Origin of the sequence: Propionibacterium acidifaciens, assembly GCF_003798325.1 — a bacterium.
In the GTDB taxonomy this organism is placed as follows: Bacteria; Actinomycetota; Actinomycetes; order Propionibacteriales; family Propionibacteriaceae; genus Propionibacterium; species Propionibacterium acidifaciens.
Genome location: NZ_CP033719.1, coordinates 1724857 through 1780923, shown reverse-complemented (window position 1 = coordinate 1780923; position 56067 = coordinate 1724857). Strand labels below are relative to the sequence as shown.

Sequence of the window (56067 nt, the reverse complement as noted above, 5' to 3'; positions counted from 1 at the left end):
TCGGACTCGAAGACCTGGAGTTCACGATCTGCATCAGTCATGGACGCATGATGACGGACCCGACTGACAGATCGGCTCCACTGCACGTCATGCCCACGATTCGCCCGGCACGCAGAGGGTCCCCCGCCGGAGCGGGGGACCCAGTGGCGGTGACGGAGGGATTTGAACCCTCGGTGGCTTGCACCACACTCGCTTTCGAGGCGAGCTCTTTCGGCCGCTCAGACACGTCACCGCGGGCAACGATACCGATCCGGGAGGCCCGCGCTCAAATCCCGTGCGCGGCCGGGGCCCGGTGCCGGGCCCGCCAGGACCGGGGCCGCCGGGCGCACGGCGGCCGGTTCAGCGGCGGTCGGCGAAGAAGCCGTCGAGGACGGCCGAGCAGGGTCCGGCCATGATGCCGCTCACGACCTGCGGGCGATGGTTCAGCCGCGGGTCGCGCACGACGTCGAAGAGCGAGGCCACCGCGCCCGCCCGCGGGTCGAACGCGCCGAAGACGAGGGTCCCGACCCGCGCCGCGACGAGCGCCCCGGCGCACATGGTGCACGGCTCGAGGGTCACGACGAGCGTGCAGTCGTCCAGCCGCCAACGGCCGAGCGCCCTCGCGGCGGCGCGCAGGGCGAGCACCTCGGCATGGGCGGTGGGATCGGCATCGCGCTCGCGGCGGTTGCCGGCCGCCGCGAGGACCGCGCCGTCCCGCCCGAGGACGACGGCCCCGACCGGAACGTCGCCGGCGGCGCCGGCATCGCGGGCGGCGGCCAGCGCCTCGGACATGGCGGCGTCCCAGCGGCTCATCGCCGCCGCCCGGGCGCGGGAGCCGGCCTCACAGGTGGATGACGCGGTCGAACTGGGGGGCGAACTTGATCTTCTCGATGACGCGGTGCGCCAGCTCGCCGGAGTCCTCGTCGAGGTCGTCGAGGATGTTCTCCATGTCGAACTCGGAGACGCCCTGGTCGGCCAGGATGTCGAGGTCGCCGACCGGCTCGGAGTCCTCGTCGTCGTCATCGGCGTCGGGCACGTCGAGTCCGAGGTAGTCGACGACGTCGCGGGCCAGCGGCCAGTCGTTGCTCGACAGCGAGTCGGACAACAGCACCTGCACCTGGCGCCCGCGACAGCGGCCGACGACGAAGAACTCGCCGTTGACGCTGGCGACGCCGACCGCGCCGGTGTCGCCCGGCATGCGGCGCAGCTGGGCGATCAGCTCGTCGAGGTCGTTGGCGCAGGCGTCGGACAGCGGCATGACGACGGGGGCGCCGTCCTCGCGGTAGAGGGCCGCCACGAAGTCGATCTCGTCGGCTGTGGCGTCCTCGTAGTCGTCCTCGTCGTCATCGTCGTCGTCATCGTCGTCCGCGTCGTCATCGTCGAGGCCGTCCTCGTCCTCATCGTCGTCGAGGTCGTCGTAGTCATCGGAGATGACACCACGGTCGGCGTCGTCGCGATCATCGAGGCTGTCGAGCTCCTCGGCATCCTCGTCGTCGTCGAAATCCCTCGTCATGTCCTCAGCCATGTCGACCTCCTGTATGGCCCAGCCGGCACCGGTTGCCCGGGGCTCCCCGCTCGGCGCCCATGCCCCGCGCACCGAGTAACCCAAGTGTATGGGACACTCGGGCCCGTGGAACTGCGCGTCGTTGATCATCCTCTGGTCGCTCACAAGCTCACTCACCTGCGCGAGGAGAGCACGTCGAGCCCGACCTTCCGCCTGCTCGTCGCCGAGCTCGTGACCCTGCTGGCCTACGAGGCGACCCGTCAGGTGCGCGTCGAACAGGCCGGGATCACCACCCCCGTCGCCCCGACGACCGGCGTCCGGCTCAGCGAGAAGCCCCTCGCCGTGCCGATCCTGCGCGCCGGCCTGGGCATGCTCGAGGGCTTCACCCGCCTCGTCCCGACGGCGGAGGTCGGTTTCGTCGGGATGGCCCGCGACGAGCGGACGCTCAAGCCCACCACCTATGCCGAACGGCTGCCGCACGACCTGTCCGGACGCCAGTGCTATGTGCTCGACCCGATGCTCGCCACCGGCGGCTCGCTGGCGGGCTGCGTGCACTTCCTGGCCCGACGGGGCGCGACCGACATCACCTGCATCTGCCTGCTGGCCGCCCCGGAGGGCATCGAGCGCGTGCGCGGGCTCATGGACTCGACCGACGTCGACGGCCGGCTCGTCGTGGCCTCGATCGACGAGCGGCTCAACGAACGCGGCTACATCGTCCCGGGTCTGGGGGACGCTGGCGACCGCCTCTACGGCCTGGCCGAGTGAGGGCCGTCCCGGCCGAGTGGGAGCCGCCCCGGCCCGACCCTCGTCGTTCCCACCTCACTTCTGCGCTCCCACCTCGGACACAACCCGGGTGCGAACGCAGAAGTGGGGGTGGGAGGCGGGACGCACACGGCGAGAGACGGGACGACGAGGTGGGAGCGGAGGACCGGCCCGTCCCCGACCGACACGCGAACGCGCACCGCCTCAACCGACGGGTGGATCCGCGACGAGGGGCCCGCCCGTAGTCTTGCCGCGTGAGGATCATCAAACGCCTTGCCAACTGGTTCGGCCTGCACCCGATGGCGGGCGATGTCATCTGGGCGCTCATCCTGGTGCAGCCGACCCTCGGCAACACGCTCTCCCTCTTCACCGCGGAGGAGCAGGAGAATCCTCTCGGCTACTTCCCGAGCACCGCGTTCAACCACGTCCTCATGATCGCCTGGGGCGTCTCGTACGCGGCACCGCTCATCTGGCGCCGCACGCGGCCGGCGCTCATGTGCACCCTGCTCGTCGTCCCCCACCTGGTGCAACTCGCCGTCGTGCCCATCCCGATGTTCCCGAACATCTTCGTGCTCATCGCGATGTTCGCCGTCGCCGCCTACGGCAGCGAGCGGGCGCGCAGGCTGTGGCTGGCCCTGGGCGTCGCCGCCTCGCTCGCCGCGGCCATCAAATGGACGACGGGCGCCGCCGTGGGCTCGCAGAGCGACGGGTCGGGCCCTCACGACGTCGTGGGCATCATGACCTTCCTCTTCGTGATGCTCGCCGCCTCGGTCACCGTCTGCTGGCTCCTGGGCGCCTTCACCCGCGAACGCTTCACGACGGTGCGCACCCTCAAGGACCGCGCCGACGCCATCGCCGCCGAACGCGACCGCTTCGCGCAGCTGGCCGCCGAGCAGGAGCGCTCGCGCATCGCCCGCGAGATGCACGACGTCGTCGCCCACTCGCTGAGCGTCATCGTCGTCCAGACCGACGGCGCCTCCTACGCGCTCGACCAGCCCGGCGACGCCGCCGCCAAGCTCGAACTGGCCCGCGAGGCCCTGGCCCGCATCGCATCCACCTCCCGCGAGGCGCTGCGCGAGACGCGCGCGCTCGTCGGCGTGCTCCGCGAGGGCGAGGCGCCCGAGATGGCCCCCCAGCCACTGCTCGACGAGGTCGACGAGCTCATCGAGTCGACGCGGGTCTCCGGGCTGGACATCGACTACGCCGTCGACGGCTCCCCCGAGGCGCACGCCCCGCTCGGCCCCGCCCGCGAGACGGCCGCCTACCGCATCGTCCAGGAGTCCCTGACGAACGTGATCAAGCACGCGGGGCCGGGCGCGCACGCCTGGGTGCACCTCACGCACTCCGGCACGGGCCTGATGATCAGCATCCGCGACGACGGGAACGGCGCCGACGCCGATGACGGACACGGCCACGGGCTCATCGGGATGCGCGAACGCGTCGCCCCCTTCGGGGGTACGCTCGCGGCGCGGCCGAGGCTCGACGGGGGCTTCGAGGTGCTCGCGATCATCCCGGTCGACGAGGACGGTCCGCCGAGCGATCGGCGCACCGGCGCCGAAGGGCCCGGCGCGCCGGCCCCGTTGAGCAGAATCACCGATCTGACGAGGAATAACTCATGACCGAGGACATCATCACGCTACTGCTCGCCGATGACCAGGAAATGGTCCGGGTGGGCTTCCGCATGGTGCTCGACGCGCAGCAGGACATGACCGTCGTCGGCGAGGTGGGCGACGGCCGGGCCGCCGTGGACGCGGTCGTCGGAGCCCCCTCCGATGCGCGCCCCGACCTCGTCCTCATGGACATCCGCATGCCTCACCTCAACGGGGTGGCCGCCACCGAGTCGATCACCTCAGCCACCGACACGAAGGTGCTCGTGCTGACCACCTTCGACCTCGACGAGTACGTCTACTCGGCCCTGCAGGCCGGCGCCTCCGGCTTCCTGCTCAAGGACGCCGGGCCGGCGGAGCTGCTGGCCGCCATCCGGGCCGTCGCGTCAGGCGAGGCGGTCGTCGCCCCGAGCGCGACCCGGCGGCTGCTGGAGCGCTTCGTACCCACGCTGCCCAGGGCCGACCAGGGCGGCGGCGCCCGCGAGCGGCTGGAGGCTCTCACCGAGCGCGAGCGCGAGGTGCTCACGCTCGTCGGTCAGGGCCTCAACAACTCCGAGATCGCCGAGCGGCTCTTCCTCGGCGAGGCCACCGTCAAGACGCACGTGGGCCACATCCTCGCCAAGCTGGGGTTGCGCGACCGCGTGCACATGGTCGTCTTCGCGTACGACGCGGGGATGGTCCAGCCCCGCGGCTGAGACGGGCGGCGCGCCACCGCCGACGCGCGCGTGGTCGGGCCCGACCACGCCGATCGGGCCGAGGGCCCCTCCTCCCCGTAGTCGGCCCGGACGCCCGTTCCTCCTCCGATCGGACGAGTCGACGACGACGGCTCCCTCCGCGGTATGAACCGCGAACCCGCCCCGCGCCCGATGTGCGGGCACGCCGGGCCCGAGAACGATGGGATCACCGGCGGCGAGTGATTCCCCTCGTCGCAAAGCATTCCGACAAGAGGATCACCATGACGACAACGATCGCGCAGCCGACGACGGCTGCGGTGCACACCGAGCAGCTCACGAAGGTCTACGGGCAGGGCGACACCCGCGTCGTGGCGCTCGACCACGTGACCGTCGACTTCCGGCGCGGCCAGTTCACCGCCATCATGGGCCCCTCGGGATCGGGCAAGTCGACGCTCATGCACTGCGCCGCCGGGCTGGACACCCCCACGGAGGGCCGGGTGGTCATCGGCCAGGTGGACGCCACCTCCCTCAACGACAAGGCGCTCACCCTGCTGCGCCGACGCCGCATCGGCTTCATCTTCCAGTCGTTCAACCTGCTGCCGACGATGAGCGCCCGCGAGAACATCCTGCTCCCCCTCAAACTCGCCCATGTCAAGCCGGACGAGGAGTGGTTCACCACGATCGTCACGGTGCTCGGCCTCACCGAGCGTCTGGGACACCGCCCCGGCGAGCTGTCCGGCGGCCAGGCCCAGCGCGTCGCCGCGGCCCGCGCGCTCATCACCCGCCCCGACGTCATCTTCGCCGACGAGCCGACCGGCGCCCTCGACTCGGCCTCCAGCGACGAGCTCCTCGACTTCCTCACGCGCTGCGTCCACGAGCTCGGTCAGACGATCGTCATGGTCACCCACGACCCGCACGCCGCAGGCTACGCCGACCGGCTCCTCCAGCTGGCCGACGGTCGGATCATCGCCGACAAGCCCCTCCATGCGATGCCCGGACGTCCCGCTCAGGCCGCCGGTCAGCCGGTCCCGGCCGAGGGCGGTGAGCACTGATGCTGCGCCAGCCCCGCCGGCTGCTCAGCGCCGGCATCGCCATCGTCCTCGGCGTGGCCTTCGTGACCGCGGCCCTGCTGTTCGGATCCTCGCTCAACGCCTCGGTGCGTCAGCTCGCCGGCCGCGAGATCGGCGACGCCGCCGCCGTCATCACCCCGCCCGACGACGGGAACTCCTCGTCCGCCTCCGAATCGGTCATCGACCAGTCGGTCATCGACGCGGTGAACGGCGCCCCGGGCGTGCAGGGCACCCGCGCCCTCTACCGGAGCTACGCCGTGCTCACCAGCTCCGGGGCCCAGGCCCAGATCGGCGTCGACAACCTGCCGCGCCTCGAGGACGGGACCAGCCTCGCCGAGGGCCGCCTGCCCCAGTCCGACGAGGAGGTCGCCATCAGCACCCACATGCGTGACAGCTACGGCATCACGCTGGGCGAGCAGATCACGACGCGCAGCTACGCCAACGAGAAGGGGCCCCGGCAGTCCACCGTCGTCGGCTTCGTCGACTCCGACACCGCATCGCGGAGCGACTACGTCTACGCCACCGACACCGGCGCCGTCGCCATCACCGGCATCCCCGGCTACGAGGCCCTCATGGTCCGGGGCTCCGACCCCACCGCCCTGCGGACGACCCTCTCCGATCTGGGCGTCGTCAAGGACGGCGGTCTCACCGTGCGCACCGGCGAGGAGCAGATGCAGCACGAGATCCACCGGCTGACCGGCGAGTCCCAGTCGATCACGAACCTCCTTCTCGTGTTCGCCGGCATCGCCCTGTTCGTCTCGGTGATCGTCATCGCGAACACCTTCTCGATCCTCGTCGCCCAGCGCGCCCGTCAGCTCGCCATGATGCGCTGCGTCGGCGCGACGAAGGGCCAGGTCCTCGCCACCGTGCTCGGCGAGGCCCTCGTGCTCGGCGCCCTCGGTTCGGCCGTCGGCGTCGTCCTCGGCGCCGGCCTGACATGGTTGTTCCTGCGCCTCGGGCAGGGCGCGTTCGCCATGGAGGTGCCCTTCACCGCGAGTGTCGGGGCCCTCGTCGCGCCGTTCGTCGTGGGCATCCTCATCACGCTCCTGTCGAGCCTCGGCGCGGCCCGCAAGGCCACCGGAGTGGCGCCCCTGGCCGCCCTCCACCCGGAGCTGGCCACCACCAGGGCCAAGCGGTTCGGCGTCGTCCGCGGCGTACTGGGCGGCCTGCTCCTCCTGGTCGGCGCGGTCCTGCTCGTCGCCGGCTGGCACGCGGCGGGCACGAGCGACGACGAGGCCCGCAGGACGGCGACCCTGCTCACCGCCATGTCGGGCGCGGGTCTGGCCTTCCTGGGCGTCATCGTCCTGGGCCGCGGCCTCATCCCGGCCCTCGCCAGGCTCATCGGCGCGCCGCTGCGGCGCGCCAGCGTCCCCGGCGACCTGGCCGTCGCGAACTCGCGCCGCAATCCCGGCCGGGCCGCCGCGACGGCGAACGCCCTGCTCGTCGGCGTCACGCTCATCGGCGTGCTCACGGTGGGCGCCGCCTGCTCCCAGGCGACGGTCGACCGCGAGCTCGGCTCGCACTTCCCGCAGGACGCGGTGGTCGAGGCCCCGGACGGCGTGAGCGACGAGGTGCTCGACCAGATCCGCGACGTCCCCGACGTCTCCGCCGCCGAGCTCGTGCCCACCGTCCAGGCGCAGGCCGATGACGAGGGGACGAACAGGGACGTGCAGGTGGTGGGCGTCTCGTCCGCGGCCGCCGGGATCTCGCGGGTCCCGCAGCGCTACGAGGGTCTCGCCGACGGCACGTTCCGCACCAACGACACCGACTTCACCGACGGCCAGCGGGTCACGGTGAGCCACGAGGGCCGCAGCGTCGAGCTGACGGCCGATGTCGACTCCTCGTACTCGGATGCCCTCGTCGTCACGCCGGCGACGATGACGCAGCTGTCGCCGGACGCCGCGAACACCGCCTGGGTGCGCTACGCCGACAAGGCGGACGCCCAGCGGGTCACGACCCGTATCGGTCAGATCGACGCCTTGAAGAACGCCTCGATCAACAGCGGCGCCGCCCAGCGCGCCGAGTACCAGCAGATGATCGACGCGGTGCTGCTCGTCGCCATGGGCCTGCTCGCAATGGCCGTCATCATCGCCGTGGTCGGCGTGGGCAACACGCTGAGCCTGTCGGTGCTGGAACGCACCCAGGAGCTGGGGCTGCTGCGGGCCCTGGGCATGACGAAGGGCCAAGTGCGTCAGATGGTCGGCTGGGAGTCGGTGACGCTGGCCGCCGTGGCGACGGTCATCGGGCTGGCACTCGGCGTGGTTCTCGGGATCGCCGGGGCGAAGGCCCTGCTGGCCTCGCCCGGCATCCCCCTGGCCATCCAGGTGCCGTGGCCGAGGCTGGCCCTCATCGCGGCGGTCGCCCTGCTGGCCGGCTGGCTCGCCTCGCTGGCGCCGGCGGCGCGGGCGGTGCGGGTCGCGCCCTCGGCGGCCCTGACCGCCGACTGACCGGCCGGCAGGTCCCGACCACCGACCGACCAGCTGGCAGGCCCTGACCGAGGGTCGGCACGACGACCCCGACCGGAGGCCGGCAGGACGCCCTGGTCGGTCGGGCGATGCACCGGACAGGGGGACCGGGCACCGCAGAAGGGCCCCTCGGGAGCGGTTCATCCGCCTCCCGAGGGGCCCTTCCCGGCGCGTGTGCGCGCGAGCCTCGACGACGCCGGCCCCGCCAAGGCCCCTCCCCGCGCATGCGAATCATCGTCCAGCGTCCGCGAGCCCCCCTCTGGTCGGCCAGGGCCTCTTCCCGCGCGTGCGAATCATCGGGCACCGGCCCCGCCGCCGTCCACGCCGACCCCGCCCCCTCCCCGCGCGCGAAATCATCGGCGCATGTACCGGGAGTATTTGCAGGCGTGGGACGGCCCCCTCCCCGCGCGTGCGAATCATCGGCTGGCCCCCTGCTGGGGGAGACGGGAAGCAAGAGACCCCATCCCCGCGCGCGAACGGCGGGCCACGTCATGAGGTTCTGGATGGGACCGACCAACCCCATCCCTGCGTGCGGACGGCGAGCACTCACCTCCGCCGCGATCAGCACGGCCCGCACCCCATCCCTGCGCGCGCGAACGACGATCCGGTCGCCGGGCAGACCGGCACCGGGCTGCCGGTCAGAACGAACCCGCCGCCGCGCCCCGCGCGACCACGGCCCCTCGGGGCGTTCCCCGCCGGCGCCCCGCACTGGCGGCGTCGACGACCCCATCGGGGCCGCGCATCCCGGACGCGGGGCCGGGGTCGGTGAGGAAACTCCGCTTCACGGCGGCCACTCGCGCTCCCCGTCACGCGGGGTCGAGGGGAACGGACTCCATCCAGACGGGCCCGCCCAGGCCGTCGACGACGGCAAGCTCGCTCAGGCCCTCGGGTCCGGCCCGGTGGATGCTCGCCGCGTCGCCGAGCTCGGCCCCCGCGATGACCAGGTGCGGGCCGATCAGGCCGATGCCGCGCGGCTGCGGCTGGGTGACGATCCGTGCGAGCCGGGCGCCGAAGCGTCCGTCGGGGCCGAGGGCGGCCATGGTGAGCGTCGATGCGCGGCGCTCGGAGGCGACCGCCCAGGCGCCGTCGGGGGCGATGACGAGGTCGGAGCCCCAGATGCGGCGCTCGGACTCGTCGACGGCGGGCCGGCGCCCGGGCGGCACGAAGACACCGCGACGCAGCCCGGCCTCCGGCGCGACGCAGTCCATGGTGCTGCCGCTGGGCTCGAGCACCCCGCTGTCCGAGTCGCGGCGCAGGTGGACGACCCGCCCGCCGAACTCCTCGGTGACGTAGAGCGAGGAGCCGTCGGGCGAGAGACGGATGTGCCGCGGCCCGGCCCCGGGGTCGAGGCGGGCGCCGAGGGACTCGTCGGGCACGAGCCGGCCTCCGGCGACGCGGAAGCCCGCGAGGCGGTCCTCGCCGAGCAGGCTCAGGTAGGCGTGCCGGCCGTCGGGGCTGGGGACGATGCAGTGAGGCTGATGGCCGGTGCGGACCACCTGCCAGCTGGAGGCGTCGACGAGCCCGTCGGCGCCGAGGCGCGCGCAGGCCAACTCGCAACCGGCGTAGCTGACGGCCATGAGCAGGTCGCCGACGACGCTCATGTAGGTCTGGGCGATCGGGCAGTCCACCGTGACGACCGGGCTCGTCGACCCGTCGGGCGCCCAGGTCACGGTGGTGATGCTGTGCGGGTCCCCGCCGTTGCCGACGTGCACCAGGGCGCGGGCGGCGTCGACGACGACGGGCATGGGGCGCGGGCCGGTGGCGGTGCGCCCGGCGACCCGCACGACGCCGGACTCGTCGTCGACGACGAGGCTGGTGAGCACGTCGTCGAGGCGCCCGGCGACGAGGCACAGGTACGTGGCCATGGGTTCCTCCTGTTGTCGCGGCTGCTGTGCAGGCGATCCGGGTGCACGCCAACTGTAGTCGGCCATGCCGTCGTCGACTCCGGTGCGGAGGCGTGCGGGGCGGGGCGATTCACTTCTTGCCGCCTCGGGTGCGGCCTGTTCCGCAACCCCGGGGTGGACTGAACCCGTGGACCGCGGGGCGGGGCCGAGGAGGATCCACTCCGCGGTCAGGGCGCGGGCCGATGGGAGTCCGGTTGCGTAGAGTCTGTGTCCGGGTACCCGTCCGCTTCTGCCACAGTGAGGTCCTGACCCATGCACATCAGCCCCTTCGTCGCCGGCCTGCCGAAGGCCGAACCGCACCCGCGCGCCGGGGGCACCCCCGAACCGGAGTCGAAGTTCGCCCTCGCCGGGCGCAACGGGATCGCGCTCGCCCATGGCACCGCCGACCAGGTGCGCGCCCCGTACGACCGCGCCTCGTACGCCTCCGCCGACCCGGCCCGCATCGGCGGCTGCATCGCCGAGAGCCTTCGGCCGGTCGTCGACGAGGGCGGGGCGGACGAGGCCCTCCCTGCCCGCGAGGCCCTCCCTGCCCGGCCGAGCCGCAACGCGGTGGACATCTCGCGGGCCTCTCGGGGCCTCGAGGTCCGGCTGCGCACCGAGATCGACGAGCGCCTGGGCGGGACACGATGACCGGGCGGGAAGCACAGCGGACCGCTTCCGTGCAGCACCGCTGCGCCGTCATCGGCCACCCCGCCGCGCACTCGCTGTCACCCGCCCTGCACATGGCCGCCTACGAGACGCTCGGCCTGAGCGGCTGGAGCTACGAGGCGATCGACGTCGAGCCCGGGCACTTGGACGAGTTCCTGTCCGGCCTGGACTCCAGCTGGGTGGGGCTGTCGGTGACGATGCCGTTCAAGTCCGCGATCATCGCCCACGGCACACCGGAACCGCTCGTCACGGCGCTGGACGCGGCGAACACGATCATCTTCGGCGCCGTTGACGGGTCCCGGCGGACGAGCCGCCGGGAGTCCAACCGCTGCTACAACACGGACGTGCCCGGCATGACGGGCGCCCTGGCGCACCGCGGCCTGACGAGCGCCGACAGCGCGATCCTGGTGGGCGCGGGCGCCACCGCCCGCAGCGGGCTGGCCGCCCTGTCCCGCATCGGCGTCCGGCACGCCGAGGTCATCGCCCGCAGCCTTGAGCGCGCCCACGCCAGCCTGGACGAGGTGGCCGCCCGCTACGGCATCGACCTCGACGTGGTCGGCTGGGGCGAGTTGTCGGCCCCCGGTGGTCTGGGCACCGACCGGGCCGATCTGCTGCTGTCGATCGCACCGGTCGACTTCACCGACGCCGAGGCCGCGCGGATCGTCCGTGCCGCCCCGGTCGTCTTCGACGTCTTCTACGAGCGCCACCCGTCCGCGCTCTCGCTGGCGGCCGCCGCGGCGGGCCGGGTCAGCGTGGACGGCATCGACCTGCTCGTCTTCCAGGGCATCGGTCAGGTGCAGCTCATGACCGGGCTGACGCCCGACCCGGAGCCCCTGCTGGCGGCCTGCGCCGCCGAACTGGCGCGCCGCCGGGACAGTCAGGCGCGCCGCCGGGACAGCTGACAGACCGAGGTCCTGGCTCGGGTCCCCTTGTCGGGCCGGAGGCTCCCGCCCGCTGCATCGCGCACGCCGAGGGCCGCGTCGGGCGTGTTCGTGATGATCGCGTCGACGTCCAGGGCCAGCGCGGCGCGCACCTGCTCGGGGCGGTCGAGTGTCCACACGTTGACCTCGATGCCCTTGCGGTGGGCCTTGCGCACCGTGTGCGGCGCGATCGCCATGACCCTCCCCGAGGGGTGGAGCGCCGCGGCCCCGAGGTCGAGGGCGTACCTGGTCGGCCTCCGCAGCACCTCGTCGTAGAGCAGGCCGACGCGCTCGCCCATCCGGGCCATGAGCCGCATCGAGGCGTGGTTGAACGACGAGTAGATCACCCGGCCGCCCCAGCCCAGTCGCTCGACGGTCTCGACCACCTCGGCCTCCATGCCCGGATAGGACACGACCGAGTTCTTGAGCTCGATGTTCGCGCTCAGGCCGGTGCCGGCCAGGGCGGTGAGCACGTCGTCGAGCGTGGGGATGCGGGTGCCGGCGAAGTCGGCGCGGCCGCACGAGAAGTCGTGGCGGTGCAGCTCGGCCAGGCTCATGTCGCGGATCCAGCCGTGGCCGGTGCTCGTCCGGTCGATCTGCTCGTCGTGGCAGACGACGAGCCGGCCGTCGCGGGTGCGCTGCACGTCGAGCTCGACGCCGTCGGCGCCGAGTGCCGCGGCGGCGGTGAAGGCGGGAACGGTGTTCTCGGGCGCGGCCCTGCTGGCGCCCCGGTGGGCCCAGATCCGCGTCACCGGGTGGGTCTGACGGAGAGCATGTCGATGACGGCGCCGGGGTCCATCGTGAGGGCGAGCCGCACGGTGCGGGCGACGTCGTGGGGACGAAGGTAGCGCTCGGGCTCGTACGGGTTGCCGAGCTCGGCCTGCATGGCCACCTGCATGTCGGTGTCGACCTTGCCGGGGTGGATCGAGGTGACGCGCACGACACCGGCCTCCTCGGCGCGCAGGCCGTCGGCGACGGCGATGAGGGCGCGCTTGGACGCCGAGTAGCAGGCGTCGTTGCCGCGGGTGTGGAAGCCGCCGCCGGAGTTGATGAAGACGACGTGGCCGCTGCGGGCGCGCAGGGCCGGCAGGAGGAGGCGGGTCAGCTGGGCCGGGGCGATGACGTTGAGCTCGAACTCGGCGCGCCACTGCTCGGGGGTGAGCTCGGCGATGCGCCCGAGCGTGGTCTGCCCGGCGCACGGGACGAGGGCATCGAGCTCGGTGATGGGCGCGGCGGCCGCGACGAGGGCGTCGCCGTCGAGCACGTCGGCGATGAAGGGTTCGGCGCTGGGCAGGGACTCGACCAGGGCGTGCACCGCATCGGGGCGCCTCCCGCCGACGACGACGTGCCAGTCGCCGGCCAGCTCCTCGGCGATCGCGCGGCCGATGCCGCGGGTCGCACCGGTGACCAGAACACTCTTGCGCTCACTCATGGCCCAAGCCTACGGGCCCGGGGCCGTTCGGCAGGCACGGGCATTCCTGTCCGCCCGGGGGAGCACCGGTCAATGCCCTGCTCCCAGATCAGCGGCGTAGGCATCCCCGTCCACCCGGGGGGAGCACGGCCACACGGCTACACCATCGCTTTCAGATCGGGGCATCCCCGTCCACCCGGGGGGAGCGCAGGCGGGGCCGGCGCTTCAGGAGCTGGGTAGGCATCCCCGTCCACCCGCGGAAGCACCCTCGTCCCTCCGGAAGATGCGGGCATCCCCGTCCACCCGGCCCGTGCCGGTCGTCTGCGGAGCGTTCGGCCTGGAGGCGCGATGCACGTCGCCCTGCCGCTCGCACCTCTACATTCGTGCCCCCGCCTCACTCTTGCGCTCGCACCTCGGACATATCCCGGGTGTCGGCGTAAAAGTGCGGTGCGAACGCAGGGGACCGAAAGTGAGGCGGGAGCGGGAGGACGGGAGGTGCGGTGCGAACGGGGCGGGAGAACGGGGCGAGAAGGGGACGCCGGGACCGGGAGACGGGAGAGCCGTGATCGCGGAGGGAGGCGCGGCGGGCCGGGGTCAGACGACGATGACGATCTTCCCGCCGGCGGCGCCGTCCTCGAGCAGCTGGTGGGCCGCCGGCACCTCGTCCAACCCCATGACCCGCCCGATCGGCACGCGCACCCGGCCCGCCGCGACGTCATCGAGGAAGCGCTGGAGCACCTCGGCGGGCAGGTCGGCGGCCTCGCCCGAGTAGGCGGTGAGCCGCACCCCGTTGGGCAGGAAGTCGATGGGGTAGAAGTCCGGCAGCGACCACTCGTGCGAGACCATGCCGGTGAAGCAGCACACGCCCCCGGGACGCCCCGCGCCGCCGCGGCGCAGCGCCCGCACGGTGTCGCGCAAGGTCGTGGCGCCGATCAGCTCGACGGCGCAGTCGGCACCGCCGGGCACGAGCCGCCGCGCCTCGGCGGCGACGGTCCCGCCGTCGACGAGCACGTGGTCGACGCCGAGCGAGACCAGGCCAGCGACGCTCTCCGGGCGGCGCGTCGTGGCGAGCACCGTCATGCCCCACTGCTTCGCCAGCACCGCCAGGGTCATGCCGACCGAGGTCGTACCGCCACGGATGAGCAGGCTCTGACCCTCCCGCCCGTCGCAGCCGGTGGTGAGCGAGCCGTACGCGGTCTGGAGCATCTCGGGGACGGCGCCGAGCGTCGCCCAGTCCAGGCCGGAGTCGAAGGCGATGGCCTGCCCGGCCGGCACGCAGGTGTACTGCGCGTAGCCGCCGTCGTACTCGCGGCCCATGCCGCCCATCATCGTGGCGACCCGCGTGCCCGGCGCCAGGGTCCCGGTGGTGTCCACGTCGACCTGCCCGACGGCCTCGATGCCGAGCACGCGCGGCAGGTGCACCGCATCGCCCGACAGCCCAAGCCGGGTCATGAGCTCGGAGTGGTTGAGCCCGAAGGCCCGCACGCGGATGCGCACCCAGCCCCGAGGCGGCTCGGGCACCGGAAGCTCGCGCACGTGGAGCCTCGTCGCCGGTCCGGGCTCCTCGAGGACGACGGCCCGCATCGTCGCCGACGCGACGGGACCCGCCGCGCCCCCGTCCGCCGTGCGCTTCTCGGTCACGGGGCCAGGCTAATGATCGGGCGCACGCCCGACAAGGGACGACCGCCGGGGCGCCGCTCGTCCTGGGGCATGATCCTGCGCGGCCCCGCCCGACCCGGGCCCGCCCCGATTCCCCACCGATCAGAGACCCTTGGTGACCCCGACCGCACACGTCGAGGTCCGAACGGGAAACTCCGCCCCATGTGCCGCCGGTCCGAGCCCCGGCCGCGCACGCCCGGGCCAGACCGTCCGGGAATGTTGGCGGCGCCGCGCAGGGCGCCCCGGCTCCGCGCGCCCGGGCCACCACCACGCCCCGTCACGGGTAACGCCCAGGCCGCGCCCGACCCGGGCCCGACCGATGAGGAGGTGGGTGCGGCCATCTCGCCGGACGGGTCCGAGGGCACTATGCTTTCCATTGGGTGAACCAATCGTTTCACGAGGAGAACCATGAGGATCGAGTCCGTCGACGTCCTGGTGTGCTCGCCGGGTCGCGCCTTCTGCACGGTGCGCATCGCCACGGACGACGGCCTCGTCGGCTACGGCGACGGTACGCTGAACGGCCGCGAACTGGCCGTCGCGTCCTATGTCGCCGACCACGTGGCCCCGACCCTCGTCGGGGCCGATGCGAGCCGCATCAACGACATCTGGCAGTACTGCTACCGGGGCGCCTACTGGCGCCGCGGACCCGTCACGATGTCGGCGATCTCCGCCATCGACCAGGCCCTGTGGGATCTCAACGCGAAGGCCCTCGGGGTGCCCGTCCACCGGTTGCTCGGCGGCCGGGCCCGCGACTTCATCACCGCCTACCCGCACTGCACCGGTCACACCGTCGAGGCGGCCCTCACCGACGCGGCCGCCAGGCTGGCCGAGGGATACCGGGCCCTCCGCGTCCAGGCGCAGGTGCCCGGCGTGCCCACCGCCTACGGCGTCGCCAGGGGGGACGAGGAGTACGAGCCGGCCAGCAGCGTCCTTCCGGACGTCGAGGAGTGGGACACCGGCGCCTATCTGGACTTCCTGCCCGAACTCATCAGGGCCACCCGCGACGAGCTCGGCTACGGCTTCGAGCTGCTGCACGACGGTCATCACCGCCTCAGCCCGAGCCAGGCCGGTTGGATGGGCCGCCGGCTCGAGCCCTACCGCATGTTCTGGCTCGAGGACCCCACTCCCGAGGAGGACCAGCGGGCCTTCGCCACCGTCCGCTCCCTCACGAGCTGCCCGATCGCCGTCGGCGAGGTGTGGAACAGCGTCCACGACTGCCAGCACGCGATCACCGAACGTCTCATCGACTACATCCGCATCCCCGTCACCCACGGCGGCGGGCTGACGCACCTGCGCCAGATCCTGGCGCTCGCCGACGTCTACGGCATCCGCTCGGGGCTTCAGGGGGCCTCGGACATCTCCCCCATCGGCCAGGCCGCGAACTTCGCCCTCGACTGGACGATCCCGAACTTCGGCATGCAGGAGTACATGGGTTACCCCGAGGACACCTGGCGGGTCTTCACTCCCCACTACCGACTCGAAGGAGGCGTCATCACACTCGACGGCACCCCGGGACTGGGCGTCGAGTTCGACGAGGAGGCGGCGGCCCGCTACCCGTACGAGCCGAGGTCGCTGCCGGTGAACCGCCTGCGCGACGGCGGCATGTACGACTGGTGAGGGCCGGTCGCCCGTCCGGGGCGCCCATCACCCGCGGAACCGGCTCCGTGTCCGTTCCCATCTCACCCTCACGTTGACGCCCGGGGCACGTCCGAGGTGCGAACACAAGACCGAGGTGGGAGCGGAAGGGGGACGAGCCGGTCCAGGCCCCGGCCGGCACCAACCAGCACCCCACGAGCCGGCCGACCCCACGAGCCGGCCAGCCTCCACGTCGGCCCTCGGTCACGCCCCGACCCCGGAATTAACGTGGACGGCGAAGATGTCTTCACGTCAAGGCATTACCGTGAGCAGGTGAGCAGACATGGAGTGCTTCGTCTGAAGCCGATCGAGGACATCATCGCCCAGCAGTCCGAGGACGCTGCCGCCGACGCCGCCTCCCCCGGCGTCCTCAAGCGCCGGTTGACCGTCCGGGACCTGCTCGGGCTGGGCATCGGCATGGTCATCGGAACCGGCATCTTCACCCTGACCGGCATCGAGGCCCGCAACCACGCGGGCCCGGCCGTCACCATCTCGTACGCACTGGCCGGCCTCATCGCCCTGCTCGCGGCGCTGTGCTACTGCGAGATGGCCTCGACCGTGCCGACCGCCGGCTCGGCCTACACCTACGCCTACGCGACGCTCGGCGAGATCTTCGCCTGGATCATCGGCTGGGACCTCGTCCTCGAGTTCGCGCTCGGCGCCGGCGTCGTCTCGCGCGGCTGGTCGGGCTATCTCAAGTCGCTGTTCAACCTTCCGGACGCCCTCTTCGGCGAGACGTCGACGGTCAACGTGGGCGGCATCCTCATCGCGGTGCTGCTCGGGCTCATCGCGATGATCGGCGCCAAGGAGTCGGCGCGCGTGACGAACGCCCTCGTCATCATCAAGGTGACCATCTGCATCTTCATCATCGCGGTGGGCGTCTTCTTCATCCGGGCGGCGCACTACCGGCCGTTCATTCCCGACCCGGTGTCCACGACCGAGAACGGCCGGACCGGATGGGAGACGAGCCTGGTCCAGGCCGTCACCGGCGTCTCGCCGTCCACCTTCGGCGTGGCCGGCATCCTCACCGCGGCCGCCGTCGTCTTCTTCGCATACTCGGGTTTCGAGGTCGTCGCCAACATGGGCGAGGAGACGAGGAACCCGCAGCGCGACCTGGTGCGCGGCGTGCTCGGCACGCTGGGCATCTGCACCGCCCTGTACGTGGCGGTCTGCCTCGTCGTCACGGGCATGGTCAAGTACACCGAGATCGACGAGGGCGCCCCGGTGGCCGAGGCCTTCAAGTCGGTGGGCCTGGGCTGGGCCGGCGCGCTCATCGCGATCGCCGCCATCTGCGGACTCACCTCGGTGATCCTCGTCGACATCATCGGCATGGGACGCATCGCCTTCGCCATGAGCCGCGACGGCCTGCTGCCCATGGCGATCGCCCGGGTGCACCCGCAGTGGGGCACCCCCTACCGTGTCATCCTCCTCACGACGATCTTCGTCGCGACGCTGGCCGGCTTCGTCCCGCTGCGGGCCCTGGCCGACATGGTCTCGATCGGCACGCTGTTCGCCTTCGTCGTGGTCAGCGCGGCCGTCCCGATCCTGCGCCGCACCCGACCCGACCTGGAGCGCCCGTTCACGGTGCCGTTCTCGCCGGTGCTGCCGATCGTCTCGGTACTGGCCTGCCTGTACATGATGATGAACCTGTCACTGGCCACATGGATGCGCTTCCTCGTGTGGATGGTGATCGGCCTGGTCATCTACGCCGGCTACGGCCGCCGCCACGCGCTGGCCCGCCGCCACGACGCCGGACGGGACGCGGTGGTCATCACCGCCTGAACCGCTCCGCCCCCGGGCGCACCGAAGACTCCGGGACGCACGAGGGGCCCGCGCGGATCCGCGCGGGCCCCTCGTTGCGCGCCCAGAGGGAGTCGAACCCCCAACCTTGCGTTCGGGTACCCGATCGGGTCCTTGAGGAGCTCGCCCAGGATGTGCGCGATGTCGCCGAGCGGGTCGCCGGACGGCGCGGCGGAGATCGAGGGGTTGATGGCCTGCAGCTCGTCGTCCGTCGGCTCCTGGGCCTCGTCGCACACGAGCGTGTCGACGGTGAAGCCGCGCCCTGACGACTTCGAGCGGGCGACGAGCTCGATCGAGCCGCCGTTCGTCAGGTAGATCCCCTCCTGGCCATTCACGTTCCTGATCTCGCGCACGAGCTTGTTGAGCTCTTGGAACTCGGCCCCCGGGTCGGCGGCGCGCTCCCCGAAGAAGTACCGGAGCCGCCGGAAGTGCTTCCTGCCCGTCTTGACCTCGTGCGCGGTGTGCAGCACCCGCCGGCCGAGCCCGACCGTGACGAACAGCTCGTACACCTCCAGGATGGCGTTCTTGCCGTTCTGCCGCGGGCATGAGAGCCCGCAGTCGAGCGACGCCCACCGCCCGGCCCGCACCCGCAGCCAGTCCGACAACACGAGCTCCTGCCAGTCATCCGGGATGAGGCCGTAGGAGGAGGCGAGGGAGCATGCCAGGTCTCCGTACGTGTCACCGCGACGAGGTGGCGCGACGCGGACCCTTGGCGGCGTCTCGACGCCGAACCTGCTGGCGTTCCTCGAGCCGGCGCGTGAACTCGTCAAGTCCGGTCTCCTTGCGTGCAGCCGGTTTCTTCCCTGCCGCCTGCTCGAGCTCGTCGATCTGCGCGAGCACGTCGATGAGTCGTGTCGACAGGGCGGCGAAGTCGCGGTTCGAATCGCACTCGTCGAGCTGGGCCGCGAGCATGTCACGGAGCCGCTTCAGCCCCGGCAGCCTGCCCTGGCGGGCTGAGTTGACCAGCGTCATGCGGATCACCTCCGGCTGCGGACCAGGACGGCCCGGGGGGATACCGCCTTGGCCGGAGATGCCCGCTGGGGCCCTCCGGAGGGGATCCCCCCTGGGCCCGTGCTCGTTTCCCAGTCTGTTCCCGTTGCTCCTGTGGTCACTCTGCGAATGTCGAATCGCGCACGAATGGCATCCGCATCGCTTGTGACGTGCTTATCCCGGAAACCTTGTCCGATTTCTGGCGATTGCACACCCGATGCGCCGGCTGCTTGTTGTCGATGGTGTCGGGTCCGCCGGCGGAGAGCGGGAGGATGTGGTCGACGACGTAGGCCATGGGGTTGTCATGGTGAAGGCCTCGGCTTGTGGTGCTCGGGGCCTCGGGTTTCTGGGCGTGCTCCGCCCGCCATCTGTCAGGTTACGGTACCACGGGGTTGGTCCGCGGGCGCTGGGGGCGCGTCTTGGCGGTGGCCGCGAATTGGGGCGTGTCCGCTGGGGTTCTTCGCCCCGGTGGTGAGGAGGACCTCGGCTGCGAGTGCCGGGATCTGGTCGAGCTGGTCGAGTGTGTTGGCGGTCAATTGAAACCCCTCTCGAATACTGCTAGTGCGGGCTTGACTTGTCCTGCAAGTCCGGGCTAGACTAAACTCGTGAATCGCAAGGCAGCGCTCAAGAAGATCAAGGCCGCAGCCAAGGCGCGGGGCCTCCGATTCGAGACCCGCGAACTGACCCGGCACACTGCCGTGCAAGTCGGAGACACGACCCGCACCCTCGGCCGGCACAACGAGGTCGACGACGTGACCGCGGGCAAGTTCTTCGACCAGTTCGCCGACGAACTCGGCGGGAAGGGGTGGTGGCGATGAGCCGCAGAACGTTCACGGTCACGGCCGAGCGCGGCCGTGACCCGTGGTGGGTGACCGAGTGCGCCGAGGTCGGCGCCGTCTCCCAGGTGCGCCGTCTCGACCAGGCGGCCGACGACATCCGGGAGGCGATCGCCTACCTGTCCGGGCTGCCGGAGGACTCGTTCGGCATCGAAGTGGCCCCGGTGCTGCCCGACGCGTTCTGGGAGGCGATGCGAGGCGCCGAGGACCAGCGGGCCGCCGCCGCGGCCGCGAACCGTGCCGCCGCCGAACTGAACCAGCGGGCCGCCCGGGTACTGCGGGACGAGGGCCTGACGCTGCGGGACGTCGGCCACCTGATGGGGGTCTCGCACCAGCGGGCCGCCCAGCTCGTCGGCTGACCGCCGGCCGCCTCGTAGCCGGCCTGCCAGCCGACGGACAGGTCGTGGATCAGTTGGCATGCCGTCTCGCCGCCGCAGTCGCTGAAGCCCACCGGGCCGCAGCTGACCATGAACCGGGTCCGGCGGCCGGGGCGGCGGACGGCGGTGACGCGCAGTTCTACGCCGGTCCGGGAGGCGTCGTAGCCCCAGCGCCAGCGGACTCGGGTCTCGTCGTTCCAGGAGGCGTCGTAGGCCGGCTCGGGGCCGCCGGTGCGGCCCTGCATGGGCTCCAGGGGCACGTACTCGCGGTCCAGTCATCGCACGCCACTCCTGAAACCCGCGAGAATAGATTCTGACGGCCTTTCAGGGCCGGACCCTGGGGGCCCCCGGACGGGCTGGGAAGCCGCCCTAGATTCACCGGTAGGGGTTTCGGGCACTCTCGGTCCTCTCTTCAGATGCCAGACGTCCCGGCCGTCGGTCCGCATGCCGCGTGCGGCCATCTCGGCCCGGGTGTAGCAGCGGCTTCCGCCGCCGCTCCGGGGTCTGAGGCTGCTCGGCGGCAGGGCCGGACTCTGCTGGCGCGGCGGCCTGCCGGGGCTCGTGGGGCTTGCGCTTGCGGGCGACCCTCGTGCGCCCGGCCGGCGCCGGAACCTGCCCGGCGTCGGCCCGCCCGGCGGCAGGCGCCTGGCCGGTCTCGGTCATGTCCGACAACTCCTCGGTCGAGCGCATGCCATGGATCACATCCGCGAACATCATCCGAGCGAGCCGGGTCGTGGCCCTCGCCAGCAGCATCTCGGCCGGCCAGTTCCGCCAGTTGTCCTTCTCCGTCAGCTTCATCGACCCGCCACGGGTACGGATCCGCACCTGGTCGAACTCGGCCTTCGCGGCGACCGCCTCGGTCCACGACTCACTCCCCCGCCGGCGCCCGGCGATCCGGCAGCGACTCGTGGTCATCTCGCGGATCTCGAGCTCATGGCCCGCCTGGGGGATCAGGGCGCGCATCGACTCCGCCGACGTACCGGCCCGACCATCGATGACGTGGATCGAGCCGAGCGCGGTCATCGGGGGAAGGCCGAGCTCGCGGCCGTACAGGATCGCCGCGGTGGTCTTCTCCATCGAGCCGCGCAGCCCGGCCGGCACGAACTCGGTGCCCGCGATCCCCCGCGACAGAGTGACGACGTCGCCCAGGACGTCCGTCCACGAGTCCGTCGCGACATCCCTCAGGTCGGAGGCGCGGTTCGCGACCGGCGCCGCCACGTAGGGCATGACCTCGCCACCCGCGACGTCCTGTCCGACGGGCTGCTCGTCGCCCTGGTCCTCGACGCGCCCGGCCCTCCGCTCACTCAAGTCACTCATTGGGGAATCCCTCCCTCGTCAGGTCCTGCTCCGGGTAGATGGCCGCGCCGATGGTCGGCGCGTAGGTGTCGGCGTCGCGGAACTCCCAGCCGGTCCGCCGGATCCACGCCTCGTAGACCTCGAGGAGGTACAGGAACACGTCGAACACGTCACGGCCGGCGCGGATCGGGTGAAGGTCGACGGTGTCACCGGTGACGTGCGCGATGAGCACGGAGTCGACCTGGGGCATCGGCTCCTCCGCCCACAGGGACGGCCGCCGCCCGCCCCTCGGGCCGGTCTGCGGGGTCTCGGCGAGCATCACGTCCGAGTACCGGTAGGCGGCCTGCTGCAGCGCGAAGTCGTCGTAGACGCCCCGGCCGGTCTTCCAGTCCATGAGGGACAGGCCGAACCGGTCGGAGCGCACCAGCAGGTCGCCGGTGCCGGCGTACCGGTAGCCGGTGTGGCAGACGGGGAACTCGACGGCGACGGTCTCGAGCCCCCCACCGGTCGAGGAACCGGGCTGCGGCCTCGACTTGGAGGCTGATCTCCTCAGGCACCTCGACCTCGCGGCCGAGCGCGATCTGCTCGGCCATGGCGTGGATGCGGGTGCCCTGGTCGGCGGCCTTCTTCACCGTGTTGAAGCGGGCCCTCGAGAGCTCCTCGTAGCGGGCGATCGGGTCGACGGCGGACAGGTGGGCCCAGTTCTCGACGGCGTAGCGGGCGGTGGTGTTGGCCGCCCAGCCGACGAGGGCGGGCTTGTCGAGGGTCTTCCCGATGATTGTGGTGACACCGGGGATCTTGTGCCCGTCGAGGGTGTAGCCGTGCCCCGAGCCGTAGTTGCGGCGCTGGAATCTGGGGGTTCTGGGGGTCATGCGCGTGGCCCTTCGTCGGCGAGTGCGGATGGGAACCGGCTGAGCCGCTGGGCGAGGTTCACACAGCGGCCGGCCTGCCTGGCGGCGCGGCGCCTGCCGCCTTGGCCGAAGACGGGAGGGCCTCCGGCCGGCGCAGGCCGGGCGGCGGTGGCCCGGTAGCCGTCGGCGAGCTTGTGGAGGGCGGCGGCGACGAGATCGATGTCGTCGCGGTCGAGGTACAGCTCTCTGCTCACAGCACGGCCTCCTCGTGGGATGGCTGGCCTGACGCGGTGAGCGCCGTCTGCGCCGCCCTGTCCGATCGCCGGGGCGGCCTTCGCCTGGTGGAGGGCGAACCTGTCCAAGAAGGCGAAGACCGGCGCGGAGACCGCCCGCGACGAGGCGGCGGCGACGCTGGAGGCGGCGCCTATGCCGCCATCTCTCGTGCTACGAGTCGAGGGTGTCGAGGGCCTCGCACGTGCCCTTCCACTGACCGGCGCTCATCGCCGCCGGCCGTTCAGGAACGTGCTGACCGCGGCTGCAAGCGCGAGCAGCGCGCCCGCGGCCGAGACCGTCGCGAAGATGACGCTCATGACGCCGCCTCCTCGCGCCCGGGGCCGCTGCCGATGAGCTCGTCGACGCTGACCCCCCAAGCCCTGGACAGGGCGACCAGCTCATCGACCTGCCACCGGCGCTCGCCGCTGAGCCGCTTGCTTACCGCTGGCTGGGCAAGTCCGACGAGGCGGCCAAGCTCTTCCTGCGTGATGCTGCGCTGCTCCATCAGAGTCTTGATGACCTGACAACCCGATACAGGGTGGATTATGCTGTTTCGAGATCACATGGAGCCTGAAGTATGCCATTCTGAGCTAACTGTCTAACGTCTCCTACCCCGCATGGCGCTCGAGCATGCCAGTATGGCATGCTCGAGCGCCATGAGTGAAGTCCGCGCATTTCGCACCCCCACCCAGAGCGACCTAGTGCAGGCAGTCGCCGCCAACGTGCGCGCCGAGGCGGCGAGGAAGGGGTTCAACCAGACGAGCCTGGGCATGGCAATCGACCAAGCGCAAAGCTCGGTGAGCAGGAAGTGGTGGGGCAAGCGCGCATGGTCCCTGGAAGACCTGGAGACCCTGAGCACAGTGCTCAGGGTCCCCGTGGCCCATCTCGTTTCGTTGCGCGCCCAGAGGGAGTCGAACCCCCAACCTTCTGATCCGTAGTCAGATGCTCTATCCATTAAGCTATGGGCGCTTGCCGGACGGCGAGAAAGAACGATACCCCCTCACCGGCGGAATCTCCAGTCGCCCCGGACGACGGAACGGACCGCGGATGGAGAGCAGTCTGTCGCCCGCCGAGCGGAACCCCGGGCGAGCGGCACGCCGACCCCGGAGGGAGAAGCAGTCCGCCCCGCCGCGGATGCGGCGGGCTGTCCGGCTGGCGGAGGTGGCGGGATTCGAACCCGCGATGGGATGTGAGTCCCAAACCCGCTTAGCAGGCGGGCGCCATAGACCGGACTAGGCGACACCTCCAGCGGCCTCCAACCATATCCGTTGCGGGCGCGACGGGCAACGCGCCGACCGCCGATCGTGGCGTCCACGCGGGCGCTCCGCGGCGCGGCACGCTCAGTCCACAGCTGCACGGGGCATCATGGGTGGGTCAGGGAATCGGTCGGAGCGCATCCGACCGGTTCGACCCGGACCGCCCGGGCACGGGTCGACCGGCCCGACCTCCGGCACGTACGACCAAGAAGGTGTCATGGCAAACCACGACAAGGACGACGCCCCGCGCAGCAACCGTCCCCGCCGGGCAGCGGCAGAGGACACCTACACCTACACCCCCCGGTACGCCCGTCCCGCCGACGAGGAGGCCTCCGGGGCCGGCCACGACGGTGAGATCTTCGACGTCGAGGAGGTCGGCCTGCGCGACGGGGAGCACGCGACTCACGGCGCGGGCAGCCCGCTGTACGACCGCTCGGCCGGCTTCGGTCGGACCCTGGTCCGCACCACCTTCGGCTCGATCATCCCGGGGCTGGGCCTCGTCGGCACCCGGCGCACCCTCCTCGGCCTGTTCCTCTTCGCGGTGAGCCTCATCGCCGGGGGCGCGGCCGCCGTCCTCGCCTTCGTGCACCGCAGCACGCTCGTGTCGCTCGTCGCCAACTCGCGCAACCTGCTCGTCCTCGCCGTGGCCCTGCTCGTCGGCGCGCTGGCGTGGGTCATCGTCATCATCGGCACCTATCTGGTCTCGCGGCCGCGCCGCATGACCCGCCCCCAGCGCCTGGTCGGCGCGGGCGTCGTCTTCCTCATGTCCCTCCTCGTGGCCACGCCCACCGCCGTCGCCTCGGCCTACGCGCTGCAGACGAGCATCGTCCTGGGCAGCATCTTCGGCACCGGTTCGCGCTCGCAGACCCGCCCGAACGTCAGCGGCGACAACCCGTGGGCCGGCATGGGACGACTCAACATCCTGCTCGTCGGCGCCGACTCCGGCGAGAACCGCGACGACGAGCTGGGTCTGCGGACCGACACGCTCATGGTGGCGTCGGTCGACGTCACGACGGGCGACACGGTCATCATCCAGTTGCCGCGCAACCTCGAGAACGTGCCCTTCCCCGAGGGCAGCGCCCTGGCCGGGGCCTACCCCGGCGGGCGCGTCTGGGACGGCTACTCGGACAGCGAGGACAGCTACATGGTCAACGCCATCTGGAACGAGGTGCCCCGGGAGCACCCCGAGCTGTTCACCGACACCGACTATCCGGGGGCCGATGCGACGAAGATGGCCGTCCAGGGCGTCACGGGTCTCAAGATCGACTACTTCATGATGGTCAACATCGACGGCATCCAAGCGCTCATCGACGCGATGGGCGGCGTCACCGTGAACATCAACTTCCCGATCGCCAAGGGCGGCCACGTGAACGGCTACGGCGACGAGGAGTGCGGCGTCGACGGATACCTCACCGTCGGCCCCAACCAGACGCTCGACGGCGAGGACGCCATGTGGTACGCCCGCAGCCGCTGCAACGACCCCGACTACGACTACGGCCGCATGCGCCGCCAGAGCTGCCTGGTGAACGCCATCATCAAGCAGGTCAACCCGCAGACGCTGCTCACCCGCTACGAGGCGATCGCCGCAGCGAGCGAGAACATGATGAGCACCGACATTCCGCAGGACCTGCTCGACAACCTGGCCAATCTGGCCCTCACCGTCAAGGACGGCACGGTGAGCCGCCTGGTCATCGCCCAGAACCTGTCCGGCGCGAGCACCTCGGGCGCCCTCGAGGTCGACCCGGGCAACCCCGACTACGACGCGATCCGCGCGGCGGTGGCCGACGCCGTCGCCCAGAGCGAGAACGGCGGCACGGCCCCCGCGACGAGCGCCTCGTCCCCGGCGACGAGCCGGGCCCCGAGCCCCGCCGCCGGGGACGAGGGCACGGACGCCGGCACGGCGGGCAGCCACGGCATCGGCAGCACCGGCCACGACGAGGAGAGCTCGGCGTCCTCCCCCACGACGAGCGCCACCGCCGAGAACGTCTCGGACGCCTGCGAGTACAACCCGGTGGGCTGACCGGTCGGCGGCCCGCTCGGGCACCATCGCCCAAGCGGGCCCCGACCCCGGGCGTCGGCGGCGCGCCCTCCGGGCGGCGAGGGTGGGATTCGAACCCACGGAGCTCTCGCTCGGCCGCTTTCAAGGCGGCTGCACTAGTCCACTGTGCGACCTCGCCATGACCGCCGGAGACATCCGGCGGCGCCCACTCATGGTAGCCGATGGGCATCTCTGGCAAGCTGGACCCATGTACGCGATCACCGTTTCCGAGCCCGGCGGGGCCGACAAGATCACGTGGGCGCAGGTGCCCACCCCCGAGCCGGGACCGGGCGAGGTCCTCGTGCGCACGCAGGCGGTCGGCGTCAACCGGGGCGACGTCCTCCAGCGCCAGGGCCACTACCCGCCCCCCGCCGGCGCCACCGAGGTCATGGGCCTCGAGGGCCTCGGGATCATCGCCGAGCTCGGCGAGGGCGTCGGCGACCACGAGGTCGGCGAGCAGGTCCTGGCGCTGCTCGCCGGCGGCGCCTACGCCGAGTACTTCGTCGCGTCGGCCGAGCACCTGCTGCCGGTCCCGGCCGGGGTCGACCCGGTCAAGGCGGCGGGGCTGGTCGAGGTGGCCGCCACCGTCGTCTCCAACTTCGACCGCGTCGGACTGGGCGCCGGTGAGACCGTCCTCATCCACGGCGGCGCCGGCGGCGTCGGCGGCTTCGCCATCCAGTACGCGAAGGCTCTCGGCGCCCGCGTCCTCACGACCGCCTCGCGGCGGAAGGGCCCCTACTGCCGCCGGCTCGGCGCCGACAAGGTCATCGACTACGCCGGCGACTGGGAGCCGGCCGTCATGGTCGCCACGGCCGACCGCGGCGTCGACGTCATCCTCGACATCATCGGCGCCAGATACCTCGAGGCGAACGTGCGCTGCCTGGCCACCGAGGGCCGCATGGTGACGATCGGCCTGCAGAAGGGCGTCAAGGGCACCCTCAACCTGGCCGTCCTGCTCAACAAGCGCGGCACGATCACCGCCACGAGCCTGCGCGGACGCCCCGCCGACCAGAAGGCCGCCATCTGCCGCCGGGTGGAGCAGGTCGTCTGGCCGCTGCTGACCGACGGGACGATCAGGCCCGGCAACCAGACGCGCATCCCGCTCCGGGAGGCCGCCCGGGCCCACGAGCTGCTCGAGTCCGGCGAGAACACCGGGAAGATCATCCTGGTCGCCGACCCGCCGCGGTGAGCGCCCGTCCACCACGCCCCGGGGGCCGCTGCCGGGGAGCGGGTCCGGAGACGGACGGGGCCGGCCGGCCGCACGGTCGTGCCACTCAGCCGTGCCGCACGGACATGGGGCCGCCGATGCCCCGGTGAGCACCGGCCCGGACGGGATCGGCGGGGGCGCGGCTCGGTCCGGGCGCGCACGTCCGGGCCGGTCGCCCCGAACCGCCGAGGACCGTGCCGGCGCGTCGCCCCGCCTGACTCCGGGGCAGGCCCGGACCGGCCGCTCGAACCGTTGAGGACCGCGCCGGCGTCGCTCGCGCCAAGTGCCGCGGGGACCGGCCGCCCGCTCCCCGCCGAATGACACCGAATGAACCCACTCGACATACTTATTCTTACCAAGGAATAGTACTCACCTGTTTCACGCTCAAGAACGGGTTCGACATCGCATATTTTTCAGGTTATGCTTGGTTCCCGTGAGCAAAGTACTGACGTCTCTCCCCGTGGGCGAGCGGGTCGGCATCGCATTCAGCGGTGGCCTCGACACCAGCTGCGCCGTCGCCTGGATGCGCGAAAAGGGCGCCATCCCGTGCACCTACACCGCCGACATCGGGCAGTACGACGAGCCCGACATCGCCTCGGTGCCGGGCCGGGCCGGGCAGTACGGCGCCGAGCTCAGCCGTCTCGTCGACTGCCGCGAGGCGCTCGTCGAGGAGGGCCTGTCGGCCCTGGCCTGCGGCGCCTTCCACATCTCGAGCGCCGGCAAGTTCTACTTCAACACCACGCCGATCGGCCGCGCGGTCACCGGCACGCTGCTCGTGCGCGCCATGGCCGAGGACGACGTCTCCATCTGGGGCGACGGGTCCACCTACAAGGGCAACGACATCGAGCGCTTCTACCGCTACGGCCTCATGGCCAACCCGGCGCTGCGCATCTACAAGCCCTGGCTCGACGAGGACTTCGTCACCGAGCTCGGCGGGCGCGACGAGATGAGCACCTGGCTCACTGAGCACGACCTGCCCTACCGCGACTCCAAGGAGAAGGCCTACTCCACCGACGCCAACATCTGGGGCGCGACGCACGAGGCCAAGACCCTGGAGCGTCTCGACGTCTCGATCGAGACCGTCGAGCCCATCATGGGCGTCCGCTTCTGGGATCCGTCGGTCGTCATCGAGCCCGAGGTCGTCACCATCGGGTTCGAGCAGGGCCGCCCCGTCTCGATCAACGGCGAGGAGTTCGACTCGCCCGTCGACCTCGTCCTGCGGGCCAACGAGATCGGCGGACGCCACGGCCTCGGCATGAGCGACCAGATCGAGAACCGCATCATCGAGGCCAAGAGCCGCGGCATCTACGAGGCCCCCGGCATGGCACTGCTGTTCATCGCCTACGAGCGGCTGGTCAACGCCATCCACAACGAGGACACCATCACCAACTACCGCACCGAGGGCCTGCGCCTGGGCCGCCTCATGTACGAGGGCCGCTGGCTCGACCCGCAGTCGCTCATGATCCGCGAGTCGATCCAGCGCTGGGTGGCCTCCGTCGTCACCGGCGAGGTCGTGCTGCGCCTGCGCCGCGGCGACGACTACTCGATCCTGCGCACCGACGGCCCGGCCTTCAGCTACCACCCGGAGCGTCTGTCGATGGAGCGCGTCGAGGACGCCGCCTTCGGCCCGCTCGACCGCATCGGCCAGCTGACGATGCGCAACCTCGACATCTCCGACTCGCGCGCCCGCCTCGAGCAGTACGCCGCCCAGGGCCGGCTCACCGGCGGCGAGGCCGCCAAGCTCGTCGGCCGGCTCGAGGCCGGCAAGTCGTCCGAGATCGCCGACAACCCTCTGCACGCCGGCGAGACCGAGGCGACCCCGCTCGACAACGCCGCCATGGAGACCGGCACCGACTGAGCCCCACCGATCCCGTCGTCCGGATACCGGCCAGTCATCCGACCGGTACCCGGGCGACGTGCGCCCGCCCCGGCGGCACCCCGCCGCACGAAGGCGCGCGGTGCGTCGGGCCGATGACCCCGCCGGGCGGCGCATCGGCCCGATGTCCTGGACGCCGCGTCCCGCGCGTACCGGCCGGCGGGCCAGGGGGACCGTGCAGCACCGCGTCGGCCCACGCCCCGCTCGGCTCGCATGCGGTCCCCTCGCCCGATGGGCAACCCCGCACCGGCGCCGACGCGGCCGAAAGCACCTAATGTGGGGTCATGAGCGTTGTCGACGAGCTGAGCAGCATTCTGGCAGGGGCCTCGCGGGCCGTCTTCTTCGGCGGGGCGGGCGTGTCGACCGAGAGCGGCATCCCCGACTTCCGGTCGGCCACGGGCCTGTACACGACCCACGCGGGCGGGGCGTACCCGCCCGAGTACATGCTCTCCCACAGCTGCTGGCGTGACCGCCCGGAGGACTTCTACGAGTTCTACCGGGCGACCATGCTCCATCCCGAGGCCCGCCCGAACGCCGCTCACACGGCGCTCGCCAGGCTCGAGGCGGCCGGCCGTCTGGCGGCGGTCGTCACCCAGAACATCGACGGCCTGCACCAGATGGCCGGTTCGCGGACCGTCCACGAGGTGCACGGCTCGGTGCTGCGCAACCACTGCACGGGCTGCGGCCGGTCCTACCCGGTCGAGGCGATCGCGGACTCCACCGGCGTCCCGCGCTGCGACGACTGCGGAGGCATCATCAAGCCCGAGGTCGTCCTCTACGAGGAGGGCCTCGACATGGACGTCATGGCCGCCGCCGTGGAGGCGATCGGCCGCGCCGACGTGCTCATCGTCGGCGGCACCTCCCTCAACGTCTACCCGGCGGCGGGGCTGCTCGACTACTTCCGCGGCGAGCCGCTCGTCCTCGTCAACAAGTCGGCGACACCGGCCGACCGGCGCGCCGACCTCGTCGTCCACGACTCGATCGGCGCCGTGCTGGGCGCCGCGACCGACGAGGCCCTCGGGGAGGCCTGAGCGCTGAGGCGCGCCTCCGCGTCCCCGGGCCCCGGCGGCGCACCGTTCGGGACGGCATCCGGGTCGGGAGGCGATGAACGCCGTCCGCGCGCGAGCCGGGATCGCCGAACAGCCCAGACCTTCGAGAACATGGTGGCGTCGCCCGCGCACGGCGCCGGGCTCAGGCGAGCGCGGCGACGGCGGCGTCGTAGTCGGGCTCGTCGGTGACCTCGGGCACGAGCTGGGTGTGGATGATCGTGCCGTCCTCGTCGATGACGACGACGGCACGGGCCAGGAGGCCCTTGAGCGGGCCGTCGGTCATGCGCAGGCCGTAGTCCCTGCTCATCGCGTGCGAGCGGAAGGCCGAGCCGGTGACGACGTTCTCGATGCCCTCGGTGGTGCAGAAGCGCCCGGCGGCGAACGGGAGGTCCTTCGAGACGCACACGACGGTCGTGTTCTCGAGGCCGGCCGCGAGCTCGTTGAACCGGCGGACGCTCGTCGCGCACACCGAGGTGTCGAGGCTCGGGAAGATGTTGAGGACGACGCGGCGGCCCGCGAGGCCCGCGAGAGTGACGGGGCCCAGGTCGACGCCGACGAGGTCGATCTCGGGGGCCCTGGAGCCGACGGCCGGAAGCTCGCCGCGGGTGTGGACGGGGTTGCCGTGGAAGGTGATGTCTGCCATGCCTCATGTCTACGGCATGCGCGGCGCGGGTGGGAGCCTTTCACCCACGAGCTGAGCGCATCCGGCCTCATGGGAGTACGGACGGCGCCCGCACGGGCGCATGCCCCTCCGGCCGGCTCTCCACCGAGACGGGCCGGGCCCGGCGGCGCCCGCGCGGGCGCATGGGCCGCGCGCCCTCCGCACAGACCCGGCGCAGATCCCCGCCGCCGCCCGCGCCGACGGGCGGGCACGAGGTCGGGGCGGCCGCCCGGCGAGCCCCGGTGCGCCCGCGCGGGCGCACCGTTCCGCGTCAACGCCCAGCCAACGCTCACTGAGAACGACGCACATCGTGGATTTCCCCACCAGCGACCCCATCTGCCTCTACTCTGAGGGGAATCCCGGGGGCTCCGGCCCTCGGGCCCCTTCCAGCCGGCGGCACGGAGGCCGCCGGTGTCATCAAGGAGCAGCCATGGCCCAGAAGACGAGCGACGCCGCGGCGATCATCGAGGCACTGGGAGGCCCCGGCAACGTCGTGAGCCTCACCCACTGCGCAACCCGATTGCGCTTCCAGTTGCGCGACGGCTCCGGCGTCGACAAGAACGCCGTCGAGCGGATCCCCGTGGTGATGGGCGCGGTCCCGCAGACCGGCGACCGCTACCAGGTCGTCATCGGCGGCGCCGTGGCCACCGTCTACAACGACATCATGGCCCTGCCGCAGATGGCCGAGGCAGGAGCCGGCGGCGACGACAGACCCACCGACGCCGAGGTCAAGGCGGCCGCCCGCGCCGGCGGCATCCGCGGCCGGTTCAACTGGGTGGACTCCTTCTTCGAGTTCCTGTCCGACTCGTTCCGCCCGATCATCGGCGTGCTGCTCGGCGCCTCGCTGTTCATCACCTTCATGGCCCTCATGAGCACGCTCCACGTCATCGGCAACTGGTCGAGCGGCGAGGCCCAGCTGACCCCGGGCTGGGCATTCATCAACCTGTGCTGGCGCTGCGTCTTCTACTTCCTGCCGCTCATGGTGGCCTACAACGCGGCCAAGAAGGTCGACGCCGACCCGTGGATCGGTTTCTCCGTCATGGCCGTGCTCCTGCTGCCGGGCTTCTTCTCGGCCGACAACTCGCTGCTGGCGAGCGCGCACGTCTCGCACATCCTGGGCCAGGACATCCACATCGTCCGGGCCTTCGGGCTGCCGCTCACGATCTTCGACTACGGCTCGCAGGTCTTCCCGCCGCTGCTCATGGCCGGGGTGCTCGGGCCGCTGTACAAGCTGTTCAAGAGGATCATCCCCGACAACCTGCAGCTCATCTTCGTGCCCTTCCTGTGCATGCTCGTCATGATCCCGCTCACCGCGTTCGTCCTCGGCCCGATCGGCGTCTACGCCGGCGCCGGCCTGTCGACCGCGCTGAAGGCCGTCAACGACCTGTCGCCGTTCATCTTCTGCCTGCTCATCCCGCTGCTGTACCCGTTCATGGTGCCGCTGGGCCTGCACTGGCCGCTCAATGCCGTCATGCTGCTCAACATCAGCACGATCGGCTACGACTACATCCAGGGCCCGATGGGCGCCTGGAACTTCGCCTGCTTCGGCGCCTCGGCCGCCGTCCTGGCCATCTCGATCAGGGACAGGGACGCCGAGATGCGCCAGACGGCGACCGGCGCCGTCGTCGCCGGCCTGCTGGGCGGCATCTCGGAGCCGAGCCTGTACGGCATCCACCTGCGCTTCAAGCGCATCTACCCGCGCATGCTCATCGGCTGCGTCGTCGGCGGCCTCATCCAGGGCATCGGCGGCGGCGTCGTCACCCACGCCTTCGTCTTCACCTCGCTGCTGACGATCCCGGCCTTCAGCAACATCCCGCTGTACGCCATCTCGGTGGGCGCGGCCTTCATCACCGCGTTCATCGCCGTCTTCCTCTCCGACTACCGCACGCCCGAGCAGAAGGCCGAGACGAAGGAGCACCAGGCGCGCGAGCGCGCCGAGCACGAGGTCAAGCGGATCGGGCACGAGGCCCGCAGGACCGAGCACGGAGCCGGGAGGGCCGCCGCTCCCGCCCCGGCGAAGACGGCCCTCGAGCCGGGCGCCGTGACCCGGGTCCTCTCGCCGCTGGCCGGCCGGGTCATCCCCCTCGACCAAGTGCCCGACCCCGTGTTCAGCGCCGGGACCGTCGGCAAGGGCGTCGGCATCGAGCCGACCGGCACCACCGTCGTGGCCCCCGGCGACGGCACGATCGTCGTCGCGCAGGCCACCGGCCACGCCTTCGGCATCAAGCTCGACAACGGCATCGAGCTGCTCATCCATGTCGGCATCGACACCGTGAACCTCGAGGGCCGGGGCTTCGAGGTGAAGGTGGCCAAGGGCGACCGTGTCAGGACCGGCGACCCGCTCGTCACCTTCGACCCCAAGGTTATCACCGAGGCCGGCTACTCGCTGGTCACCCCAGTGCTCGTGACGAACGGCCGCAGGTTCGCCGAGGTCACCCGGCTCGCCGAGGGCGGAGTGAACCCGGGCGACGCCATCTTCGAGACGAAGGCCAAGCCGCCCAAGGAGCCCCGGCCCGCCGCCGGGTGACCGTCACGGAGCGGACACGACGCAGGCCCCCGCGCCGGTGCGCGGGGGCCTGCGTCGTCGGTGCGGCCGGGCGAGTCAGACCATCGTCGAGGCCGACAGCTGCGTCATGTACGAGAAGTACTCGGCCAGCGCCATGGCCAGGCCGTCATCCTCCCAGCTGCGCTCGGCGATCTCGCGGGCCCGCCGCTTCATCGGCTTCGCCTCCAGACGGGGGAAGACGGCGGTCAGCGAGTGCGAGGCGTAGAGCAGGGCGATGAGGGCGCGGGTGCGGTCGTCCGGCTCCGCGCCGCCGAGGGCCGCCCGCACCCGGGCGCGCAAGTCGATCTCGGTGCTCGCATCGCCCTCGGGGTAGCGGGTGAGCGGGATGAGTCCGAGCAGCTTGATGTGGCGCTCGCGCAGGATGCCGGCCTCAACGAGGTGCTGCAGCTCGTAGGAGCGCAGCGAGCGGGCCGGGCCGGGCCGCGACGAGAAGGGTCCGACAAGGGTGGAGATGGCCTGGTCGTAGGTCTTGCCCTCGACGGCCTCGACGATGTAGCCGAAGAACTCCCCACTCGGCTCGTTCTCGCCCTTGGCGAGCAGTTTCGTGCCCTTCGGCCCGTCGACGAAGACGAGCTGGCCCTTCGCGACGAGCTCGACGATCTCGGCCGCGGCGATGGTGAAGTTCACCGTCGTCAGGTCGCGGACGAAGCCGCCCTTCCGGTCGTTGAGGACGAGCAGCAGGTACTCCGCCGCAAGATTCAGATTCGCTGTGGTCGTCATGGTCCGGACCCCCTGTGGTGCGGTGCGCACCCTCCCTCGGGTGCATGTGCCCATTATGTCCCCGGCCAGCGCCGACGCGCCCTCCTCCCCGGGCGATCGTCCCGGCTCCTGGACGAGTACGGGCGAACGGGCCCGGCGCGCCCCGACGGATCCGCCCCGGCGCGGCCGGTTGTCCCCGTCGGCGAGGGCGGCGTCGTGGGGCGCGTCCCAGCGACCCGCCCTCAGCGCGCGGTGAAGAGCTCGCGGCCGCCCAGCCAGGGGCGCAGCACCTCGGGGACGGCGACGGAGCCGTCGGCCTGCTGGTGGTTCTCGAGGATCATGAGAATCATGCGGCTCATGGCGCACAGGGTGCCGTTGAGCGTGGCCAGGGGCTCGATCCGCTTGCCGTCGCGCATGCGGATGCCCAGCCGGCGGGCCTGGAACTGAGTGCAGTTCGATGTCGAGGTGATCTCGCGGTACCGGCTCTGGGACGGCACCCAGCCGTAGCAGTCGTACTTGCGGGCGGCCGAGGCGCCGAGGTCGCCGGAGGCCACGTCGAGCACCTCGAAGGGGATGCCCAGGGCGGCGATGAACTCCTTCTCGTGCTCCAGCAGCCGCTGGTGCTCGGCGACGGCGTCCTCGGGGCGGCAGTAGGTGAACATCTCGAACTTGTCGAACCAGTGGACGCGGAAGATGCCGCGGGTGTCCTTGCCGTACGAGCCGGCCTCGCGGCGGTAGGCGGGGCTGAAGCCGGCCAGGCGGATCGGCAGCTCGCCGGCGTCGAGGATCTCGTGCGAATGGTAGGCGGCCAGCGGCACCTCGGCCGTGCCGACGAGATACTGGTCGTCGCGCTCGAGGTAGTAGACGTCGTCGGCGGCCTGGCCGAGGAAGCCGGTGCCCTCCATGGCCTCGGGGTTGACCAGGGCCGGCGGGATCATCGGGACCAGGCCCCATTCGAGGGCCTTCGACAGGGCGAACTGGATGAGGGCGAACTCGAGCATGGCGCCCGGGCCCGTGAGGAAGTAGAAGCGGGAGCCGGAGACCTTGGCGCCGCGCTCCATGTCGATGGCGCCGATGCCCTCGCCGAGGTCGAGGTGGTCGCGCACCTCGATGCCCTCGGCGGCGAAGTCGCGGGGGGTCCCCACCGCGTCGATGACGTAGAGGTCGTCCTCGCCGCCGAGCGGGACGTCCTCGAAGACGATGTTGCCGAACTGCTCGACGACCTCGGTCCAGGCGGCGTCGGCCTCGTCGGCGGCCGTCTGGAGGGCCCTCACCTGCGCCGCCAGCTCCCTGGTGCGGGCCAGCAGGGCGGCCCGCTCGTCGCCGGAGGCCGCGGCGATCCGGGCGCCGAGCGACTTCTGCTCGGCGCGGGCGCTCTCGAAGGCGCTGATCGAGGCCCGGCGCGCCTCGTCCGCGGCGAGCGCCTCGTCCACGAGCGCCACGGACTCGCCGCGGGCCCGCTGAGAACGACGGACACGATCGGGGTCGGTGCGCAGCAGCTTCGGGTCGATCATGGGGGCAAGCCTACCGTCCGGGCCCCGACGCCCGGCGGCGTCGTCGCTGCCGCCGTCGCCTGAGAGAATCGTCGCGTGACCACCCGGACGTTCAGCCGCTTCAACCTGTGGGTCATGTGCCTCTTCGCGCTCGCATTCGGGGCCTGGACTCACCTGGCGCTGCGCACGCGGGCCCTCGCCGGCCTCGACGCCCTCAGCGACGTCCCGCACCTGCTGCCGGGCTCGACCGGCGAGCAGATCGCCGCCGCCGGCGCCCTCGTCACGCACCCGCTCATCATCTTCCTGACCCTGCTCGGCCTGGGCGCGTGGACCTGGCGCCGCAGACTGCGCCACCTCGCGGTGGCCGTCATCGCCTCCGGCCTGGGCAGCTGGCTGGTCTGCGTCCTCCTCAAGAGGCTCATCGGACGCCCGCGCCCGCCCTCCCCGCTGGAGGGGCTGCTCACCTACCGGGGCTCGGCGTACCCGAGCTCCCACATGGCGCTCATCGTCGCCGGGGCGATGACGGCGATCGCCGTGAGCACGACGACGCGCCAGTCGCGCGCCACCGTGCTCGGCTGGCGCGTCGCCGGCGTGACGGCGATCGCGCTGGAGGCGGCCGACCGCTTCGCCCTCAACGCCCACCGCCCCACCGACATCGTCGGCGGCGCCCTGCTCGGCGGCCTGGTGACCTCGTGCGTCCTGCTCCTGGCCAGGGTGCGCATGCTGCCGCTCATCGCGACCCGGCGGCACAGCACCCCGCGCCCGGTCGGCGGGCTGTGCGCCGTCATCTACAACCCGATCAAGCTGGCCGACGAGATGGTCTTCCGCCGACAGGTCGTCGACGAGCTGACCGGGCGCCACTGGCAGTCCCCACTGTGGCTGCAGACGACGCCCGAGGACCCCGGCGCGGCACAGGCCGCCGAGGCCATCGCCCGCGGCGCCGACCTCGTCATCGTCGCCGGCGGCGACGGCACCGTGCGCATCGTCACCCAGGCGCTGGCCGGTTCGGGGATCCCGATCGGTCTCATCCCGGCCGGCACCGGCAATCTGCTCGCCAAGAACCTCGGGCTGCCGCTCGACCAGGAGGACGCGATCTTCGTCGCGGTGAACGGCCAGCCGCAGGACATCGACCTCATCCGGCTCGTCGTCGACGGACGGACCGGCGAGCCCTATCGTTTCGCCGTCATGGCGGGCATCGGCTTCGACGCCCGCCTCATGGCGCGCACGAACGACGCGCTGAAGAGGATGATGGGCACCGCCGCCTACGTCGTCTCGGCGGTGCCCGAGCTGCTCGCCAAGCCGCACCGCGTGCAGATCAGCGTCGACGGGGCCAAGCAGGTGCGCGGCAACGCCGTGCTCACGGTCATGGGCAATATGCCGTCCATCGGCGGCAACGTCATGCTCATCCCCGACGCCGACCCGACCGACGGGCGCATGGAGATGATCGTCGGCTCCCCGTCGGGGCTGTCGAGCTGGGCGCGCATGGCCACCCGCGTCCTCACCCGCATCGGCGCCGACCGCTCCCTCGAGCGCTACGCGGGCCGCGCGATGAGCGTGCGGATGGACGCGCCGATGCCCTTCGAGCTGGACGGCGACACCGTCGGCGAGGGCTCCTACTTCGAGGCGGAGGTGGACCCGGGGGCGGTGTCGGTCATGGTGGCCTCGAGCCCGGCGAACCACTGGGAGGCGGCCTCGTAGTCGCCGTTGCCGGCGCCGGGACGCAGGACGGGGCGCACCCCGTCGGCGCGCGGATAGCTCCCCAGGAAGACGACCTCCTTGCAGATCCGTCGGAGGCCCTTGAGCGCCTCGGCCATCCGGGCGTCGGCGATGTGGCCCTCGGCGTCCATGCTGAAGCAGTAGCTCCCGAGCGCGGTCTTGGTCGGCCGCGACTCGATCCGGCACAGGTTGACCCCGCGCACCGCGAGCTGCTGGAGGATCGCCAAGAGGGCGCCCGGCTCGTCGTGGGCGATGTGGGCGACGAGCGTCGTCTTGTCGGCTCCGGTCGGCGCGGGCCCGTGCCCGGGTCTGGCGACGAGGACGAAGCGGGTGACTGCCGCGTCGTTGTCGGCGATGTCGGTGGCGAGCGGCACCAGGCCGTACATCTCGCCGGCGACGGCCGCGCAGACGGCGGCGTCGAAGCCGGAGTCGGGGTCGGCGACGGTCCGGGCGGCGCCGGCGGTCGAGCCGCGCTCGATGATCTCGGCGCCCGGCAGGTTCTCCGCGAGCCAGTCGCGCACCTGGGCGGCGGCATGCGGGTGGGTGATGACCCGGCGGATCCGGTCGATGCCCGTGCCGGGACGCGCGCACAGGGTGAAGCGCACGCCCACGAGCACCTCGTGGAGGATCCGCAACGGCTCGGCCCCCGGGTCGGCCAGGTTGTCGAGGGTGGCCGAGACGCCGCCCTCGACGGAGTTCTCGATCGGCACCATGACGGCCTCGACCCGGCCGGCGCGCACGGCGTCGAGGGCCTGGGCGACGGTGCGGAAGGGGATCGCCTCGGCCGTGTTGTACGACAGCAGGGCCTGGTGCGTGAAGGTGCCCGCCGGGCCGAAGTATCCGAGCATGCCCACGAGCCTAGGCGATGGGCGGCCCCCGCCCCGGCCGTGTCCGCCCGGGCGCCCGGAGTCCCCGGGGCCGGGCGCGGAGCGCCCCGCGGCGACCGGCCCGCGCGATCAGGACGCGGCGCGACCCCCGCACCGACCGGGGACGCCGCACCCGTGGGAGCCGGTGGCGCTTCGCTCGGATGATTCGAGGGCGCGGCGCTCGTACGATTCAAGGGCGCTGCGCGCCCGGCTGACGCTCGTCGCGGGCGCGGGCCAGGCCACATCGGCGCATTCCAGGGCCCGCCCGAGAAGCTCGAGATAGCGCCGGCGCGGCACCTCGACGCCGCCGAGGCCGGCGAGATGAGGGGTGAGCCACTGCATGTCGAGCAGGCGCCCGGCGCCGTCGGCGCTCAGCTCGTCGACGAGGCGGACGAGCGCCGTCTTCGACGCGTCACGGCCGTACCGCGGGTCGTGGAACATGGACTCGCCGGCGAAGAGCCCGCGCACACCGACACCGTAGAGCCCGCCGACCAGGCGGCCCCGCCCGTCCCAGGTCTCGACGGAGTGCACCCGGCCGCGCTCGTGGAGCTCGGTGTAGACCGCGCGGATGTCCTCGTCGATCCAGCCGTGGGGACGCGAGGGATCGGCGCAGCCGTCGAGCACCCGTGCGAAGGCCCTGTCGACGCTCGTCGTGTAGCGCCCGAGCGACTTGCGCAGGCTCCGGCTGACGTGCAGCCCCGACAGCGGAAGGATCCCCCGACGCATCGGCGACCACCAGCCGATGCCCTCGTAGCCGGACTCGTGGAGCGGCATCGGGAAGACGCCGGAGGCGTAGGCGGCCAGGGTGAGATCGGCGTCGAGCCCGGCGGTGAAGCCGATGAGATCCTGGTCGGGCCAGTCGCCCACGTCGCCGAAGAGTTCGCAGATCACGGCCCCAATGTATGCGCCCGGCGCCCATGCGCCTCGACACGCATGCGCGCCGTCCGCCAAGGGGCCGACGGCCGACTCATCCTCTCGGCGGATGACAAGCGCACCGGCCCGAGAGTTTAATGGAGCGCATGACTCACATGCCCACCGGCTGGCCGAGCGCCGCCGACCCGTACGGCTTCGGCGCCCCGCGTCCCCCCGTGGAACCGCTCTCCCCCCAGGACCGGCCTCCGACCGTGACGCGCAACGACGCCCTGGCCGCGATGGAGGCGAGCGCCGAGCTCGGCCCCGGCCTGCGCCGGGACGTCGTGGACGCCTTCGTCGCCGACGTCAACGCGAAGCTGGCCGCCGACTGGCAGCAGCGCGAGTACCGGCGCCAGCAGGACGAGCAGCGCGGGACCGCGGAGCGGCGGACCCGCACCCGCGATCTGGTCATCTGCCTGTCCTTCGCCATCCCCCTCACCGGGATCGCCGTCGACGCCGGGGGCCTCCTCGGCGCGCTCATCTCGTGGGCGGGCATCGTCCTGGTCGCCGGAGCGGCGGGCCTGCGCCGGGGCGGCCGCTCGGACGGTCGGCGCGAGCTGGGGCGCTGAGGAGGGCCCTCACGACGTGCCGGTGGGCGGGGGCTCCGCCACCGGCACGAGGCAGACGACCGCAACGGCACGACGAGGGGGCCCCGCCGGCGGCGGGGCCCCCTCGTCGTGGGATCGGGGATCAGACGTTGATCGTCTCGCCGGCGTAGATGAGGTTCGCGTCGACGATGCCGGAGTTCAGCGCCGCGAGGTCCTGCCACGTGGTGCCATGGGCCTCGGCGATGGAGCTGAGGGTGTCACCGGCCTGGATCTCGTAGGTGCCGGTGGCCTCACGGCTGGCGCTGTAGTCGGCGCCGCCCGAGTAGTCGGAGGAGTAATCGGCGCTCTGGGAGTAGTCGGCCCCCTGCGAGTAGTCCTCCGAGTAGGACGACGAGGTGTCCTGCGAGTAGCCGGAGGAGCCCTCGGTGTTGGTGCCGCTGTAGGACTGCCCGCTGGAGCCGTACTGCCCGCAGACCGGCCAGGCGCCGATGCCCTGGCTGTCGAGCACGCGCTCGGCGACGGCGATCTGCTCGTCGCGGGAGGCGCTGGAGGCGCTGCCCGAACCGCCGTACGCGTTCCAGGTGCTCTGGGAGAACTGAAGGCCACCGTAGTAGCCGTTACCGGTGTTGATGCCCCAGTTGCCGCCGGACTCGCAGTTGGCGATGGCGTCCCAGTTGACATCATCTGCTGACGCGCTCTGCGCCGCAGTCACGGAGACGCCACCGGCCAGGGCAGCCGCAGCCGCAACGGAAGCAATTCGAGAGAGTGTCTTAGCCATGTCCCCCATCATGGCCTGGTTCCTGAGAAAAGCCAAATCGTTTTCTCAGGTTCTCTCAGGATTGAGCGCTTCCTGTCAGGTTGCACCCCTAGTCGGAGAAGTTTCCTGTGAGAATGGGAGAACCTCCTGAGCGGACCCCTCAGGATCACTCCGGGAGGCCGGCGCGCGGGGCGGTCAGGGGCCGGCGCACGGGCCCCGCGCACCCCGTCGCCCCCTCGGGCCGCCCCGGGGTGCGCCGCCGGCCGGGGGAGCCCCTCAGCGGTCCTCGAGGTCGATCCACGGCCGCTCGGCCGGGCCGATGTAGATCTGGCGGGGACGGTAGATGCGGGTGCCCTCGTTGAAGGCGATCTCGCGCCAGTTGGCGATCCAGCCCGGCACCCGCCCGATCGCGAACATCACCGTGTACATGCTCAGCGGGATGCCGAGCGCGCGGAGGATGACGCCGGAGTAGAAGTCGACGTTCGGGTAGAGGTTGCGCTCGACGAAGTAGTCGTCGGCGCGGGCGACGTCGGCGAGCTCGCGGGCCAGGTCGAGCAGCGGATCCTCGATGCGCATGGCCTCGAGCAGCTCGTCCGCCACCGCGCCGAGGAGCCTGGCGCGCGGATCCATCGTCTTGTAGACGCGGTGGCCGAAGCCCATGAGCCGCACGGAGTTCCTGCGGTCCTTGACGTCGTCGAGGAACTGCCGGGGGGCGACGCCGTCGCGGCGCAGACGCTGGAGCATCTGGACGACGGCGACGTTCGCGCCGCCGTGGCGCGAGCCCCACAGGGCGTCGACGCCCGCCGAGCACGAGGCGTAGAGGTTGGCGTTGCCCGAGGCCACCATGCGCACCGTCGAGGTGGAGCAGTTCTGCTCGTGGTCGGCGTGCAGCATGAAGAACAGGTCGAGCGCGTGGGCCTGGGCCTCGCTCGGGTAGAACTCCTTGTAGGGCAGCGAGAACATCATGTGGAGGAAGTTCTGCGCGTAGCGGTGGTCGTGGCGCGGGTAGACGATCGGCTCGCCGACCGAGGTCTTGTAGGAGCCCGCGGCGATGGTGCGCACCTTCGACATGAGGTTGGCGGCGTAGCGCTCGAGCATCGCGTCGTCGCCCGAGTCGATCTTGGGGCGGTCGTGCGCCGACAGCGCGTTGATCATGGCCGAGAGGATCGCCATCGGGTTCGTGTGCTCGGGGAAGGCCTCGTAGTGCTTGGCCATCGAGGTGTGCAGCGCGGCGTTCTCGGTGAGCAGGTCGCTGAAGCTCTGCGTCTGCGCCTCGGTGGGCAGGTGGCCGAAGATGAGCAGCTGGGCGACCTCGAGGAAGTCGGACTTCTCGGCGAGGGTCTCGATCGGGATGCCGCGGTAGCGCAGGATGCCCTTCTCGCCGTCGATGAAGGTGATGGCCGAGCTGCACGAGCCGGTGTTGCGGTAGCCCTCGTCGAGGGTGATGAGACCCGACTCGGCGCGCAGCGAGCTGATGTCGATGGCCCGCTCGCCGCAGCTGCCGACCGCGACGGGCAGCCGGTAGACCTTCCCGTCGATCTCGAGTCTGGCGAATTCCGTCACGATCCGTCCTTCCCTACGCCGATGGCCGCCCCGGGGCGGGGACGGCGCGCCCGATCGGCAGCGCCGCACCGCACGGGCGGGAAACCGTGCCGGCGGAAGACCAGTGACGCCGCCGCCGAGGCGCGGTAACCGGTCCATATTACGATCGCCCGCCCGTCCGGTCGACACCGGAGCCCGCACCGGAACGCCGGGCCGCACGACGCCCGAGGGCCCGCGACCCCGGGCCGGCGCGGGGCACGGGGAGCCCCGCGGTCGGCGGGCCCCGCAGGCCCCGGGGCCGGCCCCGGGATTACGGTGGGTGCACGCCACCCCGCGGACTGGCGGGCCGACCAAGAACGGCCGACCCCGGGATACGGTGGGTGCACCCCGTCCAGGAGGTTCCATGGCAGTCATCAAGAAGCCGTCGGCGGCGGACGTCGGCGGCGCGCTCGTGTCGATCGTCCCGGTGGTCGCCCCGACCCCCACCGCGAACGTCATGCGCTACCTGGCCGACTACGCCATCAACGGCGTCGCGAGGCTGCCCGGCGCCCGCGAGGCGGCGGCGACCGCCCTCGGCCACCAGAAGGGCGGCACCGAGGCCGCCATCGACGCCGTCACGCGCGCCCACACCTCCATGGCGGGCGCCCAGGGATTCCTCACGAACCTCGGCGGGATGATCACGGCCCTCGCCGGCGTCCCCGCCAACCTGGCCGCCGTCACGGTGATCCAGACGCGCATGGTCGCGGCGATCGCCCACCTGCGCGGCTACGACTTGGACGACCCGCGCGTGCGCCAGGCCGTGTGGATCACGCTGCTGGGGCACCGCACGGTCGAGTCGCTCCTCTCCGAGGGGAAGCTGCCGAGCACGCCGCTGGGCGTCGCGACGGCCCCGGTCGCCGACGACGCGCTGGAGCAGCAGATCGCCGAGCAGGTGCTGAGCTCGCTGCTCGGCCGCGCCGGCACGAAGCAGACGGTCGCCTTCCTCGGCAAACGGGTTCCGATGATCGGCGGCGGCGTCGGCATGGCCACCGACGGCTACACCACCTGGACGGTCGCGCGCTACGCGCGCCAGCAGTTCGTCGTGCGCCGGTCCATCACGCCGACCGACGTCGAGTAGGCCCCGCCCCCCGGGCGGTCGGGACGAGCCCCCGGCAGGGCAGCGCGGACGGGACGGCGCGCCTCAGTACGGCATGCGCGTCACGCGGGGCGTGACGAGCGTCGTCACCTCGTAGTTGATCGTGCGGGCGCGTTCGGCGAGCTCGTCGGCGGTGATCCGCTGGTCCCCGTCGGCGCCCAGGATGATGACCTTGTTGCCCGGGCGCACGCCGTGGTCGTCCTCGGCGCCCAGGTCGAGCATCGTCTGGTCCATGCAGACGCGTCCGGCGATCGGAAAGCTGCGGCCGTTGACGAGCATGCGCCCGACGTTGGAGTTGAGGCGGCTGAACCCGTCGCCGTAGCCGATCGGGACGGTGGCGATCCAGCGGTCGGTGGGCGCCCGCCAGGTGCGGCCGTAGCCGACCGTCGCACCGGCCGGGACGCGCTTGACCATGCTCACGCGGCTGTGGACCGACATGACCGGTTCGAGGTCGACCGTGCGGGGAGTGGTCGGGTCCGGGTACATGCCGTAGAGGGACACGCCGGGACGCACCATCGTGAGGCCGGCCAGGTCGTGCCCGAGTACGGCCGCCGAGGCGCCGCCGTGGACGAGGGGCACCGGCGGCAGGCCGCGTGCGGCGCGGTCGGCCTGGATCGCGGCGACCGTGTCGGCGAACAGGCGCAGCTGGTCGACGGTGAAGTCGTGCCCCTCGGGGGTGTCGCTCACCGGAAGGTGCGTGAAGACGCCCTCGAGGACGAGGCCCAGCTCATCGATGCGGCGGGCGACGGGGACGGCGTCCTCGGGCGTGCAGCCGATGCGCCCCATGCCGGTGTCAACGGCCAGATGGACGTTGACCCGCCCCATGTCGCCCGCGACCCGGGCCACGAGGACGGCGCTGGCGCCGTCGACGACGGTGGGGGTGATGCCCGCGGCGAGCTGCTCGGCGAGCTCCTCGGGGAAGGAGTGCGACAGCTTGAGGATCGGCAGCGAGACGCCGGCGTCCCGCAGTTCGATGCCCTCGGGAACGGTGGCGACGCCGAACCAGTCGACGAGACGACGGCGCTCCAGGACGTGCGCGACGTTGACGGCGCCGTGGCCGTAGGCGTTCGCCTTGACCGCGGCGAGGACCTTGCGGCCGCCGGCCCGCTCGCGCAGGGCGCGCGCGTTCACGGTGAGGGCGTGGAGGTTGATCTCGGCGTGGGTCGCGTAGAGCATGTGCTCATGGTGTCACCGCCCGTCCCGGGCCCCGCGCCGCGTCCACACCCGCACAGAGTGCGCACAGCGGATCGCAAAGACACTGGTCAGGGCCACCAAGCGGAGCGCCTCAGGGGTAGTGGGGCGAAAACTCCGGGATCATTCAGGGGGCCGACGTCCCCCGCCGGGGAGGCGTCTCCCGTCACCCGGTGACGGGACGGGAATTCCGGGAGCGCTCAGGGACGACTCGGGACCGTCGCGGCTACGGCCCCGTCCCGCCGATACGAGTACCGGGGCCAGCCGCCCCGTCCCGCCCCGACACAGGGCGCGCCCCGGCCCCCGCCTCCGCGCCGGCACCCGGGTCGTGTCCGAGGCGCGGACCCCGGGACGGCCATCGCGGGACGGGCCGCCGGGGCGCGGTCACCGCCCGGCCAGGGTGGCCACCATGACGGCCTTGATCGTGTGCATGCGGTTCTCCGCCTCGTCGAAGATGACGTCGGCGTTGGCCTCGAAGACCTCGTCGGTGATCTCGAGGGCGTCCATGCCGGTGGCCTCGTAGACCCGCCGGCCGACCGCGGTGCCCAGGTCGTGGAAGGCCGGCAGGCAGTGGAGCACCTCGACGCCGGGGTTGCCGGTGGCCTCGAGCAGGGCCCGGTCGACCTGGTAGTCGCGCAGCAGCTCGATGCGCTCGGCCCACACCTGCTCGGGCTCACCCATCGAGACCCACACATCGGTCGAGAGGAAGTCGACGCCCTCGACGGCCCCGAGGTCGTCGGTGACGGTCAGGCGGGCCCCGGTCGTCGCGGCGATGCGGGCCGCGGTGTCCCGCACCCAGGGCTCGTTCTGCAGCGGGACCGGCGCGATGATGCGCATGTCCATGCCGGACAGGGCGCCGGCCACGAGGTGGGAGTTGGCCTCGTTGAAGCGGGCGTCGCCGATGTAGGCCACCGAGACGTCCTGGAGCCGGCGCCCGGTGCGCTCGGTCATCGTGAGCTGGTCGGCGAGCATCTGGGTGGGGTGCCACTCGTCGGTCAGGCCGTTCCACACCGGGACGCCGGCCTCGGCGGCGAGCTCCTCGACGCGCTCCTGCCCGAATCCGCGGTACTCGATGCCGTCGAACATGCGGCCCAGCACGCGGGCGGTGTCGGCGATGGACTCCTTGTGGCCGAGCTGCGAGCCGGAGGGGTCGAGATAGGTGACGTGGGCGCCCTGGTCGTGGGCGCCCACCTCGAAGGCGCAGCGCGTGCGCGTGGAGGCCTTCTCGAAGAGCAGCGCGATGTTCCGCCCGACGAGGTGCTGGCGCTCGGCGCCGGCCCGCTTGGCGGCCTTCAGCTCACCGGCGAGGCGGAGCAGATGGGCCCACTCCTCGGACGTGAAGTCGGCTTCCTTCAGGAAGCTGCGGCCGTGCAGATCCACTGACATGAGTTCTCCCCCGGGTTCGAGAGGCACACTCTACCGGCCCCGGCGCGACCCGCCCCAGCAGCCGGTCGATGACCGCCGTTCCCACCGCGACTTGCGCCGATTGATGAAACCGAGTAAGCACTGAGGCAACGCAAGCAACGATCGATGGGGCAGCATCGTTGAAGTTTGCGCTGCACGGCGACCAACGGGGTTCGCAGCGCTCTCTTCACCTCGGTCATGGCCCACCCGGGCCGATGCACCTCCACCACTGGGGAAGGAGAACCCGATATGACGGCGCGCAGCGAGGGGCGCCCAAGAACAGGCGAGGAATACGAATGGATGATGCGCGCCAGCTGCCGGGGCATGGGCGATGACCTCTTCCCCGAGGCCTCCGGACAGCAGAGCGCGCGGGGCATCTGCAAGAAGTGCCCCGTCCGACGCGAATGTCTCGCCGTGGCCCTGGACGATCGCATCGAGTGGGGCGTCTGGGGCGGCATGACCGAGCGGGAACGCAGGGCGCTCCTGCGCGAGCGGCCCGGTGTCAAGAGCTGGTGGGACGCCTTCGGCCTCAACGCCATCAAGGCGACGATGCCCAGGGGCGGGCCCGGTGCGGACGCCGCCCTGGGACGGGCCCGCAGGACCTCCCTCTCCGTCGCGGCCCGGGGCATCGGCATGGCCGGGAGCGGCTCGCCGTCCGTCCGGGGCACGAGCGCGCAGGGCCCGGACGGCGCTCCGGGGCCGGGCGGGACGCGCGGCGCCACCCGCCGGGAGCGTGCATGAGCCGAACCGACCTCGTCTTCGTCTGCCTCGGCAACATCTGCCGGTCCACGATGGCCGAGCAAGTCGCCAGGGCGCGGACCCGGCTGGCCGGCCTGCAGCTGGGCATCGGCTCGGCGGGCATCAGCGACGAGGAGCACGGCAACCCGATCGACCCGCGGGCGGCACGCTGCCTGCGCGCCCACGGCTACGAGCCGGGCGAGCACCGCGCCCACCGCATCACCCGCGACGAGCTCGGCGCGCGGCTCCTCGTCGCCATGGAGACCTACCAGGTCGACCGGCTCGTCGCGCTCGGCGCCGCCGGGCCGGTGCGGCTGCTCACCGACTTCGTCCCCGGACGCGAGGGCACCGACGTGCCCGACCCCTGGTTCGGCGGCCCCGCCGGTTTCGAGTCGACCCTCGAGGTGATCGAGGCGGCCATGCCCGCCCTGCTGGACGAGGCGGTCCCCCGGTGAGCGCCCCTCCCCCGCGGTGGCGGGTCCCTCGACGTCCCCCGGCCGATCGGAACTTGCCCGCGGGCACGCCCCGGCCTCCCGGCACCGGCTCGGTAGGCTGAGCCCATGAGTGTTCTCCTGTCCGGCGCCGATCCGCGGCTGCTGCCCGAACCCGTCCTCGCACGGTTCGTCGCGGCGGCGACGGCGCGCGGCGGACGGGTGGCGGTCGTCGTCGGGGCCGGGAGCGACCCCGAACCGTTCGAGGGGATCGCTGCGCGGCTGAACTCCGCCGGCCCGGTCGAGGTCGAGGCGCTGCCCCTCGCCCCGGGCGCGCCGCTGGCGCTGCCCGATGATCCCGCCCGGCTGGGCGGTCTCGTCGTCACCGACGTCGACGCGGCGACGCTGCTCGCCGCGCTCGGCGAACGGCTCGCCCCGCTCGCCCGCACGATCCGCGGCGGGCTCGCCTACCTGGGCCTGGGCGCGGGGTCGCGCCTGGCCGCCCGGCACGCCATCGTCTCCGGTTCGCTGTCCGACGGCCGCCGGATCGCCGACGAGGCCTCGGGCCCCGGCGAGCTGGTCCTCGCCGACGGGCTGGCCCTCGTCGGCACGACGATCGAGACCGACACCGACGCGCACCAGCGCCTCGAGCGGGCCGTCACCGCCGTCATCACGAGTCCCGCCGCATACGCGCTCGCCCTCGACGAGAGCGTGACGCTCCTCGTCGATCCGGTCAGCGGCTCCCACGAGGCGCTCGGCGCCGGCATCGTCCAGTGGCTGCACTGCGACGGCGGCGACGTGCGCATCCGCCGCACCCGCGCCGTCACCCTCACCCCGGCGCCCACCGGGGACGCGCCCGCGGCGGCCGCGGGCGACCCCGCCCCCTCCCCGGGACCCACCGGCGGCCCGACCGGGGTCGACCCGTCAGCACCCGCCAGTGGGAAGGCCTCCTCATGCCCATGACAATCCTCGTCGTCGACGACGACCAGGCCGTCCGGGACTCGCTCGCCCGCTCTCTGCACTACAGCGGCTACGAGGTCGAGACCGCCGACGACGGCGTCGATGCGCTCGCCAAGCTCTCGGCCATGCGCCCCGACGCCGTCGTCATGGACGTCATGATGCCCCGCTTGGACGGCCTGGAGACCACCCGGATGCTGCGCGCCAGCGGCAATGACGTGCCGATCCTCGTCCTGACGGCCCGCGACGCCGTGGGCGACCGGGTCGACGGCCTCGACGCGGGCGCCGACGACTACATGGTCAAGCCCTTCGCCCTCGACGAGCTGCTCGCCCGGCTGCGCGCGCTCACCCGCCGCAACCATCCCGACCAGAACCAGGCCGACGAGACCCTCACCTTCTCGAACCTCACCCTGTCGCCGACGACCCGCGAGGTCACCCGGGGCGGGCGCCACATCACGCTCACGCGCACCGAGTTCGCGCTGCTCCAGACCTTCATGAAGAACCCGACGAAGGTGCTCGAGCGCAGTTGGCTGCTCAACGAGGTCTGGGGCTTCGAGTTCCCCACGACGGCCAACTCGCTGGAGGTCTACATCGGCTATCTGCGCCGCAAGACCGAGCAGGGCGGCGAGCCGCGCCTCATCCACACCGTGCGCGGCGTCGGCTACGTCCTGCGCGAAGCCGCATCGTGAGACGGCTCCTCGTCCGGCTCCGCCGGGCCTCCGAACGCGGCGGCCGCGACCTCCAGCAGCGCTTCAGCATGCTCACGGCGATCTCCGTGGCGATCGCCGTGCTCGTCGTGGGCACGATGACCTACGTCGTCACCCAGCGCGCCCTCTACCGCGAGATCGACGAGGAGCTGGTCACGGCGGCCGGCTACATGGTCGCCCCCATCCAGTCCGACGTGACGGGCCTGGGCGGGCTGAACAGCACCTCGCTGGCCGCGGCCAACGTGAACGTCGTCCTCGTCAAGTCCGACCGGACGATCATCCGCGTGCAGGACGAGAAGGTCTCGATCGAGCCGGGCTCCCCGGAGATCCGGGTGGCGCGCATGCAGTACGGCAAGTCGGCGCGCACCGTCGAGATCGGCTCCACCCACACGAAGTACCGCCTCGTCGCCGTGCCGATGGAGTCCGAGGACAACGCCGGCTACGCGCTCGTGCTGGCCCGCCCGCTCGGGCCGCTGCTCAGCACGATCGAGTCCCTGCGCGTCACGACCCTGTGGCTCGGCCTGGCCTTCGTCGCCCTGGCCGCCTTCCTCGGCTTCCGCGCCGGCGCCACGGTCATGCGCCCGCTGCGCCAGCTCTCGGACGCCGTCAAGCACGTCACCGCGACCGACACGTTCACGCCCGTCGGCTCGACGAGGGACGACGAGCTGGGCGACCTGTCGCGCAGCTTCGACCAGATGATGGTCTCCCTGGAGTCCAGCCGCGAACGACAGAAACGCCTCATCGCCGACGCCGGGCACGAGCTGCGCACCCCGCTCACCTCGATGCGCACCAACGTCGAGCTGCTCGTGGCCGATGAGAAGTCCGGCATGCTCCCGCCCGGCGCCCGCGCCGAGATCCTCGACGACGTGGCGGCCCAACTCGGCGAGTTCACCTCGCTGGTCGGCGACCTGGTGCAGCTCAGCCGCGACGACGTCGTGCTGCCGAGCCCCGAGCCCCTCGACTTCGCGGACGTCGTCAACGCGGCCGTCACCCGGGCGAAGAGGCGCGGCAAGGGGCTCGTCTTCGACGTGAGCACCGAGCCCCACTTCGTCGTCGGCGAGCCGGACACCCTCGAGCGCGCCGTGACGAACCTGCTCGACAACGCCGTGAAGTTCAGCCCCGAGGGCGGCACCGTCCACGTGCGGCTCGCCGACGGCACGCTCACCGTCTCGGACGAGGGCCCCGGCATCGCGCCCGAGGACCTGCCGCACATCTTCGACCGCTTCTACCGCTCCAACAAGGCGCGCAACACCCCGGGCACCGGCCTGGGCCTGTCGATCGTGGCGCACACGGTCGGCGCGCACGGCGGCATGGTCGGGGCCGACAACGTCCCCGGCGGGGGCGCCATGTTCACGCTTCGTCTGCCCCCCGCCCCGCCCGAGGCCCTCAAGGCCGCGGAGGGCTCCGAGGACTGACCGCGGACGCCCCGAGCCCCGGGGTCGGCCCCTCGGGGATCGGGGACTTCCCGAGCGCGCCGCCCGTCAGGCGTCCCCCGGCCCGCCCAGCAGCGGGGACAGCGCCAGCACGCACACCGCCGTGCCGGGCAGCAGGAGCATGGCCGCGCGCAGGTCGACGGCGTCACCGACGGCCCCGATGAGGATCGGGAAGAGCACCATGCCGATGCGCATGACCCACGTGGTGACGGTCAGGCCCACGCCGGGCGCGACGCCGGGCACCCGGTCGCCGGCGTGCATGGCGGCGGGCACCATCGTCGCGATCCCCCAGCCCGCGCCGGCGAAGCCGACGAGCGCGGTGGCGGGCGCGGGCAGCCCGACGGCCAGGGTCATCGTGGCGACGCAGACGAGGGCGCCCAGCTGCACGGTGCGTCGTGGACCGAGACGATCGACGATGCGGTCCCCGAGCAGCCGGCCGGCGGTCTGGGCGACCATGAGCGAGACGAATCCGAGGCCGGCGACGAATGCCGGGACGGTGAACCGATCGGTCATGTAGAGCGGTGCGAAGGCGCTTCCGCCCTGCTCGATGCCGCCCCCGAAGGCGCCCAGCGCGCCGAGGCCGACGAGCACCGCGAGGGATCGCGGGGTCAGCCCGGCCGCCCCGGGGCGAAGGCCGTCCCCCCGGCCGTCGTGGGCGCCGGCGCCCGGCAGCATGAGCGCCCGGGCGAGGACGGACAGGGCCGCGCAGACGACGAGCGTCCCGACGCCCTGGGCCATGAGGGGCACCCGCAGCTGGGCCATGGCCGAGCCGACGAGTCCGCCGGCGACGGCCCCGATGCTCCACCAGCCGTGGAAGGAGTTGAGGATCGAACGCCCGTACTCGCGCTGCAGGACGAGCGCGTGGTAGTTCATGGCCGTGTCGGTCAGCGCGTCGAAGGCGCCCATGACGAGCATCGCCACGGCCGCCCACGGCAGCGAGGGGGCTCCGGCGAGCAGCAGCAGCGCGCCGGTCGAGACGATCTGGAAGACGGCGGCCGTCGTGCGCGAGCCGAGCCAGGCCATGAGCCCGGCGGCGGCCCATCCGAGGGCGATGCCGCCGATCGGGCAGAGCCCGAGGACGAGGCCCCAGTCGGCCGTGCTCGCATGGAGGCGCTCGATGATCCAGGGGTAGCGGGGCACCATCGAGGCGAAGGTGGCGCCGTTGACGACGAAGATGACGAGCACCCCCGCGCGCGCCGCGGCGAGGCGGCCGGGGACCCCGCTCTCCTCGCGGCCGCGGGTCACGAGTTCGCGGAGTGCGAGGTGATGTAGGCGTTGAGATCGCGCGGGTTGCGCGACTGGAGCAGGACGCGCCCCGGGCCGGTGAAGAGGAAGACGAAGCCCTCGCCGCTCTTGACCGTCCGCCACAGGCTGGAGCTCGACTGGCGCAGCTCGACGGACATGCCCATGTCGTACGAGACGACGTGGCCGGTGTCGATGATGACCTGCTCTCCGGGGCCGAGGTCCATGACGTCGAGGGCGCCGTAGACGCTCACCAGGGCCTGCCCCTCGCCGAAGGCGCGCAGGCCGAAGCCGCCCTCGCCGCCGATCAGGTTGCGGGCGCCGGCCCACTTCGTCTCGGTGGAGACGCCGTAGGAGTTGGCCACCCAGGAGCCCCGGGTGATGAACTGGTCGCGGCCCGCCGTGATGGGCAGGGCGATGATGTCGCCGGGCAGGGTGCCCACGACGTCGGCCCAGCCGCCCTGCGGGGGCGCCGTGACGGTCGAGACGAAGAAGCTCTCGCCGCTCAGCACCGACCGCTTGAGGCCCGCCAGGACGCCGCCGTTGGTGTTCGCGTCGACGGTCATGGCCGCGCTGTAGGCCATGAGGGCGCCGCCCTGCACGGTGACGGGCTCATTGCCGGCGAGCAGAAGGCGGGCCACACCGAATGACGGTGTGTGTCGCAGTTGAATCTCCATGCGCACAGTCTTCCAGAGAACGGCCCGGGGAGGGACGACCCCGCGGCAGGGGCGGACCGGCCGCGGGGCCGTGACCGGGTCGCCGCGGGCCCGGGCCGCCCGCGGGGGCCACCGGGCGTCCGGTCGGATCTCACCATCGGCCGCGGGACGGGCGCCCGCGAGAACTGCGGCGCGCCCCCGGGTCGATGCCCGGCACGTGCCCCGGCAGGCCCAGGCGGGCACCGCGCCGGTCGGCGCGGGCCGTGGCGGGCGCCAGGAGCAGTTCGACCCGGTAGCGGTGCGGGCGGTAGGGGGCGAGGGCCCGTTCGGCGTCCTCGTCGCCGCCGCGCGCACCGGTGAGGGCCACGGCCATGAGCCGCGGAACGTGGAAGTCCCCGACGCTCCACGCGTCGGGGTCGCCCCAGGCCCGCTGGAGCACCCGGGCCGCCGTCCACGGGCCGATGCCCGGGACCGCCTGAAGCAGCACGGAGCGCCCGTCACCATCATCGGCCCTGGTCAGGGCGCGGTCAAGAGAGGCGCAGCGGCTCATGGCCGCGCGCAGGGCCCCGGCCCGGCGCGCATCGACGCCAGCGCGGGTGAACTCGAAGCTCGGCACGCGGCACCACTCGCGGGCGCTCGGCGGCACCCTCATGCGGGCGGCCGGGGCCCCCAGCGGCCCGGCGGGCAGGGGCGGCACCCGACCGTGGCGGACGACGATCCGGTGCAGTCCGCCGAGGGCCTCGGGGCCCGTGACCTTCTGCTCGATGACGGCCGGCGCGAGGGCCTCGGCAAGGTTGTCGGTGGCCCCGATGCGCAACCACCGGTGGGCCGCGTGCGCGGCGGCGAGCACCGGGGAGCGGGCGGCCAGGGCCCCGAAGCCGGACGGATCGTCGTGGCAGCCCAGCAGCCGGGGCGCCTGATCGAGGACCCACGAACCCCCGGGGCCCCAGGCACGCACGCGCACATCGGGCCCCTCACCGAGCAGCTCGACGAGGGCCGGGCCCTGCCCGGTGCCGGTGGCGCGCAGCCAGTGCCTCGGCGCGAGCCGCTGGTGGGTGGGGTCGCCCGGGCCGCCGGCCAGACGCGCGATCATCTCGTCGAGGCGGTGCGCCGCCCCGGCGACGGTGCGCGAGCCGGCCGCACGGGCCGTCCGGGCACCGTCCGTGGTGGTACTCGTCATCATGGCCCCGACACTAGACGGCGGCACCGACAGATCCGGGGCGGACGATGCCCGCTCCCGGGCCCTGCGGCGGGGCCCGACCGGAACGGCGCGGTGTCGCCGCAGGGCCCGTCCGGGGCGCCGTCCCCGGAGAACCCCAGGCACGACGAGTTGTCCACAGGAGTTGTCCACACTGTGTACAACTCACATCCCTGTAATTACGCGGCTGTGCGGCCGGGGCGGGCCGGCGGAACCCCAGCTCAGCGCCGCCCCCAGCGGGGGGCCCGGCCGTCCACCGGCGCCCGGCATGTCCCCGGACCGCTTTCCACAACGGCCTGACAAGCATTTTCTTCCCGCACAACGGCTCTTTCCACAGGACTTGTCCACAGTGTGCACAACGACATCGGTGTAACTCAGCGGTGCGGACCGTGCCGGCCCCGGCCCGGCGGAGCCTCCGTCCGGCGGCGCCGGTCCACGGACGGGCACCGGGATCTGGCAGACTGGAGCCGACCGCTCCGCACTCCACTGGAGGAACAGGTGATCCAGCCCATCGCCACGCTCCTGCTGGATGCTGACGGTGTGACTCAGCACAATCCGAACTTCGCGTCCGGCATGGAACACCTGTTCGGCGACAGGGCCACGCTGACCGAGATCCTGCGTCTCGAGCCGCCGTCACTCGACGGCACCGCCGATCTGCGCACCGTGATCACCTTGTTCGTCGCGGACAAGGGCCTCGACGTCGACCCCGATGCGGTGCTCGCCGTCTGGCACGAGACACACACCCTGCTGGGGGTCTTCGACCTGCTCGACGAGGTGCGTCGGCGCGGCGTGCGCGTCTACCTGGCCACCAACCAGCAGCCCCGCCGCGGCGAGCGGATGATCGCCGAGAAGGGTTACGAGCTGCACACCGACGGGGCCTTCTACTCGTACCAGATGGGCGTGGCCAAGCCCGACCCGCGCTTCTTCCGGATCATCCTCGACGAGCTCGGCTGCGAGCCGCGGGCCACCCTGTTCATCGACGACGTCGCCGAGAACGTCGAGACCGCCCGCGCCCTCGGCATCGAGGCGGTCCTCTTCGACCGCGACTCGGGGACGACGGGGCTGCGCGCCGTCCTGCTCGGCTACGGACTCATCACCTGCTGAACCGGGAGGACGATGCGGGAGGACGGCGCGCCGCCCGCCCGCTCGGGCGCAGACCCCGGATTCCCGCCGGGCCCGGACGAACGCCCCGGCCCGCACCGGGGGCCTGCGCGCGCCACCCGATTCCGGTCGGCATCGGACGAGCCGGATTCACCGGCGGACATGGGCAGTTAGCATGGACAGCGGTGGCGGGCGCTGCGGCCCGGCACCGCCGGACGCCGAGCACGGCGCCCGGGCCGGGCACCCGCTGCGGGTGCGAGCCGATCCACGAGGTCCGCGATGAGCAGATACGTCCTGGCACCCGATTCGTTCAAGGAGTCCCTCACGGCCACCGAGGCGACCGAGGCGATGGCCGCCGGCGTCCGCGACGCCGACCCCACGGCCGAGACCGTCGCGTGCCCCATGACCGACGGCGGTGAGGGATTCGCCCTGACCCTGGCCTCCTCGCTCGGCGCCGAGCCGATCTCCGTCCCCTCCCACGACGCGCTGGGCCGGCCGATCGAGGGCCTCATCCACCGGGTCGGCGACACGGTCGTCCTCGACGTCGCCACCGCCTGCGGCCTGGAGCTCGTCGAGCCGGCGCTCCGCGACGTGCTGAACTGCGACTCGTACGGCGTCGGCGAGCTCGTCCTCGCCGCGCTCGACGCCGGGGCCCGCCGGCTCGTCATCGGGCTGGGCGGCTCGGCGACCAACGACGGCGGCGCCGGCATGCTGGCGGCGCTCGGGGTGCGCTTCCTCGACGCCAGGGGCCGGCCCGTCGCCACGACGCCGACGGGCCTGGCCCATCTCGCCAGCCTCGACGTCGGCGGGCTCGACCCGCGGTTGGCCGACGTCGAGGTGCAGGCGGCCTGCGACGTCGACTCGCCGCTCCTGGGTCCCCGGGGCGCGAGCGCGGTCTTCGGGCCGCAGAAGGGCGCGACGGCCCAGCAGGTCATGCTGCTCGACACCCTCCTGACGCGCCTCTCGGCGCTCAGCGGTACCCGCGGGGTCGCGCTGGCGTCCGAGCCCGGCGCAGGTGCCGCCGGCGGCCTGGGCTGGGCGATCCTCACCTTCTTGGGCGGGCGGATGCGGTCCGGCGTCGACCTCGTCATCGAGGCGACCGGCCTGCGCGAGGCCCTCACGGGGGCCACCGCCGTGCTCACCGGCGAGGGCGCGGCGGACGCCCAGACCCTCACCGGCAAGACCGCCGCCGGCGTGGCCGCCGCGGCCCGCGAGAGGGGCGTCCCGGTCGTCGTCTTCGCCGGACGCATCGCGGACGACGCCCGGGCGCTCCTCGACCAGGGGGTGGCCGGGCTCGTGACCATCACGCCCGAGGGCACGCCGCTGGACAGGGCGCTGGCCGAGGGCGGCCGGAACCTCCGCGCCGCGGTCGCCGGCTGGGTGCGCCGGCATCAGTGAGGACGGGCCGGCCCCGCGCCGGTCAGGCCTCGATGTCGAGCATCTCGGCGGTCATCGTCCAGACGCGTTCGGCGAGCCCCCGGTTGCGCGCCGCGGAGCTCGTGGAGGCCCGCCTCGCGCCGACGCAGTAGTCGCCGGGGGTCCAGTCCTGCCCGGGGACGCCCTCGGCGAGACGGACCACGATGCCGGCCGCCTCGGCGGGCGTCGTCATCACGAGCCTGCAGAGGCGCGAACGGTACCACCGGCCGAGCCAGCCGCCGACGTCGCGCGCGAAGCCGCTGGAGACGATGCCTGGATGGAAGCAGACGGCGTTGATGCTGAGGTCGCCGAAGCGGCGCTGCAGCTGACGGGTGAGGAGGATGTCGAGCAGCTTCGAGTTGGCGTAGGCGCGCATGACGCTCCAGCCCCTCTCCAGCTGGAGGTCGTCGGGGTCGAGCCTGGCGAGGCGGTGCGCGATGGACGAGGTGGTGATGACCGTCGCCTGGCTGGCGACGAGCCGGTCCATGAGCAGATTCGTGAGGAGGAAGGCCGCCAGGTAGTTCACCTGGAAGTCCTGCTCGAAGCCGTCGTCGGTGACGCGGCGGCGGGGCGCGGCGCCGCCGGCGTTGTTGACGAGCACGTCGATGCGC

General features: G+C 72.3%; 52 protein-coding genes, 4 tRNA genes and 1 pseudogene (2 of these 57 cut by a window edge). 26 read left to right on the top strand and 31 right to left on the bottom strand.

Features of this window, described 5'->3' with window-relative positions; all coding sequences use genetic code 11:
• The 4 genes from EGX94_RS07510 to EGX94_RS07495 all read right to left on the bottom strand — a co-directional run.
• Window positions 1-41: the start of a hypothetical protein gene (locus EGX94_RS07510; protein ID WP_021798313.1), read on the bottom strand. It extends 1264 nt beyond the left edge of the window; 41 of the gene's 1305 nt are visible here — the first part of the coding sequence; its start codon is at window positions 39-41; its stop codon lies beyond the left edge, outside the window.
• Between the two features lie 103 nt (window positions 42-144).
• Window positions 145-232, bottom strand: a tRNA-Ser gene (locus EGX94_RS07505).
• A 107-nt stretch (window positions 233-339) separates the two neighbouring features.
• Window positions 340-771, bottom strand: coding sequence for a nucleoside deaminase (locus tag EGX94_RS07500; protein ID WP_226906088.1), 432 nt, complete (start codon window positions 769-771; stop codon window positions 340-342).
• A 49-nt stretch (window positions 772-820) separates the two neighbouring features.
• On the bottom strand, window positions 821-1504 hold the full coding sequence (locus EGX94_RS07495; protein WP_021797890.1) for a tRNA adenosine deaminase-associated protein: 684 nt from the start codon (window positions 1502-1504) through the stop codon (window positions 821-823).
• Between the two features lie 105 nt (window positions 1505-1609).
• Here EGX94_RS07495 and upp point away from each other — a divergent pair, with 105 nt between their 5' ends.
• The 5 genes from upp to EGX94_RS07470 all read left to right on the top strand — a co-directional run bounded on the left by upp (window position 1610) and on the right by EGX94_RS07470 (window position 8043).
• Window positions 1610-2248: a uracil phosphoribosyltransferase gene (gene upp, locus EGX94_RS07490; protein ID WP_021797889.1), complete on the top strand. Its 639-nt coding sequence runs from the start codon at window positions 1610-1612 to the stop codon at window positions 2246-2248.
• Window positions 2249-2499: 251 nt separating this feature from the next.
• Window positions 2500-3864, top strand: a complete 1365-nt coding sequence (locus EGX94_RS07485) for a sensor histidine kinase (RefSeq protein ID WP_021797875.1) — start codon at window positions 2500-2502, stop codon at window positions 3862-3864.
• Entirely contained in the window at window positions 3861-4547 is a 687-nt protein-coding gene (locus tag EGX94_RS07480; protein ID WP_021797896.1) for a response regulator, read from the top strand. Before EGX94_RS07485 ends, EGX94_RS07480 begins: the two co-directional genes overlap by 4 nt.
• A 260-nt stretch (window positions 4548-4807) precedes the next feature.
• The gene (locus EGX94_RS07475; protein WP_028706320.1) at window positions 4808-5578 is read left to right on the top strand and encodes an ABC transporter ATP-binding protein; all 771 of its coding nucleotides are present in this window, start codon (window positions 4808-4810) and stop codon (window positions 5576-5578) included.
• Window positions 5578-8043 carry an ABC transporter permease gene (locus EGX94_RS07470; RefSeq protein ID WP_021797883.1) on the top strand — a complete coding sequence of 822 codons (2466 nt, stop codon included), beginning with the start codon at window positions 5578-5580 and terminating at the stop codon, window positions 8041-8043. Before EGX94_RS07475 ends, EGX94_RS07470 begins: the two co-directional genes overlap by 1 nt.
• Before the next feature lie 824 nt (window positions 8044-8867).
• Here the strand turns inward: EGX94_RS07470 and EGX94_RS07465 are convergent.
• Window positions 8868-9926 (bottom strand): lactonase family protein, encoded by a 1059-nt coding sequence (locus tag EGX94_RS07465; protein WP_021797895.1) that lies wholly within the window; start codon window positions 9924-9926, stop codon window positions 8868-8870.
• 291 nt (window positions 9927-10217) lie between these two features.
• Between EGX94_RS07465 and EGX94_RS07460 the strand changes: the two genes are divergently transcribed.
• Window positions 10218-10595, top strand: a complete 378-nt coding sequence (locus tag EGX94_RS07460; RefSeq protein WP_021797900.1) for an adenosine deaminase — start codon at window positions 10218-10220, stop codon at window positions 10593-10595.
• 29 nt (window positions 10596-10624) lie between these two features.
• Window positions 10625-11515, top strand: coding sequence for a shikimate dehydrogenase family protein (locus EGX94_RS07455; RefSeq protein ID WP_021797878.1), 891 nt, complete (start codon window positions 10625-10627; stop codon window positions 11513-11515).
• Here the strand turns inward: EGX94_RS07455 and EGX94_RS07450 are convergent.
• The 3 genes from EGX94_RS07450 to EGX94_RS07440 form a co-directional block, all read right to left on the bottom strand.
• Window positions 11491-12285, bottom strand: a complete 795-nt coding sequence (locus EGX94_RS07450; protein ID WP_021797897.1) for a glycerophosphodiester phosphodiesterase family protein — start codon at window positions 12283-12285, stop codon at window positions 11491-11493. The genes EGX94_RS07455 and EGX94_RS07450 overlap by 25 nt on opposite strands.
• The gene (locus EGX94_RS07445; protein ID WP_021797905.1) at window positions 12282-12965 is read right to left on the bottom strand and encodes an SDR family oxidoreductase; all 684 of its coding nucleotides are present in this window, start codon (window positions 12963-12965) and stop codon (window positions 12282-12284) included. The genes EGX94_RS07450 and EGX94_RS07445 overlap by 4 nt, the downstream gene beginning before the upstream one ends.
• A gap of 573 nt (window positions 12966-13538) precedes the next feature.
• Window positions 13539-14585, bottom strand: coding sequence for a zinc-binding dehydrogenase (locus tag EGX94_RS07440; RefSeq protein ID WP_021797901.1), 1047 nt, complete (start codon window positions 14583-14585; stop codon window positions 13539-13541).
• Between the two features lie 426 nt (window positions 14586-15011).
• Between EGX94_RS07440 and manD the strand changes: the two genes are divergently transcribed.
• A complete protein-coding gene (gene manD, locus EGX94_RS07435) occupies window positions 15012-16220 on the top strand; it encodes a D-mannonate dehydratase ManD (protein WP_021797904.1) in 1209 nt (402 codons plus the stop codon).
• A 291-nt stretch (window positions 16221-16511) separates the two neighbouring features.
• Window positions 16512-18020 carry an amino acid permease gene (locus tag EGX94_RS07430; protein ID WP_043122056.1) on the top strand — a complete coding sequence of 503 codons (1509 nt, stop codon included), beginning with the start codon at window positions 16512-16514 and terminating at the stop codon, window positions 18018-18020.
• On the opposite strand, the gene EGX94_RS07425 is transcribed toward EGX94_RS07430, so the two are convergent.
• The 3 genes from EGX94_RS07425 to EGX94_RS07415 all read right to left on the bottom strand — a co-directional run bounded on the left by EGX94_RS07425 (window position 17951) and on the right by EGX94_RS07415 (window position 19323).
• Window positions 17951-18808 (bottom strand): hypothetical protein, encoded by an 858-nt coding sequence (locus tag EGX94_RS07425; RefSeq protein WP_123826117.1) that lies wholly within the window; start codon window positions 18806-18808, stop codon window positions 17951-17953. The two genes, EGX94_RS07430 and EGX94_RS07425, sit on opposite strands and share 70 nt — an antisense overlap.
• Window positions 18717-19010 carry a hypothetical protein gene (locus tag EGX94_RS07420; protein ID WP_021797880.1) on the bottom strand — a complete coding sequence of 98 codons (294 nt, stop codon included), beginning with the start codon at window positions 19008-19010 and terminating at the stop codon, window positions 18717-18719. Before EGX94_RS07420 ends, EGX94_RS07425 begins: the two co-directional genes overlap by 92 nt.
• A 136-nt stretch (window positions 19011-19146) precedes the next feature.
• Window positions 19147-19323 carry an HNH endonuclease gene (locus tag EGX94_RS07415; RefSeq protein ID WP_021797874.1) on the bottom strand — a complete coding sequence of 59 codons (177 nt, stop codon included), beginning with the start codon at window positions 19321-19323 and terminating at the stop codon, window positions 19147-19149.
• 310 nt (window positions 19324-19633) lie between these two features.
• Between EGX94_RS07415 and EGX94_RS07410 the strand changes: the two genes are divergently transcribed.
• Both EGX94_RS07410 and EGX94_RS07405 read left to right on the top strand, forming a co-directional pair.
• A complete protein-coding gene (locus EGX94_RS07410; RefSeq protein WP_021797894.1) occupies window positions 19634-19846 on the top strand; it encodes a hypothetical protein in 213 nt (70 codons plus the stop codon).
• Entirely contained in the window at window positions 19843-20223 is a 381-nt protein-coding gene (locus EGX94_RS07405) for a hypothetical protein (protein WP_043122068.1), read from the top strand. The genes EGX94_RS07410 and EGX94_RS07405 overlap by 4 nt, the downstream gene beginning before the upstream one ends.
• A gap of 393 nt (window positions 20224-20616) precedes the next feature.
• Here EGX94_RS07405 and EGX94_RS07400 read toward each other — a convergent pair whose 3' ends face one another.
• From EGX94_RS07400 to EGX94_RS07370, 6 genes are all read right to left on the bottom strand, one after another.
• Window positions 20617-21558 (bottom strand): recombinase family protein, encoded by a 942-nt coding sequence (locus EGX94_RS07400; RefSeq protein ID WP_021797884.1) that lies wholly within the window; start codon window positions 21556-21558, stop codon window positions 20617-20619.
• Complete coding sequence (locus tag EGX94_RS07395) at window positions 21551-21931, bottom strand: hypothetical protein (protein ID WP_123826115.1); 381 nt, start codon at window positions 21929-21931, stop codon at window positions 21551-21553. The genes EGX94_RS07400 and EGX94_RS07395 overlap by 8 nt, the downstream gene beginning before the upstream one ends.
• 474 nt (window positions 21932-22405) lie before the next feature.
• Complete coding sequence (locus EGX94_RS07390; RefSeq protein ID WP_021797887.1) at window positions 22406-22642, bottom strand: hypothetical protein; 237 nt, start codon at window positions 22640-22642, stop codon at window positions 22406-22408.
• A 332-nt stretch (window positions 22643-22974) separates the two neighbouring features.
• Window positions 22975-23166 (bottom strand): helix-turn-helix domain-containing protein, encoded by a 192-nt coding sequence (locus EGX94_RS07385; RefSeq protein WP_021797886.1) that lies wholly within the window; start codon window positions 23164-23166, stop codon window positions 22975-22977.
• Window positions 23167-23557: 391 nt separating this feature from the next.
• Window positions 23558-23630: transfer RNA gene (locus EGX94_RS07375), tRNA-Arg, on the bottom strand.
• 184 nt (window positions 23631-23814) lie between these two features.
• Window positions 23815-23908: transfer RNA gene (locus EGX94_RS07370), tRNA-Ser, on the bottom strand.
• Between the two features lie 226 nt (window positions 23909-24134).
• Here EGX94_RS07370 and EGX94_RS07365 point away from each other — a divergent pair.
• Entirely contained in the window at window positions 24135-25937 is a 1803-nt protein-coding gene (locus tag EGX94_RS07365) for an LCP family protein (RefSeq protein WP_021797888.1), read from the top strand.
• Window positions 25938-26011: 74 nt separating this feature from the next.
• Here EGX94_RS07365 and EGX94_RS07360 read toward each other — a convergent pair.
• Window positions 26012-26094 (bottom strand) — tRNA-Ser (locus EGX94_RS07360).
• Between the two features lie 69 nt (window positions 26095-26163).
• On the opposite strand from EGX94_RS07360, the gene EGX94_RS07355 reads away from it, so the two are divergent.
• From EGX94_RS07355 to EGX94_RS07345, 3 genes are all read left to right on the top strand, one after another.
• Window positions 26164-27144 carry an NAD(P)H-quinone oxidoreductase gene (locus tag EGX94_RS07355; RefSeq protein WP_021797899.1) on the top strand — a complete coding sequence of 327 codons (981 nt, stop codon included), beginning with the start codon at window positions 26164-26166 and terminating at the stop codon, window positions 27142-27144.
• Window positions 27145-27586: 442 nt separating this feature from the next.
• Complete coding sequence (argG, locus tag EGX94_RS07350) at window positions 27587-29020, top strand: argininosuccinate synthase (protein WP_021797882.1); 1434 nt, start codon at window positions 27587-27589, stop codon at window positions 29018-29020.
• A 302-nt stretch (window positions 29021-29322) separates the two neighbouring features.
• Window positions 29323-30069: an NAD-dependent protein deacylase gene (locus EGX94_RS07345; RefSeq protein WP_021797898.1), complete on the top strand. Its 747-nt coding sequence runs from the start codon at window positions 29323-29325 to the stop codon at window positions 30067-30069.
• Window positions 30070-30229: 160 nt separating this feature from the next.
• Here EGX94_RS07345 and tpx read toward each other — a convergent pair whose 3' ends face one another.
• Entirely contained in the window at window positions 30230-30730 is a 501-nt protein-coding gene (gene tpx / locus EGX94_RS07340) for a thiol peroxidase (RefSeq protein WP_021797893.1), read from the bottom strand.
• A gap of 448 nt (window positions 30731-31178) precedes the next feature.
• On the opposite strand from tpx, the gene EGX94_RS07335 reads away from it, so the two are divergent.
• On the top strand, window positions 31179-33275 hold the full coding sequence (locus EGX94_RS07335; protein WP_028706308.1) for a glucose PTS transporter subunit IIA: 2097 nt from the start codon (window positions 31179-31181) through the stop codon (window positions 33273-33275).
• Between the two features lie 75 nt (window positions 33276-33350).
• Here EGX94_RS07335 and EGX94_RS07330 read toward each other — a convergent pair whose 3' ends face one another.
• Window positions 33351-34034 carry a GOLPH3/VPS74 family protein gene (locus EGX94_RS07330; RefSeq protein ID WP_021797364.1) on the bottom strand — a complete coding sequence of 228 codons (684 nt, stop codon included), beginning with the start codon at window positions 34032-34034 and terminating at the stop codon, window positions 33351-33353.
• A gap of 221 nt (window positions 34035-34255) precedes the next feature.
• A complete protein-coding gene (gene serS, locus EGX94_RS07325) occupies window positions 34256-35527 on the bottom strand; it encodes a serine--tRNA ligase (RefSeq protein ID WP_021797361.1) in 1272 nt (423 codons plus the stop codon).
• A gap of 75 nt (window positions 35528-35602) precedes the next feature.
• Between serS and EGX94_RS07320 the strand changes: the two genes are divergently transcribed.
• Entirely contained in the window at window positions 35603-37204 is a 1602-nt protein-coding gene (locus EGX94_RS07320; RefSeq protein WP_021797363.1) for a diacylglycerol kinase family protein, read from the top strand.
• On the opposite strand, the gene pheA is transcribed toward EGX94_RS07320, so the two are convergent.
• Both pheA and aat read right to left on the bottom strand, forming a co-directional pair.
• Window positions 37120-38070, bottom strand: coding sequence for a prephenate dehydratase (gene pheA / locus EGX94_RS07315; RefSeq protein WP_051383778.1), 951 nt, complete (start codon window positions 38068-38070; stop codon window positions 37120-37122). The two genes, EGX94_RS07320 and pheA, sit on opposite strands and share 85 nt — an antisense overlap.
• 108 nt (window positions 38071-38178) lie before the next feature.
• Entirely contained in the window at window positions 38179-38979 is an 801-nt protein-coding gene (aat, locus tag EGX94_RS07310) for a leucyl/phenylalanyl-tRNA--protein transferase (protein ID WP_021798152.1), read from the bottom strand.
• A 128-nt stretch (window positions 38980-39107) separates the two neighbouring features.
• Here aat and EGX94_RS07305 point away from each other — a divergent pair, with 128 nt between their 5' ends.
• Window positions 39108-39569 (top strand): hypothetical protein, encoded by a 462-nt coding sequence (locus EGX94_RS07305; protein WP_123826113.1) that lies wholly within the window; start codon window positions 39108-39110, stop codon window positions 39567-39569.
• A gap of 121 nt (window positions 39570-39690) precedes the next feature.
• Here the strand turns inward: EGX94_RS07305 and EGX94_RS14170 are convergent, their stop codons facing one another.
• Both EGX94_RS14170 and EGX94_RS07295 read right to left on the bottom strand, forming a co-directional pair.
• Window positions 39691-40326, bottom strand: a complete 636-nt coding sequence (locus EGX94_RS14170) for a LysM peptidoglycan-binding domain-containing protein (RefSeq protein WP_196807781.1) — start codon at window positions 40324-40326, stop codon at window positions 39691-39693.
• Window positions 40327-40581: 255 nt separating this feature from the next.
• The gene (locus EGX94_RS07295; protein ID WP_021798267.1) at window positions 40582-41868 is read right to left on the bottom strand and encodes a citrate synthase; all 1287 of its coding nucleotides are present in this window, start codon (window positions 41866-41868) and stop codon (window positions 40582-40584) included.
• Between the two features lie 382 nt (window positions 41869-42250).
• Here EGX94_RS07295 and EGX94_RS07290 point away from each other — a divergent pair, with 382 nt between their 5' ends.
• Complete coding sequence (locus EGX94_RS07290; RefSeq protein ID WP_021796763.1) at window positions 42251-42964, top strand: EcsC family protein; 714 nt, start codon at window positions 42251-42253, stop codon at window positions 42962-42964.
• A gap of 63 nt (window positions 42965-43027) precedes the next feature.
• Here the strand turns inward: EGX94_RS07290 and alr are convergent, their stop codons facing one another.
• Together alr and argF are read right to left on the bottom strand one after the other, a co-directional pair.
• On the bottom strand, window positions 43028-44158 hold the full coding sequence (gene alr, locus EGX94_RS07285) for an alanine racemase (protein ID WP_021796758.1): 1131 nt from the start codon (window positions 44156-44158) through the stop codon (window positions 43028-43030).
• Between the two features lie 399 nt (window positions 44159-44557).
• Complete coding sequence (gene argF, locus EGX94_RS07280; protein WP_028706302.1) at window positions 44558-45559, bottom strand: ornithine carbamoyltransferase; 1002 nt, start codon at window positions 45557-45559, stop codon at window positions 44558-44560.
• A 318-nt stretch (window positions 45560-45877) separates the two neighbouring features.
• On the opposite strand from argF, the pseudogene EGX94_RS07275 reads away from it, so the two are divergent.
• The 5 genes and pseudogenes from EGX94_RS07275 to EGX94_RS07255 form a co-directional block, all read left to right on the top strand.
• Window positions 45878-46096: pseudogene (locus tag EGX94_RS07275) on the top strand (WhiB family transcriptional regulator); the annotation flags it as partial.
• A gap of 218 nt (window positions 46097-46314) precedes the next feature.
• Window positions 46315-46770 carry a low molecular weight protein-tyrosine-phosphatase gene (locus EGX94_RS07270; RefSeq protein ID WP_021796756.1) on the top strand — a complete coding sequence of 152 codons (456 nt, stop codon included), beginning with the start codon at window positions 46315-46317 and terminating at the stop codon, window positions 46768-46770.
• A gap of 105 nt (window positions 46771-46875) precedes the next feature.
• A complete protein-coding gene (locus tag EGX94_RS07265) occupies window positions 46876-47709 on the top strand; it encodes a type 1 glutamine amidotransferase family protein (RefSeq protein WP_021796761.1) in 834 nt (277 codons plus the stop codon).
• On the top strand, window positions 47706-48392 hold the full coding sequence (locus tag EGX94_RS07260) for a response regulator transcription factor (RefSeq protein WP_269210595.1): 687 nt from the start codon (window positions 47706-47708) through the stop codon (window positions 48390-48392). Before EGX94_RS07265 ends, EGX94_RS07260 begins: the two co-directional genes overlap by 4 nt.
• Window positions 48386-49825, top strand: coding sequence for a sensor histidine kinase (locus tag EGX94_RS07255; RefSeq protein WP_377174333.1), 1440 nt, complete (start codon window positions 48386-48388; stop codon window positions 49823-49825). The genes EGX94_RS07260 and EGX94_RS07255 overlap by 7 nt, the downstream gene beginning before the upstream one ends.
• A 66-nt stretch (window positions 49826-49891) precedes the next feature.
• Here EGX94_RS07255 and EGX94_RS07250 read toward each other — a convergent pair whose 3' ends face one another.
• The 3 genes from EGX94_RS07250 to EGX94_RS07240 all read right to left on the bottom strand — a co-directional run bounded on the left by EGX94_RS07250 (window position 49892) and on the right by EGX94_RS07240 (window position 52924).
• Entirely contained in the window at window positions 49892-51088 is a 1197-nt protein-coding gene (locus EGX94_RS07250; RefSeq protein WP_021796760.1) for an MFS transporter, read from the bottom strand.
• A complete protein-coding gene (locus EGX94_RS07245) occupies window positions 51085-51762 on the bottom strand; it encodes a TIGR00266 family protein (protein WP_021796759.1) in 678 nt (225 codons plus the stop codon). Before EGX94_RS07245 ends, EGX94_RS07250 begins: the two co-directional genes overlap by 4 nt.
• 130 nt (window positions 51763-51892) lie before the next feature.
• Window positions 51893-52924, bottom strand: a complete 1032-nt coding sequence (locus EGX94_RS07240) for a DNA-3-methyladenine glycosylase family protein (protein ID WP_123826111.1) — start codon at window positions 52922-52924, stop codon at window positions 51893-51895.
• Between the two features lie 513 nt (window positions 52925-53437).
• Between EGX94_RS07240 and EGX94_RS07235 the strand changes: the two genes are divergently transcribed.
• Both EGX94_RS07235 and EGX94_RS07230 read left to right on the top strand, forming a co-directional pair.
• The gene (locus EGX94_RS07235) at window positions 53438-54043 is read left to right on the top strand and encodes an HAD family hydrolase (protein ID WP_021796218.1); all 606 of its coding nucleotides are present in this window, start codon (window positions 53438-53440) and stop codon (window positions 54041-54043) included.
• Between the two features lie 276 nt (window positions 54044-54319).
• Complete coding sequence (locus EGX94_RS07230) at window positions 54320-55438, top strand: glycerate kinase (protein WP_021796216.1); 1119 nt, start codon at window positions 54320-54322, stop codon at window positions 55436-55438.
• Window positions 55439-55460: 22 nt separating this feature from the next.
• On the opposite strand, the gene EGX94_RS07225 is transcribed toward EGX94_RS07230, so the two are convergent.
• On the bottom strand, window positions 55461-56067 hold the 3' portion of the coding sequence (locus EGX94_RS07225) for an SDR family NAD(P)-dependent oxidoreductase (RefSeq protein ID WP_021796219.1). The gene runs 221 nt beyond the window's last position; the window shows 607 of its 828 coding nt (coding positions 222-828); the start codon falls outside the window, past its right edge — the gene reads right to left on this strand; its stop codon occupies window positions 55461-55463.

Excerpts from the sequence above, each read along its gene's own strand:
- EGX94_RS07385 (WP_021797886.1), bottom strand. The coding sequence starts at position 23,166 with ATGGAGCAGCGCAGCATCACGCAGGAAGAGCTTGGCCGCCTCGTCGGA.
- EGX94_RS07420 (WP_021797880.1), bottom strand. The coding sequence starts at position 19,010 with ATGACGCTGGTCAACTCAGCCCGCCAGGGCAGGCTGCCGGGGCTGAAG.
- EGX94_RS07470 (WP_021797883.1), top strand. The coding sequence starts at position 5,578 with ATGCTGCGCCAGCCCCGCCGGCTGCTCAGCGCCGGCATCGCCATCGTC.
- EGX94_RS07290 (WP_021796763.1), top strand. The coding sequence starts at position 42,251 with ATGGCAGTCATCAAGAAGCCGTCGGCGGCGGACGTCGGCGGCGCGCTC.
- EGX94_RS07260 (WP_269210595.1), top strand. The coding sequence starts at position 47,706 with ATGACAATCCTCGTCGTCGACGACGACCAGGCCGTCCGGGACTCGCTC.
- EGX94_RS07345 (WP_021797898.1), top strand. The coding sequence starts at position 29,323 with ATGAGCGTTGTCGACGAGCTGAGCAGCATTCTGGCAGGGGCCTCGCGG.
- alr (WP_021796758.1), bottom strand. The coding sequence starts at position 44,158 with ATGCTCTACGCGACCCACGCCGAGATCAACCTCCACGCCCTCACCGTG.
- EGX94_RS07395 (WP_123826115.1), bottom strand. The coding sequence starts at position 21,931 with ATGGACTGGAAGACCGGCCGGGGCGTCTACGACGACTTCGCGCTGCAG.
- EGX94_RS07335 (WP_028706308.1), top strand. The coding sequence starts at position 31,179 with ATGGCCCAGAAGACGAGCGACGCCGCGGCGATCATCGAGGCACTGGGA.
- argF (WP_028706302.1), bottom strand. The coding sequence starts at position 45,559 with ATGTCAGTGGATCTGCACGGCCGCAGCTTCCTGAAGGAAGCCGACTTC.
- EGX94_RS07400 (WP_021797884.1), bottom strand. The coding sequence starts at position 21,558 with ATGAGTGACTTGAGTGAGCGGAGGGCCGGGCGCGTCGAGGACCAGGGC.
- EGX94_RS14170 (WP_196807781.1), bottom strand. The coding sequence starts at position 40,326 with ATGGCTAAGACACTCTCTCGAATTGCTTCCGTTGCGGCTGCGGCTGCC.
- EGX94_RS07445 (WP_021797905.1), bottom strand. The coding sequence starts at position 12,965 with ATGAGTGAGCGCAAGAGTGTTCTGGTCACCGGTGCGACCCGCGGCATC.
- EGX94_RS07460 (WP_021797900.1), top strand. The coding sequence starts at position 10,218 with ATGCACATCAGCCCCTTCGTCGCCGGCCTGCCGAAGGCCGAACCGCAC.
- tpx (WP_021797893.1), bottom strand. The coding sequence starts at position 30,730 with ATGGCAGACATCACCTTCCACGGCAACCCCGTCCACACCCGCGGCGAG.
- EGX94_RS07480 (WP_021797896.1), top strand. The coding sequence starts at position 3,861 with ATGACCGAGGACATCATCACGCTACTGCTCGCCGATGACCAGGAAATG.
- EGX94_RS07405 (WP_043122068.1), top strand. The coding sequence starts at position 19,843 with ATGAGCCGCAGAACGTTCACGGTCACGGCCGAGCGCGGCCGTGACCCG.
- EGX94_RS07355 (WP_021797899.1), top strand. The coding sequence starts at position 26,164 with ATGTACGCGATCACCGTTTCCGAGCCCGGCGGGGCCGACAAGATCACG.
- EGX94_RS07305 (WP_123826113.1), top strand. The coding sequence starts at position 39,108 with ATGACTCACATGCCCACCGGCTGGCCGAGCGCCGCCGACCCGTACGGC.
- manD (WP_021797904.1), top strand. The coding sequence starts at position 15,012 with ATGAGGATCGAGTCCGTCGACGTCCTGGTGTGCTCGCCGGGTCGCGCC.
- EGX94_RS07475 (WP_028706320.1), top strand. The coding sequence starts at position 4,808 with ATGACGACAACGATCGCGCAGCCGACGACGGCTGCGGTGCACACCGAG.
- EGX94_RS07415 (WP_021797874.1), bottom strand. The coding sequence starts at position 19,323 with ATGGCCTACGTCGTCGACCACATCCTCCCGCTCTCCGCCGGCGGACCC.
- EGX94_RS07270 (WP_021796756.1), top strand. The coding sequence starts at position 46,315 with ATGAGCCGAACCGACCTCGTCTTCGTCTGCCTCGGCAACATCTGCCGG.
- EGX94_RS07330 (WP_021797364.1), bottom strand. The coding sequence starts at position 34,034 with ATGACGACCACAGCGAATCTGAATCTTGCGGCGGAGTACCTGCTGCTC.
- EGX94_RS07365 (WP_021797888.1), top strand. The coding sequence starts at position 24,135 with ATGGCAAACCACGACAAGGACGACGCCCCGCGCAGCAACCGTCCCCGC.
- EGX94_RS07245 (WP_021796759.1), bottom strand. The coding sequence starts at position 51,762 with ATGGAGATTCAACTGCGACACACACCGTCATTCGGTGTGGCCCGCCTT.
- pheA (WP_051383778.1), bottom strand. The coding sequence starts at position 38,070 with ATGCTCGGATACTTCGGCCCGGCGGGCACCTTCACGCACCAGGCCCTG.
- EGX94_RS07265 (WP_021796761.1), top strand. The coding sequence starts at position 46,876 with ATGAGTGTTCTCCTGTCCGGCGCCGATCCGCGGCTGCTGCCCGAACCC.
- EGX94_RS07240 (WP_123826111.1), bottom strand. The coding sequence starts at position 52,924 with ATGATGACGAGTACCACCACGGACGGTGCCCGGACGGCCCGTGCGGCC.
- EGX94_RS07495 (WP_021797890.1), bottom strand. The coding sequence starts at position 1,504 with ATGGCTGAGGACATGACGAGGGATTTCGACGACGACGAGGATGCCGAG.
- serS (WP_021797361.1), bottom strand. The coding sequence starts at position 35,527 with ATGATCGACCCGAAGCTGCTGCGCACCGACCCCGATCGTGTCCGTCGT.
- EGX94_RS07500 (WP_226906088.1), bottom strand. The coding sequence starts at position 771 with ATGTCCGAGGCGCTGGCCGCCGCCCGCGATGCCGGCGCCGCCGGCGAC.
- EGX94_RS07230 (WP_021796216.1), top strand. The coding sequence starts at position 54,320 with ATGAGCAGATACGTCCTGGCACCCGATTCGTTCAAGGAGTCCCTCACG.
- EGX94_RS07465 (WP_021797895.1), bottom strand. The coding sequence starts at position 9,926 with ATGGCCACGTACCTGTGCCTCGTCGCCGGGCGCCTCGACGACGTGCTC.